This window comes from Candidatus Microbacterium phytovorans, assembly GCA_029202445.1.
Lineage (GTDB): Bacteria > Actinomycetota > Actinomycetes > Actinomycetales > Microbacteriaceae > Microbacterium > Microbacterium phytovorans.
Genome location: CP119321.1, coordinates 2,675,893 through 2,733,563, shown reverse-complemented (window position 1 = coordinate 2,733,563; position 57,671 = coordinate 2,675,893). Strand labels below are relative to the sequence as shown.

Annotated in this window: 43 protein-coding genes (2 of these 43 only partly in view); 20 read left to right on the top strand and 23 right to left on the bottom strand. The window is 71.7% G+C overall.

Features of this window, described 5'->3' with window-relative positions:
• On the top strand, nt 1-574 hold the 3' portion of the coding sequence (locus tag P0Y48_13010) for an aminotransferase class V-fold PLP-dependent enzyme (protein ID WEK13364.1). Its footprint begins 713 nt before the window's first position; the window shows 574 of its 1,287 coding nt (coding positions 714-1,287); its start codon lies off the left edge, out of view; the stop codon is at nt 572-574.
• 113 nt (nt 575-687) lie between these two features.
• On the opposite strand, the gene P0Y48_13005 is transcribed toward P0Y48_13010, so the two are convergent.
• Nucleotides 688-1,146, bottom strand: coding sequence for a GNAT family N-acetyltransferase (locus P0Y48_13005; protein WEK13363.1), 459 nt, complete (start codon nt 1,144-1,146; stop codon nt 688-690).
• 181 nt (nt 1,147-1,327) lie between these two features.
• Between P0Y48_13005 and P0Y48_13000 the strand changes: the two genes are divergently transcribed.
• A complete protein-coding gene (locus P0Y48_13000) occupies nt 1,328-2,788 on the top strand; it encodes an MFS transporter (GenBank protein WEK13362.1) in 1,461 nt (486 codons plus the stop codon).
• 51 nt (nt 2,789-2,839) lie between these two features.
• Entirely contained in the window at nt 2,840-4,579 is a 1,740-nt protein-coding gene (locus P0Y48_12995; GenBank protein WEK13361.1) for an aldehyde dehydrogenase family protein, read from the top strand.
• A gap of 324 nt (nt 4,580-4,903) precedes the next feature.
• On the opposite strand, the gene P0Y48_12990 is transcribed toward P0Y48_12995, so the two are convergent.
• The 3 genes from P0Y48_12990 to P0Y48_12980 form a co-directional block, all read right to left on the bottom strand.
• Complete coding sequence (locus P0Y48_12990; protein WEK13360.1) at nt 4,904-6,472, bottom strand: DEAD/DEAH box helicase; 1,569 nt, start codon at nt 6,470-6,472, stop codon at nt 4,904-4,906.
• 434 nt (nt 6,473-6,906) lie between these two features.
• Nucleotides 6,907-7,890 (bottom strand): prolyl aminopeptidase, encoded by a 984-nt coding sequence (pip, locus tag P0Y48_12985; protein WEK13359.1) that lies wholly within the window; start codon nt 7,888-7,890, stop codon nt 6,907-6,909.
• Entirely contained in the window at nt 7,887-8,756 is an 870-nt protein-coding gene (locus P0Y48_12980; protein WEK13358.1) for a neutral zinc metallopeptidase, read from the bottom strand. Before P0Y48_12980 ends, pip begins: the two co-directional genes overlap by 4 nt.
• 49 nt (nt 8,757-8,805) lie before the next feature.
• Between P0Y48_12980 and P0Y48_12975 the strand changes: the two genes are divergently transcribed.
• The 4 genes from P0Y48_12975 to P0Y48_12960 all read left to right on the top strand — a co-directional run bounded on the left by P0Y48_12975 (nt 8,806) and on the right by P0Y48_12960 (nt 13,469).
• Complete coding sequence (locus tag P0Y48_12975) at nt 8,806-9,846, top strand: malate dehydrogenase (GenBank protein ID WEK13357.1); 1,041 nt, start codon at nt 8,806-8,808, stop codon at nt 9,844-9,846.
• A 23-nt stretch (nt 9,847-9,869) separates the two neighbouring features.
• The gene (locus P0Y48_12970) at nt 9,870-11,642 is read left to right on the top strand and encodes a sodium:proton antiporter (protein ID WEK13356.1); all 1,773 of its coding nucleotides are present in this window, start codon (nt 9,870-9,872) and stop codon (nt 11,640-11,642) included.
• A 68-nt stretch (nt 11,643-11,710) separates the two neighbouring features.
• Entirely contained in the window at nt 11,711-12,127 is a 417-nt protein-coding gene (locus P0Y48_12965) for a recombinase family protein (GenBank protein WEK13355.1), read from the top strand.
• Nucleotide 12,128: 1 nt separating this feature from the next.
• A complete protein-coding gene (locus tag P0Y48_12960) occupies nt 12,129-13,469 on the top strand; it encodes a D-alanyl-D-alanine carboxypeptidase (protein WEK13354.1) in 1,341 nt (446 codons plus the stop codon).
• Between the two features lie 349 nt (nt 13,470-13,818).
• Here the strand turns inward: P0Y48_12960 and P0Y48_12955 are convergent, their stop codons facing one another.
• The 9 genes from P0Y48_12955 to P0Y48_12915 all read right to left on the bottom strand — a co-directional run bounded on the left by P0Y48_12955 (nt 13,819) and on the right by P0Y48_12915 (nt 31,719).
• Complete coding sequence (locus P0Y48_12955; protein ID WEK13353.1) at nt 13,819-15,501, bottom strand: serine/threonine-protein kinase; 1,683 nt, start codon at nt 15,499-15,501, stop codon at nt 13,819-13,821.
• Complete coding sequence (locus P0Y48_12950) at nt 15,498-16,922, bottom strand: FHA domain-containing protein (GenBank protein ID WEK13352.1); 1,425 nt, start codon at nt 16,920-16,922, stop codon at nt 15,498-15,500. Before P0Y48_12950 ends, P0Y48_12955 begins: the two co-directional genes overlap by 4 nt.
• The gene (locus tag P0Y48_12945) at nt 16,915-17,757 is read right to left on the bottom strand and encodes a protein phosphatase 2C domain-containing protein (protein WEK13351.1); all 843 of its coding nucleotides are present in this window, start codon (nt 17,755-17,757) and stop codon (nt 16,915-16,917) included. The genes P0Y48_12950 and P0Y48_12945 overlap by 8 nt, the downstream gene beginning before the upstream one ends.
• A gap of 2 nt (nt 17,758-17,759) precedes the next feature.
• Nucleotides 17,760-18,194, bottom strand: coding sequence for an FHA domain-containing protein (locus P0Y48_12940; protein WEK13350.1), 435 nt, complete (start codon nt 18,192-18,194; stop codon nt 17,760-17,762).
• Entirely contained in the window at nt 18,191-20,455 is a 2,265-nt protein-coding gene (locus P0Y48_12935; protein ID WEK13349.1) for a transglutaminase-like domain-containing protein, read from the bottom strand. Before P0Y48_12935 ends, P0Y48_12940 begins: the two co-directional genes overlap by 4 nt.
• Nucleotides 20,452-21,852 carry a DUF58 domain-containing protein gene (locus tag P0Y48_12930; GenBank protein WEK13348.1) on the bottom strand — a complete coding sequence of 467 codons (1,401 nt, stop codon included), beginning with the start codon at nt 21,850-21,852 and terminating at the stop codon, nt 20,452-20,454. The genes P0Y48_12935 and P0Y48_12930 overlap by 4 nt, the downstream gene beginning before the upstream one ends.
• On the bottom strand, nt 21,852-22,823 hold the full coding sequence (locus tag P0Y48_12925) for a MoxR family ATPase (protein WEK13347.1): 972 nt from the start codon (nt 22,821-22,823) through the stop codon (nt 21,852-21,854). Before P0Y48_12925 ends, P0Y48_12930 begins: the two co-directional genes overlap by 1 nt.
• 42 nt (nt 22,824-22,865) lie before the next feature.
• Nucleotides 22,866-28,955: an Ig-like domain-containing protein gene (locus P0Y48_12920; GenBank protein ID WEK13346.1), complete on the bottom strand. Its 6,090-nt coding sequence runs from the start codon at nt 28,953-28,955 to the stop codon at nt 22,866-22,868.
• A gap of 400 nt (nt 28,956-29,355) precedes the next feature.
• Nucleotides 29,356-31,719: an excinuclease ABC subunit UvrA gene (locus tag P0Y48_12915; GenBank protein ID WEK13345.1), complete on the bottom strand. Its 2,364-nt coding sequence runs from the start codon at nt 31,717-31,719 to the stop codon at nt 29,356-29,358.
• A 199-nt stretch (nt 31,720-31,918) separates the two neighbouring features.
• On the opposite strand from P0Y48_12915, the gene P0Y48_12910 reads away from it, so the two are divergent.
• Genes P0Y48_12910 through P0Y48_12895 form a run of 4 tightly spaced genes read left to right on the top strand, consistent with a single transcriptional unit; the run spans nt 31,919 to nt 35,377 of the window.
• Nucleotides 31,919-32,446, top strand: coding sequence for a hypothetical protein (locus P0Y48_12910; GenBank protein ID WEK13344.1), 528 nt, complete (start codon nt 31,919-31,921; stop codon nt 32,444-32,446).
• Complete coding sequence (locus P0Y48_12905; GenBank protein WEK13343.1) at nt 32,443-33,561, top strand: hypothetical protein; 1,119 nt, start codon at nt 32,443-32,445, stop codon at nt 33,559-33,561. The genes P0Y48_12910 and P0Y48_12905 overlap by 4 nt, the downstream gene beginning before the upstream one ends.
• The gene (locus P0Y48_12900; GenBank protein ID WEK13342.1) at nt 33,558-34,697 is read left to right on the top strand and encodes a hypothetical protein; all 1,140 of its coding nucleotides are present in this window, start codon (nt 33,558-33,560) and stop codon (nt 34,695-34,697) included. Before P0Y48_12905 ends, P0Y48_12900 begins: the two co-directional genes overlap by 4 nt.
• Complete coding sequence (locus tag P0Y48_12895) at nt 34,694-35,377, top strand: ABC transporter ATP-binding protein (protein ID WEK13341.1); 684 nt, start codon at nt 34,694-34,696, stop codon at nt 35,375-35,377. The genes P0Y48_12900 and P0Y48_12895 overlap by 4 nt, the downstream gene beginning before the upstream one ends.
• Before the next feature lie 14 nt (nt 35,378-35,391).
• Here the strand turns inward: P0Y48_12895 and P0Y48_12890 are convergent, their stop codons facing one another.
• On the bottom strand, nt 35,392-35,961 hold the full coding sequence (locus P0Y48_12890; protein ID WEK13340.1) for a DNA-3-methyladenine glycosylase I: 570 nt from the start codon (nt 35,959-35,961) through the stop codon (nt 35,392-35,394).
• A gap of 165 nt (nt 35,962-36,126) precedes the next feature.
• On the opposite strand from P0Y48_12890, the gene P0Y48_12885 reads away from it, so the two are divergent.
• Entirely contained in the window at nt 36,127-37,308 is a 1,182-nt protein-coding gene (locus P0Y48_12885; protein ID WEK13339.1) for a hypothetical protein, read from the top strand.
• Nucleotides 37,296-38,330, top strand: coding sequence for a hypothetical protein (locus P0Y48_12880; protein ID WEK13338.1), 1,035 nt, complete (start codon nt 37,296-37,298; stop codon nt 38,328-38,330). The genes P0Y48_12885 and P0Y48_12880 overlap by 13 nt, the downstream gene beginning before the upstream one ends.
• Nucleotides 38,331-38,539: 209 nt before the next feature.
• On the opposite strand, the gene P0Y48_12875 is transcribed toward P0Y48_12880, so the two are convergent.
• From P0Y48_12875 to P0Y48_12855, 5 genes are all read right to left on the bottom strand, one after another.
• Entirely contained in the window at nt 38,540-40,654 is a 2,115-nt protein-coding gene (locus P0Y48_12875) for an acyl-CoA dehydrogenase (protein WEK13337.1), read from the bottom strand.
• 209 nt (nt 40,655-40,863) lie between these two features.
• Complete coding sequence (recQ, locus tag P0Y48_12870) at nt 40,864-42,924, bottom strand: DNA helicase RecQ (protein ID WEK13336.1); 2,061 nt, start codon at nt 42,922-42,924, stop codon at nt 40,864-40,866.
• A 46-nt stretch (nt 42,925-42,970) separates the two neighbouring features.
• On the bottom strand, nt 42,971-43,507 hold the full coding sequence (locus P0Y48_12865) for a DUF1697 domain-containing protein (protein WEK13335.1): 537 nt from the start codon (nt 43,505-43,507) through the stop codon (nt 42,971-42,973).
• Nucleotides 43,508-43,527: 20 nt separating this feature from the next.
• Nucleotides 43,528-46,035 (bottom strand): DUF3516 domain-containing protein, encoded by a 2,508-nt coding sequence (locus tag P0Y48_12860; protein ID WEK13334.1) that lies wholly within the window; start codon nt 46,033-46,035, stop codon nt 43,528-43,530.
• 164 nt (nt 46,036-46,199) lie between these two features.
• Nucleotides 46,200-47,423 (bottom strand): glycoside hydrolase family 3 N-terminal domain-containing protein, encoded by a 1,224-nt coding sequence (locus P0Y48_12855; GenBank protein ID WEK13333.1) that lies wholly within the window; start codon nt 47,421-47,423, stop codon nt 46,200-46,202.
• A gap of 269 nt (nt 47,424-47,692) precedes the next feature.
• Between P0Y48_12855 and P0Y48_12850 the strand changes: the two genes are divergently transcribed.
• From P0Y48_12850 to P0Y48_12820, 7 genes are read left to right on the top strand one after another with little or no spacing between them, the layout of a single operon-like run.
• A complete protein-coding gene (locus P0Y48_12850) occupies nt 47,693-48,040 on the top strand; it encodes a GNAT family N-acetyltransferase (protein ID WEK13332.1) in 348 nt (115 codons plus the stop codon).
• Nucleotides 48,037-49,017: a pirin family protein gene (locus tag P0Y48_12845; protein WEK13331.1), complete on the top strand. Its 981-nt coding sequence runs from the start codon at nt 48,037-48,039 to the stop codon at nt 49,015-49,017. Before P0Y48_12850 ends, P0Y48_12845 begins: the two co-directional genes overlap by 4 nt.
• A 37-nt stretch (nt 49,018-49,054) precedes the next feature.
• Nucleotides 49,055-49,603: an ECF transporter S component gene (locus P0Y48_12840; protein WEK13330.1), complete on the top strand. Its 549-nt coding sequence runs from the start codon at nt 49,055-49,057 to the stop codon at nt 49,601-49,603.
• A 57-nt stretch (nt 49,604-49,660) separates the two neighbouring features.
• Complete coding sequence (locus P0Y48_12835) at nt 49,661-51,451, top strand: ABC transporter ATP-binding protein (protein ID WEK13329.1); 1,791 nt, start codon at nt 49,661-49,663, stop codon at nt 51,449-51,451.
• Nucleotides 51,448-52,257 (top strand): energy-coupling factor transporter transmembrane component T, encoded by an 810-nt coding sequence (locus P0Y48_12830; protein WEK13328.1) that lies wholly within the window; start codon nt 51,448-51,450, stop codon nt 52,255-52,257. The genes P0Y48_12835 and P0Y48_12830 overlap by 4 nt, the downstream gene beginning before the upstream one ends.
• Nucleotides 52,258-52,288: 31 nt before the next feature.
• Entirely contained in the window at nt 52,289-53,167 is an 879-nt protein-coding gene (locus P0Y48_12825) for a siderophore-interacting protein (GenBank protein WEK13327.1), read from the top strand.
• The gene (locus tag P0Y48_12820) at nt 53,164-53,712 is read left to right on the top strand and encodes an ECF transporter S component (GenBank protein WEK13326.1); all 549 of its coding nucleotides are present in this window, start codon (nt 53,164-53,166) and stop codon (nt 53,710-53,712) included. Before P0Y48_12825 ends, P0Y48_12820 begins: the two co-directional genes overlap by 4 nt.
• A gap of 124 nt (nt 53,713-53,836) precedes the next feature.
• Here the strand turns inward: P0Y48_12820 and P0Y48_12815 are convergent, their stop codons facing one another.
• The 4 genes in view from P0Y48_12815 to P0Y48_12800 are tightly spaced (each overlapping or abutting the next) and all read right to left on the bottom strand, a layout consistent with a single transcriptional unit that may run on beyond the window.
• A complete protein-coding gene (locus P0Y48_12815; GenBank protein ID WEK13325.1) occupies nt 53,837-54,463 on the bottom strand; it encodes an alkylhydroperoxidase domain protein in 627 nt (208 codons plus the stop codon).
• Entirely contained in the window at nt 54,460-55,053 is a 594-nt protein-coding gene (locus P0Y48_12810; protein WEK13324.1) for a CMD domain protein, read from the bottom strand. The genes P0Y48_12815 and P0Y48_12810 overlap by 4 nt, the downstream gene beginning before the upstream one ends.
• Nucleotides 55,050-56,072: a putative FMN-dependent luciferase-like monooxygenase gene (locus P0Y48_12805; GenBank protein ID WEK13323.1), complete on the bottom strand. Its 1,023-nt coding sequence runs from the start codon at nt 56,070-56,072 to the stop codon at nt 55,050-55,052. Before P0Y48_12805 ends, P0Y48_12810 begins: the two co-directional genes overlap by 4 nt.
• Nucleotides 56,069-57,671, bottom strand: partial view of an ABC transporter ATP-binding protein gene (locus P0Y48_12800; GenBank protein ID WEK13322.1) — the 3' portion only. Its footprint extends 107 nt past the window's final position; only the last 1,603 of its 1,710 coding nucleotides appear in the window; its start codon lies beyond the right edge, outside the window — the gene reads right to left on this strand; the stop codon is at nt 56,069-56,071. Before P0Y48_12800 ends, P0Y48_12805 begins: the two co-directional genes overlap by 4 nt.

The following is a 57,671-nucleotide window of genomic DNA, read 5'->3' as shown; positions in this document are numbered from 1 at the left end:
CGGATGCACCTACAAGTACCTCAACGGCGGGCCCGGCTCACCGGCGTTCGCGTACGTCGCCCGCCGTCATCAGGCGTCGCTCGTGCCCCCGATCAGTGGATGGATGGGCGCGGCCGACGTGTTCACCATGGGGCCGACCTTCCGACCGGCCGAGGGCATGCGACGGTTCCTCTCGGGCACGCCGCCCATCCTCGGCATGCTCGCGATGCGCGACACGCTCGAGATGATCCGCGACGCGGGCATCGACGCGGTGAGGGAGAAGTCGATCGCGCTGACCGACTTCACCGTCCGCCTCGGCGAAGCCGTCCTCGCCCCGCGCGGCGTGACCCTCGCCTCCCCGCGGGATGCCGCAGCCCGCGGAGGCCATGTGACGTTCTCGCATCCGGCGATGCGCGAGGTGACTGCGCGGCTGTGGCAGCAGGACGTGCTCCCGGATTACCGCGATCCCGGCGGTCTCCGCATCGGCCTGTCCCCGCTGTCGACGTCGTTCGCCGAGGTTGCGACCGGCATGGCCGCCGTGGCCGCCGCGCTGGATGACGCAACCGCGTCCGCCGGCGGCCCCTCCGCCTCCTGAGGCCGAGTCCGACGCGACGTTTTGCTCGCCGGGTCGGTCCTTCGCCGCTTCGCCCGTGCCGCGTACAGGCAAAACTCGGCCTCAGCGCCTCGCGGGCGATCGATCAAGTCGATTCAGCCTGTACGCGGCACACCGCGGCGTCGTGACGCGGTTCGCTCGTCGCCCAGCGCGCGCGACCACGCGACCTCGCGCGCCAGCTGCCCGGTGCGCCGGAACAGCCTCACCTGGTGCGTTCCGGCCAGAGCCACCGCCAGCGCGTCACGGTCGGCGGGCTCGAAGCCGAGGCTCTGCCAGAACGGGCCGGAACGGCGACTGAACAGCCATGCCCGCTGCGCGCCCTCGTCCACGGCCCGGTCCAACGCAAACCGAGCGAGGGCGCTCCCCCGGCCACGCGAACGCTGCGACGGGCCCACGGCGACACTGCGGATGAGCGCGTGCCCGCCATCGGCGCTCAGCTCGTACCCGGTGGTGCCGACGATGTCGGACGCCTCGTCGCGCTCGATCCACAGGCGCACGTGCGGGTCGTCCAGTCCGCTCAGCGTGAGGTCGGCCTGGCGGAGGAATGCCGTCACCGCGTCGACATCCTCCGGCTGACATCTTTCGAGGCCCACGCGGCCAGTCAACCACCCCTCCCGGCCCGACGCGTGCCGCGTACAGGGGAATCAGGCCCGAACGCCCCGCGGGCGATCGATTCGGGTCGATTCAGCCTGTACGCGGCACGCCGCGACGGCGCTGCCCCCTAGGCTGAGCCGCATGAGCGACGCGGCTCCCCCGACATCCCCCGTCCTGACGCGCGGCACGATCGCGCGGTACGCCATCGGATCGATCGGCACGGGCGGATTCGCGACGCTCCCGGGCCTCGTGCTGACCTATTACCTCACCGACAGCCTCGGGGTCACGGCGCTGCTGGCGGGCATCATCGTCACGGTCGCCAAAGTCTGGGACGTCCTCATCGACCCGGTCGTCGGCGCGTGGAGCGACCGCGACCTCGCGCGGCACGGGAGCCGCCGACGGCTCATGCTGCTCGGCGCCGTCGCGATCCCGGTGCTGTTCGCGCTCACCTTCGCGGTCCCCCCGGGGATGCCGGCCGCCGTCGGCGCGGTCTGGGTTCTGATCGCCTTCGTCGCGACCGCGACCGCCTTCAGCCTCTTCCAGGTGCCCTACATCGCCCTCCCCGCCGAGCTCACCGACGGGTACGACGCCCGCACCCGCCTCCTCACGTGGCGGGTCGTCGTGCTGACGGTCGCGATCCTCCTGTTCGGGGCCGGGGGTCCCGTGCTCCGTCGGGTCACGGGCGACCCGACGAGCGGATACCTCGTCATGGGCATCGTCGCGGGCGTCGTGATCGGAGCCGGGATGCTCGTCGCGACCACGGTGGTCTCCCGCTCGTCGCGCTCGCGCTCGGCGATGGCCGCCGCCGGAACGAGTGCCGCCGAAGCCGCGGAGCTCCTCGCCGTCAGCGTGGGGGAAGAGCCGCATCGGCCGGTCGGCGCCGATGCGTCGACCCCGGGCGGCGGGGTGCGCGACAACTTCCGGGCCGCCGCGGAGACGCTGCGGCGGAGTCGTCCGTTCCGCGCGCTGCTCGCCACGTTCTTCCTGCAGGCCCTCGCGACGGGCTTGATGCTCGCCGGGGCGCAGTACCTGGCGACCTGGGTGTTGAGGTCTGAGGATGCCGTCACGCTGCTGTTCGTCGCGCTCATCGCCCCGGCGCTGTTGGCGGCACCCGCGTGGGGGGTCGCCGCGCGGCGCCTCGGCAAGGAGCGGGCGTTCGCCGGCGCGAGCGTCGTCTTCGCGGTCGCGGCGCTGTCTACGGCGGGGGCGCTGTGGGCTCCTGGCGCGTGGCTCTATGCCTCCGTCGCGGTCGCCGGGATCGCCTACGCAGGGATGCAGTCGCTACCGATGGCGATGCTCCCCGACGTGATCGCTCACGATGCATCTCGCCACGGGCCGGGCCGGGCGGGCGCATTCGGTGGCGTCTGGACGGCGGGCGAGACGACGGGGTTCGCCCTGGGGGCGACGGCACTGGCGGTGGTGCTGGCATCCACCGGGTATCTGGAGCGCACGGCGGGCGTCGAGGTCACCCAGCCGGCGAGCGCTGTCGCGGGGATCGTGCTGAGCTTCAGCGTCGCTCCCGCGGCCCTCGTCATCGCGAGCCTTGTGACGCTCCGGGGGTACGGCCTGCGTCGCGGCGACATCGAGGCTCGGCATTCCTGAGACGCGGTGTCGCGGACGTATGCTGGGGATTCCGGCCCGAAGGAGAGCGCTGTGACCACGCCCCCGAAGAAGTCACCCGCCCGCCGACCCGCCGCGGATGCCGGTCCGTCACCGGACGTCCGCGCCGAGCTCGACGGGGCGATCGACGCCGTCACGTCGGGAGCCCGCACCTGGTCGCTGCTGACACTGGGCCAGCGCCGCACCGTCATCCAGCGTGTCCGCGCCGCGGTCGCCGCGGTCGCCGAGGAGTGGGCCGACGTGGCATCCACCTCGAAGGGCCTCGCCGCGTCGCACCCTCTCCGCGGCGAGGAATGGCTGTCGGGGCCGTACGCCGCACTCGTCGCCCTCGACGCCTACGCCGACACCCTCGGCGCCCTCGCCCGCGGCGACAGCCCGCTGTCGAGCACGACCCTCGGCCGAGCTCCCGGCGACCGCGTCGTCGTGCACACGTCGCCGCTCACGGCGATCGACCGCCTGCTGCTGTCGGGGTACTCCACGGAGGTGTGGCTCGAGCCGGGCGTCACGGCGAGCGAGGCGCGACGGACGGCAGGGCTCGCCCAGCTCGACCCGACGCACTCCGGCGGGGTCGGGCTCGTGCTCGGTGCCGGCAACGTCAGCTCGATCCCCTTCCTCGACGTCCTGTACGAACTGATGTCGTCGAACCGCGCGGTCGTGCTGAAGGTGAACCCCACGCAGGATGCTCTCGTGCCCGTCTTCGAGCGTGCGCTCGCGCCGCTCATCGAGCCCGGGTTCCTGCGGATCGTGCGCGGCGGCGGCGATGTCGGGGCGTATCTCACCCGGCATCCGTCGATCGACCACGTCCACGTCACCGGGTCCGACGCGACCTTCCGCGCCATCGTGCCCGGACTGAGCGTGCCCATCACGGCGGAGCTCGGCGGGGTATCGCCGATCATCGTGGTCCCCGGCGAGTGGTCGGATGCCGACCTGCGCTTCCAGGCGGAGCACGTCGTGACGATGCGGCTGCACAACTCCGGACACAACTGCATCGCGGGCCAGGTCGTGCTCGTGAGCGCCGACTGGCCGCAGCGCGACGCATTCCTTCAGGAGTTGCGCACGGCCTACGACCGCGCACCTCGCCGCCCCGTCTGGTACCCGCACAGCGGCGGCAAGCTCGATGCCGCGCGCGAGGCGTACCCGGATGCCGCGTGGTGCGGCGACGGTACACGCGCGCTCATCGAAACCAGCGGCGAGGACGCGACGGCACTGGAGTCCACCGAGTACTTCGCGCCCGTGCTGGGCGTCGTCTCGCTGCCGGGCATGGGGCAGCGCTTCGTCGACGCGGCCGTCGCGTACGCGAACGACCGGCTCGTGGGGACGCTCGGCGCGAACGTCGTCATCGCCCCCGAGACGCAGCGCGCCCTCGCCGGCGGATTCGAACGGGCGATGGCCGCGCTGCGCTACGGCACCGTCGCGATCAACGCGTGGACCGCGTTCGGGTTCCTCACCCCGACGGCCACGTGGGGCGCGTTTCCGGGTGGCACGCTCGACGACGCCCCGAGCGGCATCGGCATCGTCCACAACGCGTTCCTGCTCGACCGTGTGGAGCGGACGGTCGTCCGCGGACCGTTCCGCCCGTTCCCGCGCTCCGTCTCGTCGGCGTGGTCGCTGCGCGGCCGCGGGCGCGGCGCGGGACTGTCGGTGCTGCCGAAGCCGCCGTGGTTCGTGACGTCGCGCACCGGCGCGGCCGTCAGCGAAGGATTCACGCGGTTCCGCATCGACGGCAACCTCGCCAAGCTCACCCTCGTGCTCCTGCAGGCGTTCCGCGCCTGAGCCGGCGGGCGACGCCGTTTCGTCTCCTCGCTGCGCTCGTCGCTCAACGACCGGGGACTTCACCGCGGCGACGGTTCACCGGCGGCGACGCTCGGCGACGGTTCACCGGCGGCGACCTGCGGGTGTTGCGCGGGCGCACCCGCACATCGGCTCGGGCGAACGCCGCGCCCCGCCCCACCGCACCTCACCGGACGTTGAGCGAGCGCAGCGAGACGAAACGCCGCACCCCACCGGACCTTGAGCGAGCGAAGCGAGACGCAACGCCGCACCTCACCGGACGTTGAGCGAGCGCAGCGAGACGAATCGCCCCACGCCGCGAAGCGGTCAGCGACCGCTGCGGCGTCCTGCACCGTTCTGACGGACGACCGAGCCGACCGTCAGCTTGCTGCCCTGCTGGCTCGCGCGACGGCCCGTGGTGCGGGCGTTGCCGGATGCCGCGGGCTGCGCGGCCGGACGGGCCGCGCCGTGGCCGCGCTCGCTCTGGCGGGCCGGACGGTCGGTGTGCGCCGCGCGGTCGGAGGTCTGCGCCGGACGGCCGGAGCGATCCCGGCGGGTGCGACCCTGACCGGCACCGCGCTCCTGGCCGCCGCGGGACTGGCCCTCGCCGCGCCCCGGACCGGCCTGGCCCTCGCGCGCGGCACGCTTGCGCTGCGCGTTCGCGCCCTGGCTACGGCCGCCGCCGCGCTGCTGCTCCGCCTTCGGAGCGGGCGCGACGTATGCCGCGACCTCGCCCACGAGTGCGGACACCTCGGCCGACTCGGCCGTCACGCGCACGGGCGTCGCGGTGATCGCGGCCTTGCGGAGGAGGTCTTTGACGTCCTTCTCCTGGCCCGGGAGGACGAGCGTCACGACCGAGCCCTCGGCACCGGCACGCGCCGTACGACCGGAGCGGTGCAGGTACGCCTTATGCTCCATGGGCGGGTCGACGTGGATCACGAGCTCGACGTCGTCGACGTGGACACCGCGGGCGGCGACGTCGGTCGCGACGAGCACCCTCGCGGCACCCGACGAGAACGCCGCGAGGTTGCGGTCGCGCTGCGGCTGCGACAGGTTGCCGTGCAGGTCGACGGCGGGAATGCCCTGCGCCGTCAGCTGCTGAGCGAGCTTCTTCGCGTGGTGCTTCGTGCGCATGAAGAGGATGCGGCGGCCCGTGCCCGACGCGAGGGTGCGGACGAGCTCCTTCTTGGCATCCGCCCCCTCCACGTGGAAGACGTGGTGGGTCATCGCGGCCACCGGCGAGTGGGCCTCGTCGACGGAGTGGAGCACCTCGTTCTGGAGGAAGCGCTTGACGAGCTTGTCCACGCCGTTGTCGAGCGTGGCGCTGAACAGGAGACGCTGACCGTCGCGGGGCGTCTTGTCGAGGATGCGGGTGACCGACGGCAGGAAGCCGAGGTCGGCCATGTGGTCGGCCTCGTCGATGACGGTGATCTCGACGGCGTCGAGCGTCAGGTGGCGCTGCTGCAGGAGGTCTTCGAGACGGCCCGGGCAGGCCACGACGATGTCGACACCGGCCTGCAGCGCGGCGACCTGCCGACTCTGGTTGACGCCGCCGAAGATGGTGGTCGTCTTGAGGCCGTAGGCGCGGGCCAGCGGCTCGAGCGTCGCGTTGATCTGAGTGGCGAGCTCGCGGGTCGGCGCGAGCACGAGGCCGAGGATGCGGCCCTGGCGGCGAGCGCCGCCGGCGAGGGCACCGCCGAGGCGGGCGACCATCGGAATGGAGAAGGCGAGGGTCTTGCCCGAGCCGGTCTTGCCGCGGCCGAGCACGTCGCGGCCGGCGAGCGTGTCGGGAAGCGTGTCGACCTGGATGGGGAACGCCTCGGTCTTGCCGTCGGCGGCGAGAACGTCGAGCAGGGGGGCGGGCACGCCGAGCGTGCGGAAAGAAGTGTCAGTCATGAGGCTTTTCTGGGCGCGCATGTCGAGTGGACAGCGGAGGCCCGGTCGGTGGCCCGTCTGCGGATGCGGTGACGGGTTCGCCGTACGAAGAATGTCAGCCGACTTCGGTCGAGGACCGGCGGCGAGGGAAGCGTTCTACGACGCGAGAAGCGCCACGATCGGCGCTGCAAGTAGGTCCAGTCTAGCGGATACCGACCCGCCCTCCGGTCGTTGAGCGAAGAGCGCAGCGACGAGACGAAACGCCGCACCCCCTGCGGAACGCCGTTTCGTCTCGCTGCGCTTGCTCAACGACCGCGGATGCCGACCCGCCCACCGGTCGTTGAGCGAGGAGCGCAGCGACGAGACGAAACGCCGCACCCCCTGCGGAACGCCGTTTCGTCTCGCTGCGCTCGCTCAACGATCGGGGGTGCTCGCTCGCTCGGCGACCCGCGGGGTCAGTCGACGGGGGCGGCGGCGAAACGGTCGGTCGCGGCGCGGAGAGCGGCGGCGATGCCCGGTTCGGATGCCGAATGCGACGCGTCGGGCACGATCACCAGCTCCGCCTCCGGCCATGCGCGGTGCAGATCCCACGCCGTCATGACGGGCGTGCACACGTCGTAGCGGCCCTGCACGATGACCGCCGGGATGTGGCGGAGGCGCCCGGCATCCTCGATCAGCTGCCCCTCACGGAACCAGCCGCCATGCACGAAGTAGTGGTTCTCGATGCGGGCGAAGGCGACCGCCGCGTCGGGGGCCGCCATCGACGCCACGAGGTCGGGATCGGGGAGCAGAGTCAGCGTCGACGCCTCCCACGTGGTCCATGCGACCCCGGCGGGCCGGTGGACGGCCGGATCGGGGTCGGTGAGCCGGCGGTGGTACGCCTCGATCATGCGGGAGCGCTCCAGCACCGGGATCGGTGCGAGGAACGCCTCCCACAGGTCGGGGAACAGCGCCGAAGCACCGCCCTCGTAGAACCACTCGAGCTCGTGACGGCGCAACGTGAAGATGCCGCGCAGCACGAGTTCGCTGACGGCATCCGGGTACGACTCCGCGTACGCGAGCGCGAGCGCGCTCCCCCACGAGCCGCCGAAGACCTGCCACTTCTCGATGCCGAGATTGCGGCGCAGGAGCTCGATGTCGGCGACGAGGTGCCAGGTCGTGTTGAAGCGCAGGTCGGCGTCGGGGGCGCTGGCGTGCGGGGTGCTGCGACCGCAGCCGCGCTGGTCGAACAGGATGATGCGGTAGCGCTCCGGGTCGAAGAAGCGGCGGTGCCAGGTCGAGGTGCCCGCGCCCGGTCCGCCGTGGAGGAACACGACCGGTTTGCCGTCGGGGTTGCCGGACTGCTCCCAGTACACGCGCTGACCGTCGCCCACGAGCAGCTCCCCCGTCTCGAAGGGTTCGATCGGCGGGTAGAGGATGTCGTCGAGGGGCGTGCTCACAGGTCGTTCCCCGAGAACGTGTCGCACTGCTCGGGGCCCTCCTGGTAGCCGCGCGTGAACCAGCGCTGGCGCTGCTCGCTCGACCCGTGGGTCCAGCTCTCGGGGTTCACGCGCCCGGTCGACTGCTCCTGGATGTGGTCGTCGCCGACGGTCGCGGCGGCGTTCAGGGCGTCGCGGAGCTCCGCGTCGGTCGGCGGCTTCAGGTAGGGGACGCCGTTGGCATCCTTCTGCTTCGACATCGCGTCGACCCAGGCGCCGGCGAAGCAGTCGGCCTGCAGCTCGGTGCGCACGCCGTTGCTCGTCGGACCCGAACCGTTGGCGGGGTACTGGTCGAACACGCCGATGAGCTGCTGGATGTGGTGACCGTACTCGTGGGCGAGCACGTACAGCTGCGCGAGGCTCCCCGCCTGCGCGCCGTACTGGTCGCGCAGGATGCCGAAGAACGTCGGGTCGACGTAGATCGTCTGCTCCGGCGGGCAGTAGAAGGGTCCGGTCGCGTTCGACGCCGTGCCGCACGCGGTGGAGGTCTGCTGGTCGACGATGATGAGCTGCGGAGCGCGGTAGCCCTCGACCTGTCCCTCCCAGTACGAGTCGAGCGCCTGCTGGCCGAGCACGAGGCGGCAGTCGTCGTTCGCGTTGGCATCCGCGCCGGTCTCGCAGTTCTCGATGACCGTCTCGGTGCCGGGCTGGGCGGAATCGCCGGGACCGCCCAGCAGTCCCGTCAAGTCGTTGCCCGTGAACAGGCTCAGCAGCAGGAGGGCGAGCCCGCCCAGCCCCGCCACACCGGCCCCACCGGCCACCACGGCGCCCCGACCCCGTCGTCGAGCGGTCGTCTGACCGACCTGGGCGTTGCTGTTGAAGGTCATGCCGTTCACCGTACCCCGCACCCCGGCGCCGCGGGCATAGGCTCGGGGCATGGAGCCCTCGACGAATCCAGGGAACATCGCGGCCGCCGACGACGCAGTGACGACGGTGGCCGTCACCGGAGCCGGCGGGCAGATCGGCTACGCCCTGCTCTTCCGCATCGCGTCGGGCGCGATGCTCGGCCCCGACCGGCCCGTGCGGCTGAAGCTGCTGGAGATCCCGCAGGGGATCGCGGCGGCCGAGGGCACGGCGCTCGAACTGCAGGACGGCGCCTTCCCCCTGCTGCACGGCGTCGACATCACCGACGATCCCCGCACGGCGTTCGACGGCGCGAACGTGGCCCTCCTCGTCGGCGCCCGCCCACGGACGGCCGGTATGGAACGCGGCGACCTCCTCGCCGCGAACGCCGGCATCTTCGGCCCCCAGGGTGCGGCGCTGAACGCCGTCGCCGCCGACGACGTGCAGGTGCTCGTCGTCGGGAACCCCGCGAACACGAACGCCCTCATCGCCGCGGCCTCCGCGCCCGACATCCCGCCCGAGCGCTTCGCCGCCCTCACGCGCCTCGATCACGACCGGGCCGTCGGCCAGCTGGCGGCGACGCTGTCGGCATCCGTCGCGGACATCCACGGCGTCACGATCTGGGGCAACCACTCCGCGACCCAGTTCCCCGACGTCGCCCACGCGACCGTCGGAGGGCGGCCCGTCATCGACGCGCTCGCCGAGCGGTTCGGGGGGATCGAGGCGGCGACGGCCTGGCTCGACGGCGAGTTCATCCCCCGCGTCGCGAAGCGGGGGGCCGAGATCATCGCGGTGCGCGGCTCGTCGTCGGCGGCTTCGGCGGCCAATGCCGCGATCTCCCACGTGAGGGATGCCGTACACGGCACCGCCTGGACCTCGGCGGCGCTCGTCTCCCGCGGCGAGTACGGCGTTCCGGAAGGACTCGTGTCGTCGTTCCCCGTCACGAGCGACGGCTCGGGCTACCGCATCGTCGAAGGGCTCGACCTCGATGAGCGCGGACGGCGCCTCCTCGACGCGTCGGTCGCGGAACTCGCCGCCGAGCGGGATGCCGTGCGGGGGCTCGGCCTGCTCTGACCCCCGACGGTAGTCTCACGATCGTGGAGTTGCTGCTCGTCATCCTCGTCGGCGTGGTCGCCGTCGCCGTCGTGACCGCCCTCGCCCAGAAGCTGGGCGTCGCCGGCGCGCTGCTCCTCGTCACCCTCGGCCTCGGCGTGGGCCTCCTGCCGTTCGTCGATGTTCCCGAGATCGACCCCGAACTGATCCTCGTGGGCGTGCTCCCGCCGCTCCTCTACGCCTCGGCGGTGCGGCTTCCCGCGATCGAGTTCCGCCGCGACTTCACCCCCATCGCGGGGCTCGCGATCGTGCTCGTCGTCGTCACGGCCCTCGTGCTCGGCTGGTTCTTCTCGATGGTGCTCCCCGGCGTCGGCTTCGCCCTCGGCGTCGCGCTCGGGGCGATCCTCAGCCCCACGGATGCCGTGGCCACCGGCATCGCGAAGCGCCTCGGCATCTCGCCGCGGGTGACGACGATGCTCGAGGGTGAGAGTCTCCTCAACGACGCGACGGCGCTCGTGCTGCTGCGGACGGCCCTGCTCGCCGTGGCCGCCGGCTCGTTCTCGGTGGGGTCGGCGGTCGGGAGCTTCGCGTGGGGCGTCGTCGTCGCCGTCGTCGTCGGCGGCCTCATCGGTGTCCTCGCGATGCGCCTGCGGTCGTGGGTGGGAACGTCGGCGGCCAGCACCGCGATCGGATTCACCGTGCCGTTCCTGGCGTACCTGCCGACGGAGCACCTCGGCGGGTCGGGGCTCGTGGCATCCGTCGTCGCGGGGATCGTCGCCGGGCAGGGCGCGCAGAAGTGGTTCACCCCCGAGCAGCGGCTCTCCGACGAGGTGAACTGGCGCACCGTGGAACTCGTGCTCGAGGGCGGGATCTTCCTCATCATGGGCCTCGAGCTGAAGCAGATCGTCACCGACGTGATCAACCGGCACGAGGGCATCGCCCTGCCCACCGTGGTCGCCCTGGCGGCGCTGCTGATCGTGCTCCTCGTGCGCACCGCGTACGTGTCGTTCCTGCTGTGGGTCGGACGAGGTCGCGCGCGACGGATGAACCGCTCGCAGTTCGAGGCGATGGACGCCCGGCTCGACCAGATCGAGGCATCGGGATGGCCGGACACGCCCGCCTCCGCCGGGAGAGGGCGTGGCCGGACGCGCGGGCGCGCGGCTCGACGGCTCGCGAGCCCCGAGGCGCGGCAGCGGCGGCTCACGTCGATGCGCGAGCGGGTCTCGCGCGCCCTCGCCGACTTCGACTACTACCAGGCGTCGCCACTCGGGTGGAAGCACGGCACCATCATCGTGTGGGCGGGGATGCGGGGAGTCGTCACCCTCGCCGCCGCCCAGACGATCCCGCAGAGCGTCGAGACGCGGCCCGAGCTCGTCTACATCGCCTTCGTCGTCGCTCTCGTCAGCCTCATGCTGCAGGGCTTCACCCTGCCGTGGGTCGTCCGGCTCGTAAAGCTGGAGAAGACCGGCGACGGCAGCGTGGATGCCGGGGAGCAGGCGCGCATCGACGAAGAGCTGCGGGACGCCGCCGCCGACGCGCTCCAGAGTCACGAGCTGCGCCGGCGCGACGGCTCCCCCTTCCACTCCGACGTCCTCGACAAGGTCGGCATCCGGTACACGCAGACGCCGTCGGAAGAGACGAGCGCCGTGATGACCGACGTGCTCGAACTGCGGCTCGCGATGATCGACGTCATGCGCGAGCGCCTGACGGCCCTCAGCTCCGGCGGCGCGTTCAGCACCCGCACCCTCCGCCACGCGCTCGCACAGCTCGACGCCGACCAGCTCAGCATCGAGCTTCGGCTGCGCGAGGGGGACTGACCGGCATCGACGGCAGCCGCCGCGACCGCCGACCTGCGAGGATGGAGCATCCGCCGAAAGGAGCGACGATGACGACCGCCGACCGCGCCCCCGCCGACTACGCCGAGTCGGTGTCGCTGCCCGCGACCACCGAAGCAGTACCCGTCATCATCTCCGGCGCCGACTGGTGGGCCGCCCGTCCCGCGGGGTCGCGCCTGGTCGGTCTCGTCGTCGCCCGCGACGACCTCCCGAGCGTCATCGCACAGCGCGATGCCCTCGCCCAGTTCGGTGTGCCCATCGAAGGCTTCCGGCATCCTGCGCCCGAAACCGGTGAAAGCTGGTCGGAGCGCCTCACCCGCCTGTTCGGCCGCCTGGAGTCCGGCGACGTCGTCGTGGTCGCCGACAAGCACGCCCTCGGGCGCGACGTCGACGAAGAGACCCGCACCGTCACGGAGCTCCGTCGGCGCGGCGTCATCGTGAAGGTGCTGGGCCACGGCCGGCAGTGACATGCGCGACGCACTCGACGACTTCGCGGACCTGCTGAGCGAGCCCGCCGCCGAGGCCGACGGGGGCGGCGCGCGCCCCGAGCGTCGACGCCGACGCCGGCGTGGCTGGATCGCCGCGGGAGTGGCCGCGCTCGTGATCGTCGCGCTCGTGGGCGGCTACACCGTGTGGGCGCTGTCGACCCCGATCGCGCTGCCCGTGGCATCCACTCGGGTGCCGGCGGTCGACATGCCCGCCGCCGCCGAACTGGAGCTCCCGTGGTCCGGCGGCTGGGCGGTGAGCGTCGCGGGCGGTGAGGAGTTCCTCCCCGCCGAGGCGAGCGGGATCTGGGAGGCGGCCGACCTCGACGAGCCGCGACCGATGGCGAGCATCACCAAGCTGGTGACGGCGCTCGTCGTGCTCGACGCCCGCCCGCTCGAGGACGCCGACGATCCGGGCCCCACGCTGACGTTCCACGGCGTGCAGAAGCTGTACGACAAGTACTACGTGCAGAACGCGACCGTGGCCCGCATGCGCCCCGGCAGCACCATGTCGCAGCGCGACGTGCTGCAGATGATGCTCATCGTCTCGGCGAGCAACTACGCCGAAGCGGCCGCCGTGTGGGCGCACGGCTCGCTGTGGTCGTTCGCGGAGGCGACCGAGCGGTGGCTCGAACAGCACGGACTCGACGACACGCGCGTGGTCGAACCGTCGGGCATCGACCCGCGCAACACGAGCACACCGCGCGACCTCATCGCGCTCGCCGAGATCGCGATGGCGGAGCCCGCGATCGCCGAGATCGTCGGCCAGCGGTCCCTCGATGTCCCCGGGTTCAGCGGCTCCAACGCCAACACGCTCGTCGGGGGCGACTCCGTGGCGGGCGTCTCGTTCGTGGGTGTGAAGACCGGCACGCTCGACGAGTCCGGCGCCAACCTGCTGTTCACCGCGCGGGTCGGGATCGGGCGTGATCGCCCCCTGACGGTGACGGGCGTCCTGCTGGGCACCGGGTCGCAGACGCACAACGCGAGCACTGCCGAGGCGCTGGTGTCTTCGCTCTCGGCGGGTTTCCACGACGTCGAGGTCGCGCGCGAGGGCACCCCCGTCGGAGATTACACGACCGCGTGGGGAGCGTCGGCGGAGATGCTGATGGCATCCGACGCGACCGTCTTCACCTGGTCGGACACCCCGATCGAGGTCGACATGGTGACGCGGCCGCTGTCGACCGGTCGGGCTGGCGAGGTGGTCGGCAGCCTCACGTGGACGGCGGGGACCGAGACCGCTACGACCGATCTGGTGCTCTCCGACGACATCGCGCTCCCCGACGCCTGGTGGCGCCTGACACACCCGTTCGAGCTTCTCGGCTGACGCCCGCGCGCTGCGCCACCGCCGCACGGCCACCGTCGCTTCGCCGCCGCGCGCGTTCCGCGTACAGGCAAAACCGCACCTCAGCGGCCCGCCGGCGGTCGATGCGGCCGGTTTTGCCTGTATGCGGAACACAGACGGGGCCTGACCCCGCCTCCCGCCGGCGCGGCGCGGCCGCCGCACCTTCGCCTCGGATTCGCCGGCGCGCGCGTTCCGCGTACAGGCAAAACCGGACCTCAGCGGCCCGGCGACGGTCGATCCGGCCGAAATCCCCTGTATGCGGAACACGGACGGGGCCTGACCCCGCTTCCCGCCGGGCCGGCTGGTGGCCACAGCCACCGGAGGGACCGGGTCAGGGGGTGCAGTGGCGCTGCTCGTTACCGGTGGCGCCATCGGCGCGCCGCAGCGTCACGGCGATGCACGTCCGCCCCGACTCGTCGACCGGCACCGTCACCGTCTCCGTGTCGACGAGCCCCTGCGCGCCCTCACCGTCGAGCGTGTACGGGTACCAGACGTACGTGTCGCCGTCGGCCGGATCGGGGTTGCTCCACGTGAAGACGACCTTCGACCCCTTGGCCTCACCGGCGAGGTCGGCGACGGGCGGCACGAATCCGTTAACGGGATCCTGCGGGTCGACTTCGACCGGTGCGGTCGGCGACGGCGTCGGCTGCGGCGCGAGCAGGCTGGCGCCGGCCACGGCACCCACCACCACCACGGCCGTCACTCCCGCGGCGAGCCCGATCCACAGTCCCGTCCGCGAGCGAGGACGCGTCGGACCCCCGGATGCCACGGCATCCGGCCCGGCGGCAAAGCCGCCCGCGGGCGCTCCGCCCGGGGCGGGCGGACCGGTGACGATCGACGGGCCACCGGGAGGGGCGGAGATCGGCGTGCCGGAGAGGACCGACGGGCGCTGGATCGTCGGCGCCGCTTCAGGTTCTGCAAAACGGGGTTCGGCGTAGCGGGGTTCGACGTAGCGTGGCACGGCGACGCGGGCGACGGTCTCGTCGGCGCCCGACGAGGTGGTCGTGCTCGGGAGCGGCGCCCCGTCGACGAGGCGCTCCCGCGTGCGGCCGGCGGCCGGGGAGGTCTGCGGGTCGATGCTGACGATGCCGCGGACCCGCGTGAGTTCGCCGTCGTCGTCGTCTTCCTCGTCGGCATCCGGCGCGTCGTCGAGGATGTCGATCGGGGTCACGGCGTGCGCGAGCTCGATCTGCACGCGCTGCAGCGCCCGCGCGAATGCCACCGCCGTGTCGTAGCGGTCGACGGGACGCTTCGACATCGCCCGCTCCAGCACGAGCTGCAACGACTCGGGGGCATCTGCCCGGTCGAGACGGGACAGCGGGTCGCGCTCGATCCGCTGGATGAGTTCGGCGCCGCCGTTGCGGGCTCCGGGCACCTCGAAGGGCGAGCGTCCCGCGAGGAGCGTGAACACCGTGGCCCCGAGCGCCCAGACGTCCGACCGCACGCCGAACTCGGGCACGTCGGCGAACGACTCGGGCGGCGACCACGGGATCGACATGCCCGACGAGGGGTCGGCACTGCCGGCCGTCGTCGCGATGCCGAAGTCGGTGAGCGCCGGCCGGTTGTACTCCGTGACGAGGATGTTCGCGGGTTTGATGTCGCGGTGCAGGATGCCGGCCCGGTGCGCGGTCTCGACGGCCGCCGCGACCTGGATGCCGATGCGCAGCGCCTCGGCCACCGACAGCGCCGACGCCCGGGAGCGCACCTGCAGGTTCGGTTTGGGGCAGTACTCCATCGCGAGGTAGGGGCGGCGGTCTTCCGACACTCCCGCCTGGTAGATCGTGACGATCGCCGGATGCGTCGACAGGAGCGCCATGACGTTCGCCTCGGCGGTGAACTGCTCGGTGGACGCGCCCGCCATCTTCTCGGGAAGCAGCACCTTGACGGCGACCTTCCGGCGCGGAAGGTGCTGCTCGAACAGGTACACGTCGGCGAAGCCGCCGGAGCCGAGCACGTCGAGGAAGGTGAAGCCCGGCAGCTGCGGCGGCGGCGCGGGGGTGCGCTTCGAGCTCACGGGAGGTCCTCGAAGGTCACGGTGACGCCGTCGCCGAGGTCGAGCACGTCGCCGGTGACGACCATCGTGGGCTCGCTCGGGTGCAGGCGCACCGGGTCTTGGCCGACGCGGCGGAGCACGGTGCCGTTGGTGGTGGCGAGGTCGGTCACGAGCACGTGCTCTCCCTCGGCACGGATCTCCACGTGGCTGCGGGAGATGTCGCCCTCGGGGCTCTCGACCGCGATGAGCGTCGGCAGTTCCGCCCCGGAGGCGCGCGGTGACCGGGGGCGACGACCGATGACGACGGGGCGCTCGAGTTCCACGACCTGGCCTGACGACAGTCGCACGCGCCCGGTCGCGGGCCGGCGCAAGGGGACGTCGGCGACCGGCTCGAACGGGGATGCCGTTCCGCCCTGGCTCCCCGTTCCGCCCTGGCTCCCTGCGCTCTGCCCGCGCATCGCCCGGGCTTCCGCCACGGAGATCGTGGCGCCGTCGTGGTCTCCGGCGGGCGCGGCGCTCGTGTCGGGCACCGCCCCGCGGACGACCGTGGCCGCCCATGCGCCGCCCGCGTCCGGCGATGCGGCCGCGGCTGCGGCCGCCGCCGTGCGGGGAGTGGCGATCGTGCTGTCGTCGGCAGGCGCGGGGTCGGCCGCGGGGTCGGCCGGCGCGGGATCGGCCGACGCGGACGGTACGTTCGCGCGGGGCACCTCGTTGAGCGGCACCTCGTCGAGGGGCACCTGTGTGAGCGCGGGGATCCAGGTGTCGCCCGCCGCGGCCTCGATCGACCCGGTCGTATCGGGGCCGTGCGTCGTCGCGGGCTCCGAGGTCGGGGGCTCCGGGGCCGCGGTGTCGGCATCCGTCTCCACCGGTCCCGTCGCGCGGGCCCCGGTCGACCCCGTCGTGGCCTCAGCGGCCGAGGCAGCCCCGCGGTGCGCCGCGACCGCTGCCGCGGGAGCGGGCACGGCGGCCACCGCAACGCCGACACCGCCAGGCATGAGCACGATCCCCGAGACGGGCACGACACCCGAGGCGAGCGGGAGAGCGTCGGCCTCGTCGATCGACCCCGGCTCACCGTCGGGGACGACCGTGACCCGATGCGGGCGCGACACGAGCCGCTCCGCCCACGTCGCGACACCGCGCCCCGATACCTCGACCGCTCCCGCTTCGCCCTCTACGACGACATCCAACGGACCGCGCACGGCGATCCGCACGTCTTCGTCCTCCACGACGACGAGCGCGAACGGCGGGATGGCCGTCAGCGACGTGCCGAAGGCACCGGTCAGCGCCTCGACGAGGGCACCGATGCCACCGCCGTCGAGCCGGCGCCACACGGCCTCCGCGGTCTGCGGAGTGACCGCAGGCGAGAGGACGGCGAGCGCCCGCGGGGATACCGCCGCCCGCCAGCCGTCGCGCGCCGCCGGCACGTACCTGACCTCAGTCATGAGCGGTTCCTCCCGCGCTGTGCGCCCGTCCCCGCGTGGGACGCGTGTCGCTGTCGACCTCGTCGCGCCCGCCCGCCTGAGCGGTGTCGACGGGAACGTCGTCGTGGCCGCGGACGCCGACGGCATCCACGATCACGACCGTGATGTTGTCTCGTCCGCCGCGCACCATCGCCTCGTGGACGAGCCGGGTCGCCGCCTCTTGCGGGTCGGGCGTCTCGGCCAGCACCCGCCGGAGGCGTTCGCTGTCCAGTTCGCCCGACAGACCGTCGGAGCAGATGAGCATGCGATCGCCCGGTTCGGCCGGGACGAGCCAGAAGTCGGGTTCGCCGTCGCTGCCGGCACCGATGGCCCGCGTGATCTCGTTGCGGCGCCGGTCGCTCGCCGCGGCGACGGCGTCGAGTTCGCCCGCGTCGATGAGCTCCTGCACGACGGAGTGGTCGACGCTGATCTGCTCGAGCACGCCGCCCGAGAAGCGGTAGGTGCGGGAGTCGCCGACGTTCACCGTGAGCCAGTAGCCCGCGCCGCCCACGTCGGAGATCGCGACGCCGCTGAGGGTCGTGCCGGCGGCGCGTTGTCCCACGACGAGGGCGTGCACCCGGCGGCGGGCGCGGTCGAGCGCGTCGCGGACGTCCTGGATGCCGAGGCTCGGCGCCCCGGCCAGGCGCGAGAACTCGTCGACGACGATCGCACTCGCCGCCGCTCCCGCGTCGTGACCGCCCATGCCGTCGGCGACGAGGAAGAGCGGCGCGGAGGCGAGGTGGGAGTCCTCGTTGACCGGCCGTCGCAGCCCCGCATGGGTGGCGGCGCCGACGGCCACCGTGATGGGAGACTCCACGCTCACACCCCCTCGATGCTCACCCGACGATCGCCGACCTCCAGGATGTCACCTGCGCGCAGTATCCACCGCTCACCGGGTGCCACGCGATGCCGTTCGCCGTCCCGGACGATGTCCGTGCCGTTCATCGAACCCGTGTCGGCGAGCCACACGGCGCCCAAGACCCCGCCGACCGCCACGTGCGTCCGCGACAGCGACAGCGTCTCGTCGCGCACCGCGATTGCCGCCCATCCCGGAACGGCGCCGGGGTTGCGACCGAAGACGGTCTGCGCGCGGACCACGTGACGGATGCCGTCGTCCCACACGAGCGTGACGAGCGGCCGCGGCCCGAACGGCGGCACACCGCCGATCACGTCGACGGCGGCGCGCAGCTCGCGGAGCACCTCGGCCCGCGGACGGGTGTCGGGTCCGGTGTCGGAGTCGAGCACAGCAGTCATGCGGACCGTCCCCGGCGGAGGGACCGCAGACTCAGGCGCGCACCGAGGCGCTGCCACCACGACGTTTTCTGCCGCATGCCGCCCACGAGCGCGTCCACCTCGCGCCAGAACGCCTCGACGTCCTCGGGCGACGGATCGCCGGGCCCGTACACGTCGGCGTCGGCCCACGTCGCCAGCGTGGTCACGCGGGGCTCCTCGAAGCGCGAGCCCACGATCGTCGCGCTCTCGGCGCGCGTCGCCCCGGGCACGACCGGCGTGCGGAGGTCGACGGCGGTGTCGACGATTTCGTCCCATCCGCCCGAGATGCGGTCGGCGGTGCGCTCCGCGTTGCGGCGGCGCGCGCGACGGGCACCCTTGATCAGTCCGAGCACGATGAACGGCGCGAGGAGCAGGGCGACGGTGCCGAGCCCGATCCCACCCCACAGCAGCACGGTCCCGAGCCAGTCGACGCCCGGTTCGGTGTCGTCGTCCTGCTCACGATCGTCGGCGATCGTCGGCGGGAGGTCGGCGGGCTCCTGCGCGGGCGGCGGAGGCTGCAGCACCTGCGGCTTCGGGTTCGCCTGCGGCTTGGTGTTCTGGTCGTTGGGCTCGTTGTCCTCGTCGGGGGTCGGATCGAACGGCACCCAGCCGAAGCCGTCGAAGGCGACCTCCACCCACGCGTGCAGGTTGTCACCCGTGGCGGTGAACACACCGGCATCCGTCTCGTCCTCGCCCGGGTACCAGCCCATGACGACGCGCGCCGGCATGCCCAGCTGCCGCGCCAGGAGCGCCATCGCGACGGCGTACTGCTCGTCGTCGCCGATCATCTGGTCGTTCGAGAACAACATCGTGATCCGCGCGGCGCCGTGCCCCGACGGTGAGAAGACGTCGTCGGCGAGACCGTGGCTGAAGTAGCCGTCGGTGCTCAGCCAGTCCTGCAGGGCGCGGACGCGCTCGATGGGGGTCTCGGCCTCGCCGAGGTTCTCGGCGGCGAGCTTCGACAGCGACTCGGGCACGCCCTCCTGCTTGGGCATGGAGAGGGGAGCGAACGCGGCGTCGGCGAGCGCCGCATCGCTGGGCACCTCGGAGACGAGCGTCTGCAGCGTGTAGGCGTCGCCCGACCGGAGACCGGCCGTCACGACGGCGGTGCCCGTCGCGTCGTTGAAGTGCGCAGAACGTCGAAGCTCCCCGGCACGGTCGCCGTCGAAGGCGATGTCCCGCACGGCGCCCACGTCGGGAAGCCACACGCCCGCGTAGTCGCCGATGGCGATCCGCACGGTCGTGGGCGTGCCCGTCGCCGTCGGCGACATGTTGGACCGCACCGGCGTGAACGCGCTCGAGGAGCCCGCACCGTCGTCCGACACGTTGTAGACGATGCCGTTGTAGGCATCCATCGTCGCGAGACGCACGCGCGCGTCTTCGGGAAGCCCGGACGCGGTGAACAGGGTCGCGTCGGCATCGTCGCGGATGTAGCCGCGCCATGCCTGCAGCGGGCTCGGGTACTGGTGCACGTCGAACGGCGGCACCACGAAGTCGCGCAGGATGTAGCGCTGCGTCGGGGTGGAGCCGAACGCGGCGGTCGCGACGCCGATCCCGGCGGCCAGGGCCAGCACCGCACCCCCGGCGATGAGCCGGCGCGCGCGCAGGGGACGCGAGGGCGTCGCGGCCGCGTTCTCGAGGCGCTGGGCCGCCGAGTCGCCATCCCAGGTCTGCCGCAGCGCGAGCCACACGACCGCGACGGCGGCGAAGACGATGCCCTGCACGAGCGGCGCGGCCGGCTGCGCGGCGCCGAGGAGGATCTGGAGCCCGGTGAGCGCGAGGGCCGGGAGCAGCGCCCAGGCGGCCGGCCGCACCCGCAGCGCGAGCGAGCCGGCGATCACGGCCGCGACGAGGGTGAGCAGGAACGGCACGACGAGGTGCCCGTCGGATGCCGCGACCGGCGGGACCGTGGTCAGCAGCGCCTTGAAGGAGGTCACGGTGCCGACCGCCAGCTGCCGCCAGGTCTCGAGCGTCGGGATCACCCCGAGCATCGCCGTGTGCGGCAGGGCCAACGCGCCGCCCAGCAGGAAGTAGACGGCGACGGTGACCCCGGCTACGGGAAGGATTCCCCAGCGCAGCCACTGACCGAACCACGCCACCGCGAGCCCGACGATGATCGCACCGAACCCGGCGACGAGGTACTGGGGTCCGTCGAAGGTGGGGCCGAAGCCGATGACGGCGACCGCCAGCAGCAGCGCGATGGCCCCGAGGTCGATCGCGGTCCGCACGACGGGGCGGTTCACGACAGCACCTTCCGCACGGCGCGACCCAGCTGGTCGAGAGCGCCGACGGTCACGACGTCGGCCTCGCCCACGCGCCGCAGCGACGGAGCGTCGACCCGCACGTCGGCGACGACCGCCAGCACGCGCACGCCATAGGGGAGGCGCGAGCACGCGAGCCGCAGCTCTGCGGCATCCACCGTCGAGCCGCACACCAGGACCGCGACGGCCGCCTGCGGCGCACCGACGGCCATCGCGCCGGCGAGCGCGACGACACCGCCGTCGCGCGGTCGGGTGGGTTCGAGCGCAGCCAACGCGTCGAGGAAGCGGCGGCCGCTGTCGGCGCGGAGGGCGCCGTGCTGCGTGCGCGCGTCGAGCACACGAGAGTCGCGAAGCGCCCGCAGTCCGACCGATCCGGCGATCGAGATCGCGAGCTCGAACTCCGCCTCGGTGCGGTAGTCGTCGGGGTGTCCCGACAGGCCCACGACGAAGTGCGACCGGCGGGTCTGCTCGTACTGACGCACCATGACATCGCCCGTGCGCGCCGTCGACTTCCAGTGGACGTGGCGCAGGTCGTCGCCCGGCTGGTACTCGCGCAGGGCGTGGAACGACACGTCGTCGCGCTCCAGCTGCTGCACGGGAAGACCCTCGAGGTCGCGCATCTGCCCGAGCGAGAGTCCGTCGAGCGCCGTCGTGCGCGGGTGCACGAACAGCTCGACGGCCTGACGGCGGTCGTGGGTGCGCTCGAACAGGCCCAGCGGGTCGCCGCGGAGCACGCTCACAGGACCGACAGCGAGCACACCCCGCGCCGTCGTCGGGATCGCGAAGAGCTCCTCGTGCGACTCCCCCGCCGCCAGGCGCGGCACGTCGAAGACGCCGCGGCCGGCACCCACCGGCAGCACGACCTCGGACGGCAGGAGCGCCCGGCCGGTGCCGTTGGTAAGCGTCAGGGCACCCACCGCCCGCTCGCCCACGACCACGCGGGTGCGGGTGAGGTCGAGGTCGACGCCGTAGGCGGTGCGCCCGAACAGGAACGGGATGCTGAGGGCCAGGGCGGCCGTGACGACCGCCGCCGCGACCATCGCCTCCGACCAGCCGTAGGCGACGGCGGCGAACCAGAGCACGACCGCGAGCGCCAGGGCGACCCAGCCGAGCGGACGGACGACGGCGGCGACGCGTGCGATGTGACGCCAGGCGACGGCGAGCACCGCGGTGGCCGCCTCTCGCGCGTGCTCCCAACGGGACGGAGCGGATGCCGCGAGCCCTGGCCGAGGCGTCTCGGCGCTCTCGAACGTCGGCGACGCGGATGCCGTCGGCGCGGATGCCGTCGGCGCGGCGTCTGCGGCTGTGGCGGTTCCGGGCGCGCCGATCCGCCGAGGCGCGGCGCGCGTCGGCTCGACCGGTTCCCGGGTGGTGGTCATCAGGCGGTGGCCCTCGCGAGAGGAGCCTCCACGGCGCCGAGCGCGTTCTGGACGATGCGCTCGGCCGTCACGCCCGAGAACTCCGCCTCGGCGTCGAGCACCATTCGGTGCGCCCACACCGGCACGGCGAGCGCCTTGATGTCGTCGGGGACGACGTAGTGACGGCCCTGCGCGGCGGCGTACACCTTCGCGATGCGCATCATCGAGATCGCCCCGCGCACCGAGACGCCGAGGCGGGCACCCTCGTCGGCGCGCGTGGCCTCGACCAGCTGCGCCGAGAACCGCGCGACGGCGGGATCGATGTGCACGGTGGCGGCGAGGTCGGCCATGTCGGCCACCGCCTTCGTCGTGATGACGGGGCGGAGGTTCGCCGACGGGTTGCGGTCGACCGCTCCGGCGAGGATGCGCTCGGCGACCGCGAGCGACGGGTAGCCGATCGAGGTCTTCACCATGAAGCGGTCGAGCTGCGCCTCGGGGAGCTTGTACGTCCCGGCCTGCTCGATGGGGTTCTGTGTCGCGATGACGAGGAAGGGACGCCCCACTTCGTGGGCGACGCCGTCGACGGTCACCCGCGACTCCTCCATGACCTCGAGGAGCGCCGACTGCGTCTTGGGCGACGCGCGGTTGATCTCGTCGGCGAGCACGATCGAGGAGAACACCGGGCCGCGGTGGAACTCGAACTTGTGGTTCTGCTGGTCGTAGATCGTCACGCCGGTGACGTCGGAGGGCAGCAGGTCGGGGGTGAACTGGATGCGGTTCGACGTACCCTGCACGCTCGCGGCGAGCGCCTTCGCGAGGCTCGTCTTACCCGTGCCCGGGGCGTCCTCCAGCAGAACGTGGCCTTCGGCCAGCATCGCCGACAGGACGAGGCCGACGACCTCGCGCTTGCCCATGAGGGCCTGATCGACGTTGTCCACCAGGCGCGCGAACGTGTCGCGGAACCAGGCGGCCTGCTCGGGAGTCATGCTCATCAGTTCTCGTCCTTCTCGATGGTCTCTGCGGTGGCGGGCGCGTCAGCCGCGCGGCCACCATCTCTTCTCGGTGTCCACGGCGCCGCCCCAGCCCTTGATGTCGACCCACACGTCGTAGCCGTCGGCACCGAGGTAGCACTCGATCTGGCGCGAGCCGTTGCCGCTGAAGTTCACGGTGTGGATCGTGCCGCTCACCGCGCCGCCGCTGTACATGCACTGCATCCCGGCGTTGCCGATCGACATGTTCTCCCAGTTCACGACGAACTTGTAGCAGCCGTTGACGCAGCTCGCCGTGCGGTCGCCGCGCGTGACCCACACCTTCGGCTGCGGCGGCGGCGGCGCGTCCTGGGTGCGGGCGGAGTCGGATGCCGTCGTCGTCTGGCCCGCGGCCGTCGTGCGCACGTCGATGGTGCGCGTCGTGCTGTAGCCGACGTCGGCAGTGCGGCTGCCGCTGGCGCCCACGGTCTCCCAGCCGCCGCCGTTGATGCGGATCTGGGTCGTGATGTCGCGACCGTTGCGCGCCGGCGACGACCACGACACGGTGATGCTCGTGCCGCTCGCGGTCGCCCTGGCGGTGGGATTGCCGATCGGCCCGTACGGCGCCACCTGGTTCGAGGCGGCCGACGGATCGCCTTCGTTCGTGACGCCCTCCACCGACGACACCGCGCGGACGCGGACCGTGTACGTGCCGTTGTTGGGGACCTGGCCGTTGCCGATGGTGCCCGAGCCGCCGCTGCCGCCCGCGACCCAGTCACCGCGCCAGCCGCCGTTGTTGACGGAGTACTGGTAGGAGACCTGGCTGGCGTTGGCGCCGTTGAGCGACCCCGCCGTCCAGGTGACGCTGACCTGGTTGTCGCCGGCGGAAGCCGCGCCCATGGTCGGCGCCGACGGCGTGCCGGCCGCCTGACGAGGCGCGGACGCCGCGCTCCACTCGCCCCAGCCGGCCTTGTTCAGCGCGCGGACGCTGAAGGTGTACGAGCTGGTCGAGTTGTCCACGGTCACGGCCTGGCTCGTCTGTCCCGCCGCGACATCGATCGTGCGGACCACCGACGACCCCTGCAGGACGCGCAGCTGGTAGCTGTCGATGTCATCGCCGTTGCTGGCCGGCTGGTTCCACGACACGCGCATCTGACTCTGCGTGCCGACCGAGTCGATCCGCTCGGTGGTGGGCGCGTTGGGGGCGTCGGGCTGGCGAGCGGGGACCTCCGTCGCCGACCAGGCGCTGAACTCCGAGGGCTCGGGGGCGCGGTTGTGGGCGCGGACCCGCACCTGGTAGGCGACACCGTTCTCGAGGCCGTCCCAGGTGATGCTCGTCTGGGTGACGTTGGTCTTCTGCGCGACGCCGGACGGCGGCGCGGGCGAGATCTCCAGCGTGTAGCTCTCGACGGGCGACCCCTCCGTGCGCGGCACCGTCCACGAGACGGCGAGGCTGCGGTCGCCGAACGCGAGCGTCGGCGGGTTGGGCTGGTCGGGGCGCTGGTCGGGCCGCGCGGTCTCGGACGGCACCGACGGGTCGGACGTGCCCACACTGTTCGTCGCCGTGACGACGAAGTTGTACTCGACGTTGTTGGTGAGACCGTCGAGGGTGCAGGTCGTCGAGGGGCACTCCTTCGAGTACCCGCTGGCGAGCGAGCTGACCGTGTAACCGGTGATGGGCCGGCCGTTGTCGATCGGCGGCGTCCACGACAGCACGACGGTGCGGCTCTCGACGGCGGTGACCGTGGGCTTGCCGGGCGCGTCGGGGCGTCCCTGCACCGTGACGCGCACGCGTCCTTCGACCTGTCGGTCGGCGTCGCCGGTCTTGTCCTGCACCGTGTAGCGCACCACCATCGTGCCGACGAAGTCGGGGGCGCTGGTCACGTCGACGTTCGATCCCGAGATCCGCACGCGTGCGACGTCGCCGGCCTCCGGTTCGACGCGGACGATCTCCAGCGGCGTGTCCGGGAAGGGGTTGACGTCGTTCTTCAGCACGGGAACCGAGACCGTCGCGCCCTGGTCGGCCTGATCGATCACGTCGTCGTTGGCGCTGGGGAGCTCGCGGGTCGACGCCGTCACGGTCACGGCGATGGATGCCTGCACGGGTTCGGTCTGCTGGTCGGTGGCCTGCACCTGCAGCGAGAAGGTGGTGCCCTTCGCCACGTCGGCATCGGCCTGGACGAGCAGCGCACCGCCGTCGACGGACGCGCGGACGCCCGCGGGCGCGTCGGATGCCAGCGAGAAGACGATGTTCTCCAGGTCGCCCGGGTCGGGGTCGGTCACCAGGTCGCGCAGCCCCAGGCGGGTCGCGTCTTCGCCGGGCGCGACCGACATCGAGGCACCGACGAACGTCGGCGGCTGGTTCTCGGGCGGGAGCACCGTGATCGGAATCGTCAGGGTCGCCTTGCGACCGTCGGGGTCGTCGGGTCCGGAGCCGTCGGTGACCTCGAACGTCAACGCGTCGGAACCGAAGTAGCGGTCCTTCGACGTGTAGACGAGCGTCGTCTGGTCCTTCACGAGCGAGGCGCCGTCCGAGTGCGCGGCGGTCGCCTTGGCGGCTTCCGTGATGACGACCTTCTTGCCGCCGGCGGCGCGGACGTACTCGGCAAGCGGCAGTTCGACGGTCTCGCCGCTGTCGACGACGAGCGCCTCGGTCGACAGCAGGCTCGGCGGCAGCGAGTCGAGCGAGGGGACGCGGAGGAACGCGGATGCCGTCTGGTCGTCGACGTCGGTGACGGTGTAGGTGATGAGCTGCGGCTCGTCGGTCAGCGTCACGCGGACGATGCCGTCGGCGCGCACCTGCGCACCGGAGCCTCCCGTGCCCAGCGACACCTTCAGGGCCGACCGGGTGCCGTCGGGATCGTCGTCGTTCTCGAGCACGGCGATGTCGGCGGTGCCCTCCTCCGTCACGTCTTCGGCGACGACGCGATCGTCGCGGGCGATCGGCGGGATCAGCGGCACGTCCTCGTCGACCGTGATCTGCACGGAGGTCGTCGCTTCGAGACCGCGTTCGTCGGCGATCGTGTAATTGACGCTCGTCTGCATCTCCTCGGCGGGAGACGTGATGAGCAGGTAGCGGCCCGACACCTCCGCGTCGAGACCCGCGACCCCGTCGGGCAGTTCGACGGCATCCTCGGCGAATCCGAACTGGTCGCCGTCGGGGTCGGAGTCGTTGTCGAGGACGGGCACCGCCACCTGGCGGCCCGGACGCATGATGACCGAGTCGCGCACGGCGTAGGGCGCCTGGTTGTCGGCGGCCACCGGCGCGATGCCCAGCTGCACCGTCGCCGTCGCCTCCTTGCCGAGGCGGTCGCGCACCCGGTAGGTGAACGCGTCGACGCCGACCGACTCCTCGAACGCCTCGTAGACGAACGAGGCGACCTTCGTCTCGACGATGCGGCCCTTGGTGGGAGCGGAAGCGAGGCCGATGAGGTCGACGGAGTCGCCGTCCTCGTCGATCCCGTCCAGCGGCACGGGGATCTCCACCTTCGAGCCGCCCAGCACGCGCGCCGTCAGGTCGCGCGGACGGGGTGCCGCATTGGCCTCGTCGTTGAGGGGGAGGATCTGGATGCGCACGAAGCCGGCATCCCGCTGTCCTGTCGAATCGACGACGTCGTAGGTGAGGTTGACGGTCTTGGCCTCATCGCCCGCGCGGAAGCGCACCGTGTCTTCGGCGACGAAGGCCTCGCCGTCCTCGGGGTCGACCGTCTCCACGAGCTCCTCGGCGACGTGCATCGTGTCGCCGTTGGGGTGGAAGTCGTTCTCGAGCACGGGGATCGTGACGATGTCACCCGCGCGGACGACCGCCTGATCGGCCTCGGCGACCGGCGGACGCAGACGAGAGGGCGCAGGCACCGGGATGACGACGATCTCGCCCGTGGCCGACGCCGCCCCGTTGGAGATCGTGTACGACACCCGCACCTGACCGTCGAGGCCGCTCTGGTCGGTGATGCGGACGGTCTCGTGCCCGAGCACCGCCGCGGCGACGCCCGTGCCCGGCTCGACGCTCACCGATTGCACGACGAGGATGCCGCCGCCGGGGTCGGAGTCGTTGCCGAGGACGTTGACGAGCACGTCGCCGCCCTTCGGGAGCAACGCGATGTCGCGCACCGCGACGGGAGGGAGGTCGTTCTCCTCGTCGGGGAGCACGTCGACGCGAACGAGACCCGGAACGGAGTTCGGGCCGGCCGAGACGAGGTACTGCACGTAGTGGGTGCCGACCTTGCTCGACGTGAAGGTGAACGTCTTCTCGCGGAAGTCCGCGACGATCTTCGCGTCTTCGAGCTCGTCGACGCGCGTGAGGCGGAGGAGCTCGCTCCCCGAGCTCGTGTCGTTCGCGAGCGGGGTGACCGTCACCGGCTGACCCGCGCGCGTGACGACGTGGTCGGCGTTCGTGATCGGCTGCGTGCTGCCGAGCGGACGGATGTCGTAGACGGCGACACCGCCGCCCGGGTCGGTGCCGTCGGACACCGTGATCGGCACTTCCTTCCGCCCCTGCACGCCACCGATCGCACGGTAGGTGATCTGGCCGTCGGACGTGAAGTTGGCTTCGTCGCCCCCGTCTGGCACGACGTCGAGGAGGAAGATGTCGTCGCCGTCGGGGTCGATCCAGTCGGCGAGCACGTTGTACGACGCCGTCCCGCCCGTCTCGACCGGCACGGACGTCTTCCGGCGCTGCACGGGCGGCGAGTTCTGGTCGAGGGGGCGCACGGTGACGGTGACGCGGGCGGTGTCCTCCCCGCCGCGGCCGTCGTCGACCTTGTAGGTGAAGGTCGTGGAGCCGGACGCGTCGTCGTCGACGGTGATCTGGAGCGCCGCGCCGTTGTGGATCGGCTCGATCGTGCCGAACGAGGGGTCGCGCTCGACCGACGCGACGAGCACGTCGCCATCGGCATCCGTGTCGTTCTCGAGCACGGGAAGCACGGTCGTGCGGCCCGGCCGGACACCGTACTGGTCGTCGTTGGCGATCGGGGCGGTGTTCTTGTCGGTGCGCTCGGGAAGGGTGGTCTGCACCGACTCCTCGGTGGTCTCCTCTTCTTCCTCGCCTTCACCCTCCGGCGGCGTGATGTCCTGCCAGTTGTCGACGCGCTGCATGCTGTCGCTGGCCATCCATGCCGCGCCGCCGAAGACGTCGTTCAGCACGACGACGTCGCGGTTCACGCGGAACTGCAGCACACTCGTCTCTTCGACGCCCTTGATCGCCTCCGCCCGGTCGTTGCCGTCTCCCGGGCAGTCGCGGACGAACTGGCCCGTCCCCGACCAGGCACCGTACGCACAACCGGCGACGAACACGGGCTGCGCGGCCGTGCCGGCAGCCCCGCCCTCGACCTCGACCGTGGTCGGCTCACCGCCGCCCAGCGGCACCCGCACGAGCGACGTGGGGGTGGCGAGGGTGACGGCATCCGTCGCATCCGAGGGCTGCTGCAGCACGGCGTCGGCCGGCACCTCGACGCGCGTGCCGTCGCTGCCGTACAGCGTTCCGGTGTCGGCGTCGAGCGCGAACGCGACGTGACCGACGGCCGTCAGCTGGAGGCGGTGGTCCTTCTCGACGCCCTCGAGGTCACGCGCGCCCGACTCGGTGATGGAGCCGTCGGAGGCGCGTCCGTAGGCGACGAGGCGGGCATCCTCGGTGGATGCCGCGTACACCGTGCCGTCGGTCGCGACCGCCGTCACCGCTCCCTCGCCGAGCTCGGCGATCGGGTCGACCGTCTCGGGGGCGAACGACGAGACCGCCGAGAAGTCGGTGGTCCACAGCTGTCCCGACGGGGCGAGCACCGCGACCGATCCCGCCCCGAGCGCGAGCGTCGCTCCCGGCGGCAGGTCGGTGCTGCCGCTGAGGGTGACCCGGGCGGGATCGACGGCGGTGACGGTCTTGTCGTCGACGACGAGCACGTGCGATCCGGCCTGGAGAACGTCGTAGGCGGCCGTCGCCGTGCGCAGACCGCCGTCGAGCACCTGCGACTCGTGGTTGAAGTGGCCGACGAGCATGCTCGACTGCTTCGTGACCCAGACACCGCCGTCGTGGAGATCGACCTCGGTCGTGGGGTTGCCCTCGTAGACGAAGGCGAGCGTACCCAGGGTCACGGCGACAGCACCCACGACACCGACGGATGCCAGTGTGCGCGGGCGTGCGCGAAGCCACGCGAAGGACTTCATTGGGCTCGGCTCCCCCCGGGCTAACTCTTCTGCGTGGCGTCGGGCACTGACTGCTGAATCAGTCGCTCACTCTGTCGGAAACCCTGCCAGCCTACGTCAGCCCGCGCCGATGACCGAGCGCGAGGGCAGGGGAGAACTCCCCAGTTCGTCAGCAGGCTGGTGGCGGGGGGTGTTCGGGTGCGGCGGTGGGGTGCGGCGGTGCGGAGGAGATCGGCGCATCGGAGGGCCGCTGAGGCACCCGGCATCCTCCCTTGTGCAGATCGCCTCCGCTGTGCAGATCTCCCCCGCCATGCAGATCTCCCCCCTTGTGCAGATCGCCTCCGTTGTGCAGATCGCCCCCGTGCAGGTCTCCCCCTTGTGCAGATCGCCTCCGTGCGGGCGGGCGGGCCGAGGGATGCCGTCAGCGTCCGACGTAGGCGGCGAGATGCTGAGCGGTGAGCGTCGATCCGTCAGCCACGAGATCCGCGGGAGTGCCCTGGAAGACGACCGTCCCGCCGTCGTGTCCCGCGCCGGGGCCGATGTCGAGGATCCAGTCGGCGTGAGCCATGACCGCCTGATGGTGCTCGATGACGATGACCGAGTTGCCGGCATCCACGAGCCGATCGAGGAGTCCCAGCAGGTTGTCGACGTCGGCGAGATGCAGACCCGTCGTGGGCTCGTCGAGCACGTAGATCGCGCCCTTCTTCGCCATCGAGATCGCGAGCTTGAGGCGCTGCCGTTCGCCACCCGAGAGAGTGTTGAGCGCCTGCCCGAGGGTGATGTACCCGAGGCCGACGCCGACCATGCGCGCGAGCGTCGCGTTGGCGGGCCCCTTCGGGAGGAACTCCGCCGCCTCCGACGCCGACATCGCGAGCACCTCGGCGATGTTCTTGCCGTCGAGCGTGTACTCGAGCACGTCGTCGCTGAATCCCGAACCCCCGCACAGCTCGCACCGCGTCTCGACGCTCTGCGTGAACCCGAGATTCGTGATGATGACACCGAGCCCCTTGCACGCGGGGCACGCCCCTTCGGAGTTCGCGCTGAACAACCCGGGCTTGACGCCGTTGGCCTTCGCGAAGGCGGTGCGCACGGCATCCAGGATGCCGGTGTACGTCGCGGGACTGCTGCGGCGCGACCCCTTGATGGGCGCCTGATCGACGACAACCACGTCGTCGAACGACGGCACGTTGCCGTGGATGAGAGAGGACTTGCCGGAGCCTGCGACGCCCGTCACGACCGTCAGGATGCCGAGGGGGATGTCGACGTCGACGTTCTTCAGGTTGTGCTGCGTCGCCCCGCGGATCTCGAGGTGGGACGTCGCCGTGCGGGTGGTCGGCTTGAGCGCGGCACGATGGTCGAGATGACGGCCCGTGAGGGTGTCGGAGGCGCGGAGGCCTGCGACGTCTCCTTCGAACATGATGCGCCCGCCGTGGCGGCCCGCGCCGGGTCCGAGGTCGACGACGTGGTCGGCGATCGCGATCACTTCCGGTTTGTGCTCGACGACGAGCACCGTGTTGCCCTTGTCGCGAAGGTGCCCGAGGAGGGCGTTCATCCGCTGGATGTCGTGGGGGTGGAGGCCCGCGGTGGGTTCGTCGAAGACGTACGTGACGTCGGTGAGGCTCGACCCGAGGTGGCGGATCATCTTGGTGCGCTGCGCCTCGCCGCCCGAGAGCGTGCCGCTGGACCGGTCGAGCGAGAGGTACCCGAGACCGATGTCGATGAACGACGCGATCGTCTGGCGCAGCCCCGCCATGAGCGGTGCCACCTCCGGTTCGTCGATCGTCGAGAGCCACTCCGCGAGGTCGGTGATCTGCATCGCCGCGACCTCGGCGATGTTGCGTCCGCGGATCTTCGAGGAGCGCGCACCCTCGTTGAGCCGCGTGCCGCCGCAGTCGGGGCAGGGCAGGAACTTCACGGCGCGATCGACGAAGGCGCGGACGTGCGGCTGGAGCGACTCCCGATCCTTCTGGAGCATGGATTTCGTGATCTTGGGGATGAGCCCCTCGTAGGTCATGTTGGTGTTCGCGACGCGGACCTTCGTCTGGTCTCGGTAGAGGAAGTCGTGGAGCTCCTGCTCCGAGTAGTCGGCGATCGGCTTGTCGCCGTCGAGGAAGCCCGACTCGGCGTAGATGCGCACCATCCAGCCGTCGGCGCTGTAGCCCGGCACCCGGATCGCGCCGCCGTTGAGGGAGAGAGCGCGATCGACGACCTCGTCGACGTCGACATCGCTCGTCTCGCCGAGACCCTCGCAGCGCGGACACATGCCGCCCGTGATCTCGAACGATCGCCGCTCCTTCTTCCCCTTGTCCTTGCCGACCGCAATCGTGACGGCCCCCGCGCCCGACACCGAGGGCACATTGAACGAGAACGCCTGCGGCGAGCCGACGTGCGGTTGACCGAGGCGGCTGAACAGGAGGCGGAGCATGGCGTGCACGTCGGTGGCGGTGCCGACCGTGGACCGCGCATTCGCGCCCATGCGCTCCTGATCGACGATGATCGCGGGGCTCACGTTCTCCAGCGCGTCAACTTCGGGGCGGCTGAGCTGCCCCATGAACTGCTGGACGAACGTGGGGTACGTCTCGTTGATGAGGCGCTGGGATTCGTTGGCGATCGTGCCGAACACGAGCGACGACTTGCCCGACCCGCTCACCCCCGTGAAGACGGTGAGCCGCCGCTTGGGGATCTCGACGTCGATCCCCTGGAGGTTGTTCTCCCGAGCTCCGACGACGCGGATGCGGTCGTGACCGTCGGCGGGGTGGGATGCCGGTTGCGTGTTGTCGACCATGAGAGCCCCTCTTCGATGTGATGCGACGCTACAGGCTGCCGCCGACGCCCGCCGCGCATCCTCCGCGAGTGAATGCCTCCCCACGGAGCCGCGCAGGCGAGTTATCCACAGCACCCCGATTTCCCCGCAGCGACACCGGTGTCATGTCTACGCTGGCATGAAACACCACGCCTGTATGCACACCCTTAAAGGAGACATCGTGATCGCTCGTCGTCGAAACCGCGGCCGCATGGCCACCTACTCCGCCCTCGCGGGACTCGCTCTGGCGATCGGCGTCGCTGTGCCCGCCCAGGCGGCGACATCTGTCCAGATCGCCGGCGACTCTGCCTTCCAGATCACTGCGGTGGCGAGAACCAGTGACACGAGTCTGAACAAGAGGGAGCGGCTGCACGCGCGCGCCATCCTCAAGTACGAGGCGAGTCTTCTCGGCATCCCTCTGCCCGCCACCGCGCGGTACATGAACTCGATTCCGCTGACGTTCGATACACCGCGTCTGGACGAATGGAACGCGTCACTGGCATCGAAGCTGTACTCCTCCCGCTACGACAAGTGGCTGGGCACCCGCCAGTGGATCGTGTCGGGGAGCGAGAACTTCCGCGGTTCCAAGCGTGTCAGCGTCAAGGGAAGTGCCATCGCCGAGGCCCGTGGCGCGCGCTACTTCCACGGCGGCTCCGGAGTCGACCACTGGATGGACGCGAACGCCGCCCTCCGCATCACCGTCAGGTGACTCGCATTACTCCGGATGCCGTGCGCGTCGTCCGCGCCGAGCTGCTGAGGCTGGCGGTCGTCTTCGCGGCGGCGGCCGGTCTCAGCCTCACCCTCGGGATGATGTTCCCCGTTCAGTTCGCCCTCGATACCGGCGGCTACCGCGATACGGCCGCACGCTCGCACGCACCCATCGAGGCCGTGGCAGATGCGGAGCATCACCTGGCGACGCAGCTTCCCGGCGAGCGCTCGATGATGATCTCCGAGTTCGCGACCGACGCCGCGGCACACGGCGACCGCTTCGGGCCCGTCTCCCTCTGGGTACTCCTGGGCTCGCACCCCGATCCGGAGTTGACACTCATGCCCGACGCGACCCGGGTCGCGGGGGCGGCGCGAGAGCCCGGCGACCTCGGCGACTGGGCGGACATCTCCGCCGACCTGGCTGCCGCACTGGCGGTGGGCCCGGGGGACGACATCTCGATCGGCCTCACCCCGACGACCGATGTCACGCTCCGCGTGCGGGGAATCTACGCCGTGCGCGAGGCCGGTTATGCCGGGGCCGCCATCCTTCCCGTGGATGCCATCGAGCGGCACGCGCCACACGTCGAGACCGCGCCGACGTCGCTCGTCACCACCGCATCACCCGACAGGGTGCGCGAGATGCTCACCGGGTCACCGTGGCGGGAGGCGCTTCTGGCCATCGGATACCCCGAGCCGTTCGCCGTGTCCGACGTCGGCGATCTGCTGACGACCCGGGAGGGCGAGTCGTTCATCGACCTCTCGCTCGTGCTCACGTTGAGCGGCATCGCGGTCGCCGCGCTGCTGGCCATCGTCGTCGGCGAGACCATCGCGCTCGTCCGCACTTTCCGCGACCGGGCGGAGATCCTCGTCGAACTGGGCGCGCCGCCGGCCGGCATCTACCGAACCCTGCTCCTGGGACTGGCCGCGACCACCGCCCTGGGAGTCGGTGCCGGTGCGGCCGTGGGAACACTCGCCTACGCTCCGGGATTCGCCGGGCCGGCGCTCCCTCCCTCGGTGTCCGCCGTATGGTGGCTCGCCGCGGTGGCCTGTGTAGCAGCCGGTACCGGGACGGCTGTCGTGGCGACGCGGATACAACGAAAGAAGGTCCTCGCATGACTCAGCGCTTCACCACCGCGCGCGTGCAGGTGCGCCACCTCACCGCCGCACCGCTCCTCATCGACATGATCACGATGGTCGCCGTCGGGATGCTGACGATGTTCGTGTTGCTGCTCGCCAGCTTTCAGATCTTCGATGCCCTGCACTTCGAAAGCGGGCTGCGCTATGAGACGCGCGACGACGTCGCCGATCGCCCCGCCCGCGGCGACGGAGTGTCGGTGACGGTGACCGAGGGCGTGCAACTCATGTCAGCCGCACGATTCGACGACCCGGAGCGTGAACCCGGGGACTTCACGGATGCCGTCGAACCGACCGTGTGGAGCCACGGGGACACCTCACCCCCGCGGTGGAGCGCCCTTCTCGCCGGGGTGATGGTCACGGGATCGCCCCAGGCGGGACGGGTCCTGATCGACGAAGCGACCGCCGTCGCACTCGATGTCACCCCCGGCGAGTCGGTCGTGCTCACGACGTGGGACGGCGAGCGGTGCCGCCTCTCCGTGAGCGGAGTGACGCGGACGTTCCGCGAGATCGGCGGTTCGGTGCACGGCGGCCTTCTGATCGCGCCGGTCGACGCCTGCGCCGACGGCGTGGTCACATGGTCGGAGGAACCGGCGCGCTTCCTGCATTTCGACGCGGCATCGCCGTCACCAGCCGCACAGACGTGGTTCGAGCGGATGCGAGACGTCCTCGTCAGCGCGAGGAGCGTGCAGGTGTCCGGACTGCTGCCGGCGATCCTCGTGATCGGCCTGGGGCTGTGGGCGCTCGTCAGTCTCCGCGCCGTCCGTCGCGTGCGCACCGTGCTCGCCGTCCCCGGCGACCTCCTGATGGACCTCAGCTCACGGGCTGCGCGGGTGCGCGCCACGCCGCTCGCGATCGGGAGCGCGCTCGTCACGGTCGCTGCGTTCATCGCCGCGTGGGCCGCCGGAGCCGCCCTGTGGCGGGTCGCTGGGTTCTTCACCCAGCGGGCTCACGGGGTCGCCGTGGCCTGCCTCTTCGCCGCCGCGACGGTGCTCGTGCTGCTCCTCGTCGAAGGGCGGGCACGTCGGGCCGACGCACGCCGCCCCGTGGCATCCAAGATCGGCCGCACCCCCTCCGCCGCCCCGATTCCGCCCTCGCCTCAGAAGGAAGACACATGACCTCGGCCTCCGACCCGACCGCCCCCGACGACCCGATCCTGCGCTTCGACGACGTCCACTACTCCTACCCGAAGCGCCGGAAGGAGATCGTGCACGTGCTGCGCGGACTGAGCGTCGACGTCGCGGCGGGCGAGCGCGTCGCACTGATCGGCCGCTCAGGGTCGGGGAAGTCGACCGTCCTGAATCTCGCATCCGGTCGACTGGTGACGCCCGTCGGCACCGTCACCGCCGTCGGTCAGGACCTCGCTACCCTCACGGCAGACGAACGGGCCCGTCTTCGACTGCAGCATGTCGCACACGTTCATCAGGACTTCCGGCTGATGCCGCGATACTCCGCCCTCGAGAACGTCGAACTCCCCCTGCGCCTCCAAGGGATTGCGCCCGCGGTCGCACGCGAGCGCGCCCGCGAGGCGCTCGAACGCGTGGGGCTGGGCCACCGGGTAGGACACCGACCGAAGCAACTCTCCGGCGGGGAGCAGCAACGCGTCGCCATCGCCCGCGCCGTCGTCCGTAAACCGACCCTTCTCCTCGCCGACGAACCGACCGGCGCGCTCGACGTCGAACTCCGCGACGAGATCCTCCAGCTGCTGTTCACGCTCTGCGCCGCATCGGCGATCGTGCTCGTCACGCACGATCCCGCTGTCGCGGATGCCGCCGATCGCACCGTCCGGCTCAGCTGAGCAGGGTGAGCGCGTCAGACGGCCCGGTGACAACCCACGACGTGATCGTCGACCATTCCCGCCGACTGCATCAGGGCATACATCGTCGTCGAGCCGACGAAACGGAAACCCGCCTTCCGCAGCGCTTTCGACAGGGCATCGGATGCCGGTGTCGTCGCCGGCACCTCCGCGAAGCTCTTCGGCCGCACGTGAGAGTCGGGGGCGAATGACCACATCAACGCGTCGAGCTCACCCGGTGCCATCGCGAGCGCGAGGCGCGCATTGGAGATGGTCGCCTCGATCTTGGCGCGGTTGCGGATGATGCCGGCATCCTGCATCAGACGCTCCACGTCGTCCGCCGTGAAGTCGGCGATCGCGGCGGGATCGAACCCGGCGAACACCTCACGGAACCGCGGCCGCTTGCGGAGGATCGTGATCCAGCTGAGGCCCGCCTGGAACCCCTCGAGGCTCATCTTCTCGAACAGTGCGCGATCGCCGTGGAGAGGCCGACCCCACTCCTCGTCGTGGTAGCGCCGATACTCGGCGTCACCCACCCACGCGCAGCGGTCGATGCCATCGGGGCCGGTTCGGATGTCGAGCGTCACCCGGTCAGAGTAGCGACCCGTCCCGACAGCGCGACCGCCCCGCCCGACCCCACCGTGCCCGACCCACCCCAGCCCACGAGGCCTATCGTGCAGATTCGGGCGGGTTTATAGTGACGCCATGCACCCGCTGTCCCGATTTCCGCGGGACTGACCTCGGCGTCGTCGATGAAGACGAACACGCCGTCCAGCCCCGACGTCGACCGTCGCCTTGGAATGATGGTCGCCGCTGGCACGCCGTTCATCATCCTCGGACTCGTCGGCCCCAGCGCCGCGGCGCAGGTCGGCCATTTCGACACGTGGTGGGAGGTTCTCGCGCGCATCCCCGTCGTCGCCACGGTCGCCCTGGCTCTCTTCGGGTGGTTTCTGCCGGTCACGGCCGCCCGACCGTTCTGGATCGGCATCCCGGCCGCGACGGTCCTCGCGCAGCTCCTGTCGTTCGCCGCCTACGCCGGCCCGACTCCGCCCGTATCCCCCTGGATCTGGACCCTCGAACCGGCCACCGCGGCCTACCTTGCCGTCGCCCTGCGACCGATTGCGGCCATGGGTGCGACGGTCTTCTCCGCGGTCTGCGTCGCCTTGTCGGCGTGGGTGTTTCTCGGCTACGTGCCCACCGACGTCGCCGCCGACACCCCCCTGCAACTGGCGAACGTCCTCTTCTGCGCACTGTTCATCGCGATGCGCGGGCGCTTGCGCCAGCTTCACGACAGCGAGCTCTCCGCCCGCATGGCCGAGGAGCGAAACGCGCGAGCCGCCGCGCTGTCGCGCGAGCGCGCCACGTTCACCGAACTGGTGCACGACGAGGTGCTGTCCGTGCTGAGCGCGGCGCTGCTGTTCCGCGGGCAGACGCCGGCGGAACTACGGAGCGAAGCGCGTTACGCCCTGACAGCGATCGGCGCCGCGCCCGACGGCGCGGCGGATACCGGCCCCCACGCTGTCGGCGGCGGCGGACTTGTCACGTCCCGCGACGCCGCCCACCTCATCACCGAGCGCCTGCACCGCACGATGCCTGATCTGCCGCTCCACGTGAGCATCGCCAGCCCCGATACATCGCCCGCGTTCCCCCACGCCGTGATCGCGGCGCTCTCGGATGCCGGCGCCGAAGCGGTGCGCAATGCGAAGCGGCACTCCGGCAGCGAGCACATCCGCGCAGCCCTGTGGATCGCGGCGTCGACCGTGACCCTGACGATCGCGGACGACGGGCGCGGATTCGACCCGAGTGTCGCCGCGCAGGGCAGGTTCGGCCTCGCCCAGAGCATCACGGGGCGGATGCTCCGCGTGGGCGGGACCGCAGCCATCCGGTCGGCGCCGGGCGAGGGAACGGCGGTGGTGCTGACATGGACACCGTAGCCACCGCGCGCGGCACCGGCACCGCGGGGCTGTCCACCCCCGCGGGCCGCGCGGTCATGATCTTCGTGTGGCTCTGCGGCGTGGCCAACGGCATCCTGCTGGGCTACCTGCCTACCGGCGAGCCGCTCCTCGCCCTCGGCTACGCGCTGGCCCTGCCGGGGGCGCTCGCACTGACGACGCAGCGGGACCGGCCGTTGCGTCCGCTCGGCGCCGGCTTCGTCCTCGCCTGCGGGTTGACCATGACGGGCGTCGCCCTCGCGAGCGTCGACGAGGCGCAGCGGCTGTGGCTCGTCGACTTCGCCGCCTACCTGATGGCGTTGCTCTTCCCCCGCTCCAACTCCGGGTTCGCCGCGATGGGCTGGGTGCTGCAGTTCGGGGGCGTGCTCCTGTGGATCGCGCTGACCGGGCAGACGCTCGCGGGTGCCGTCCTCCTCCTCGGGATGCCACTGGCCGCCTACCTGGCTGCGGCGATGTGGCGGGTGCTGCTGGCGCGATTCGTCTCGCTCGAACTCCAGCACCGGTCCGAGGAGGCCGAGAGCCGTCGCCAGGCCCTCGCCTCGGAGGACGCCATCCGCGAGTATCAGGCGCAATTGGAGATCGTGAAGGAGGAGACGACCGGCATCCTCACCCGCATCGCCGCGGGCGCACCCATCGACGACACGCTGCGCAGCGACGTGGTAGCCGTCGAGGGGCGGATACGCGACCGCCTCCGGTCTCCCGAACTGCAGCATCCCGAGCTGGTCCGCGTCGTCGAGGCGGCCCGTCGACGGGGTGTGCGAGGAGCGGTGCTGGCCGAGGCATCGACGCAGATGCAGCGTTCGCTCACCGACGCCGCGGCGCATCAGCTTGCCGAGACGGTCGACCGTCTCGACGCGGGGAGCTTCGTCATCGCCGTCGGGGCGGGCGATCCCGCGGCGGGGGCGTCGCAGGGTGTCTCGATCGTGACGCACACGCCGTCAGGGTCGACACGACTCGACGTGCCCGAAGGCATCGTCGTTCGCGACATCCCCACCGAGACCTGAACCGATCGGTCGCGGGCGGGAGAGCGGGGAGAGAGGTGGGGGGCCGCCCACCCGAGACGGCCCCCCGTGAAGGCGGCCGCCGACGCCTCGAAGCCGAAACGGGCGTGGCAGTGCACTGCCTTCAGGAGGGAAGAGTTCGGGTCACCGTCGCCACGGACATGAACCCGGCCATCGTTACCGTTTCGTGATGAATTCGGCCGGAGCGCGCGTCAGGACGACGTCTTCTTCTTGAGCGACTTCTCCGATACCGGAGCCGCCCCGGATGCCGCGAGGTCGGCATAGTACGTCCGCGCCTCGTCCTGCCGCTCCTGCTCGGCGCCCGAGGCGATCGGAGCACGCACGTGCTCGGGTGCGAAGCCGAAGGCATCGACGAGGTCCTGCGCGTGCGGCCGGAGCCGCAGGCAGAGCCGATCGATGTAGCGCGTCACTGCCGCCGCACGCTGCGTGGAGAGGCGACCGTTGATCAGGTGCCATGCGAGGTGCTTCTCGACGAGGCTCAGGCCGAAGAGGTCGCGCAGCCACGTGAGCACCTGACGGGTGCCCTCATCCTCGATCCGGGTGACGCCGTCGCTGAACGCCTCCCACTGCAGAAGCTCGCCGTGCGCACGGGCGGCCTCGATGAGCTCCGCCTGATTCGCGTTGAACATGGCGGCAGCCTCGGACGGAGTGGCCTTGGATGCCGGACGCAGACGCGCCGCGATGTCCGAGATCATCTGCTCCACTCGGCCGGCGAGCAACTCGTGCTGCTGATCGGCGCGGAGCCCGAGTTCCACCGACCGCGCGGTGGAACCGAAATCGGCGACCGCCTGACCCAGTTGCCGGAGCCCGGCGCCGTGGAACACCTTCCCGGCCGCCTGCCGCGCCGCGAACCCCGCCAGCTTCGCGGCATCCGCGCCTCGGAACTGCCGGGCGTAGTCGGAGAGGAGACGCTTGCCGACCAGTTGGAGGAGAACGTTGTTGTCGCCCTCGAACGTGACGTACACGTCGAGATCGTGGTGCAGCCCGACGAGACGGTTCTCGGCGAGGAAGCCCGCGCCGCCGCTGGCCTCGCGGCATTCCTGGATCGTGTCGAGCGCGTTCCACGTAGAGAGCGGCTTGAGGGCCGCGGCGAGCGTCTCGAGGTCCTCGCGCTCCTCCGGAGTGTCGGACGTGCCGCCGAAGACGCCGTCGAACTTGCGCAGCAGTTCGTCGTTGGCGAAGAACTGCGCGTAGACCTGCGCGAGGCGCGGGATCAGGCGACGCTGGTGCTTGCCGTAGTCCAGGAGCACCACCTCGTCCGACCCGGAGCCGGAGTCGAACTGGCGCCGCTGATTGGCGTAGGTCAGGGCGATGTGGAGGGCCAGTGCCGTTCCGGTGGTGGCGGCCCCATCGAGGGACACCCGCCCCTGCACGAGCGCGCCGAGCATGGTGAAGAAGCGGCGGCCGGGGGTGGCGATGTCGCTGGAGTAGGTGCCATCGGGGGCCACGTCGCCGTAGCGGTTGAGGAGGTTCTCGCGCGGAACCCGGACATGGTCGAAGTGCAGTCGACCGTTGTCGATGCCGTTCAGGCCGCCCTTGACGCCGTCGTCCTCACCGCCGACCCCGGGCAGGAAGGCACCCGACTCGTCGCGCAGCGGCACGAAGAAGCAGTGCACGCCGTAGTTGACCCCGCCGGTGATGAGCTGCGCGAACACCGTCGCCGCCTTGCCGTGGAGCGCCGCGTTGCCCAGATAGTCCTTCCACGCACCGCGGAACGGCGTGTGGATGACGAACTCCTCGGCATCCGGGTCGTACGTCGCCGTCGTGCCGATGGCGGCGACGTCGGAGCCGTGCCCCGTCTCGGTCATCGCGAACGCGCCCGGGAGGTCGAGCGTGATGACGTCGCGGAGCCAGCGATCGTGGTGCGTCTTCGTGCCGAGCTGGTAGATGGCAGAACCGAACAGACCCCACTGCACGCCGGACTTGATCTGCAGGCTCGGGTCGGCCAAGACGAGCTCCATGAAGCCGGCGAGGTTGGCGCCGTTGTCGTTCAGCCCGCCGTACTCCTCGGGGAAGGCGCGGCGAGAGCCGTCGTTCTCGACCAGCAGATGCAGCTGCGACAGCACGCGCTCCCGGTGATCGGCCATCGGCTGGCCCTCGATCTTCCAGAACACGGGGTTCTTGATCATCTCGCGGGCGCTGCGGCGCGTGTCCGCCCAGGTTCCGAGGAGCGCGTCGGTGACGGCGGCGACGTCGATGCGTGGTTCGTGCGCCTCCTCCGCGGAGTGGGCGGCCGTGGGTGCACCCCCGGCGGGCGTGCGCCGGCTGGTGGCGGGCTTGGTGGGACGGACGGCGGCGTCGGTCATCGCGTACCTCTCGGGCGTCGACGGACAGAAAAGGTCACTATCGACGGTAGGAGTGCCACAACGGCCCGCCAAGACGGTTGGACGCCTCCCACAAGCGAGCCCCGGTGGTCGCCATCCTCGCCTGTGTGAAACCCACACCCGTCACACGTGACACTCAGTTTCATGGCCAACGGGGGAGAGTCGCGGCGGCGAGGCGAGATGGTCGCGCGTCAGGAGGTGGCCGCGATGACGGCGAGCACGGCGTCGCCGTAGGCTTCGCGCTTCTTCGCGCCGATGCCGGTGATGCCGGAGAGGTCGTCGCTCGTGCGCGGTCGCTTGTCGGCGAGGGCGCGCAGGGTCGCATCGCCGAACACGATGTACGCGGGCACGCCCTGCTCCCGCGCCTGCTCGGCACGCCACGTGCGGAGCGCCTCGAACAGGTCGCGATCGCCCGCCGCGACGCCCTCGGGAGCACTCGACTTCCGTGCGCGCGACGGCGCCGCGCGCCCGAGCACGTCGCGTCGCAACGGCACCGACTGCTCGCCGCGGAGCACCCCTCCGGCATCCGGACCGGGCGCGAGCGTGCCGTACTCTCCCTGGGCGGCGAGGATGCCACGGGCCAGCAGTTGACGGACGACCGAACGCCAGTCCTGGTCGGAGAGGTCGGACCCGATGCCGTAGGTCGCCAGCCGGTCGTGGCCCTGCTGCACGATGCGCTCGGTGGACGCGCCGCGCAGGATGTCGATCAGGTGACCCGCACCGAACGCCTGGCCGCGCTCCCGCTGCAGCCGGACGATCGTCGACAGCAGCTTCTGCGCCGGCACGAGGCCCTCCCACGTGTCGGGCGCGTCGAGGCAGGTGTCGCAGTTGCCGCAGGGGCCGGACTCCTGTCCGAAGTAGCCGAGCAGGTTCTGCCGCCGGCACGTCACCGTCTCGCAGAGGGCCAGCATCGCGTCGAGGTGCTGACCGAGCCGCATCTTGAACGCGCGGTCTCCGGGCGACTGATCGATGAGGCGACGCTGCTGCACGACATCGCCCAGGCCGTACGCCATCCACGCGATCGCCGGTTCGCCGTCGCGACCGGCGCGCCCGGTCTCCTGGTAGTACCCCTCGACCGACTTCGGCAGGTCGATGTGCGCGACGAACCGCACGTCGGGTTTGTCGATGCCCATCCCGAACGCGATCGTCGCCACCATGACGACGCCGTCGTCGCGGAGGAAGCGCGACTGGTTCGCGGCCCGCACCTCGGCGGGAAGACCCGCGTGGTACGGAAGGGCATCGACGCCCTGCCCGCGCAGGTACTCGGCGGTCTGCTCCACCGACTTGCGGCTGAGCGCGTAGACGATGCCGGCACCGGCACTGCCGTCGCCGTCGCCGTCGAACCGGCGGATGAACTGCACCAGCTGACGACGCGGATCGACCTTCGGCTCGATGCGGTACTGGATGTTCGGGCGGTCGAAGCTCGCCACGAAGTGCTGCGCGGTCGACAGCGACAGCCGCTCGGTGAGTTCAGCGTGCGTCGCCTTGGTCGCCGTGGCCGTGAGCGCCATGCGCGGCACACCGGGGAAGCGCTCCCCGAGGTCGCCGAGCGCGAGATAGTCGGGGCGGAAGTCGTGACCCCACTGACTCACACAGTGCGCCTCGTCGATGGCGATAACGCTCAGTCGGCCGCGCTGCAGGAGCGCGGTGGTGGCGGGCACGCTGAGCCGCTCGGGGGCGACATAGAGCAGGTCGAGTTCGCCGTCGAGGAAAGCCCGCTCGACACCCGCGCGCTCCCCCGCGGACTGCGTGGAGTTGAGGTAGGCGGCTCGCACGCCGTTCGCGATGAGGGCGTCGACCTGGTCGTGCATGAGCGCGATGAGGGGGCTCACGACGAGCCCCGTGCCCGGACGCACGAGCGCGGGCACCTGATACGTGACGGACTTGCCGCCGCCCGTCGGCATGAGGACGACGGCATCCCCTCCGCCGATCACCTGCGCGACGATCGCGGCCTGATCGCCGCGGAAGTCGTCGTAGCCGAAGACCTCCTTGAGCACGGCGCGCGCGTCGGCGCCGGTGTGATCGCGGCGCTCCAGTGAGAGCACGGATGCCGGTTCCGGCGCGACCGCCGGTCGTGACGGCGCGGTGGCGGCAGCGGGGCGGCCCCCCGACCGCGTCGCGCGCGCGAGAGCGCCCGCGTAGCCGTCGAACTCCGGCGGCGGCGGAGCGTCGGGATCGGGCGGCGGGGCGTAGTCGTCGGGATCCCACACGAGGTCGGCGTAGGGGTCGATGTTCCCGCCGGCGTCACTCACCCGATCCACGATAGCCGCGGCATCCGACAGCCGGCGCCCGCTCTCCTCAGCACCACTTCTCGGCGAGCGTGCGCACGACCGTGGCCGCGCGGTTCGTCGCGACCCCGAGATGCACGGCGGCGCGGAGCGGATCGACCGTACCGTCCTGGTAGCCGGGCCGCAGGAGCGCATGCGCGGCCCGCCCGCGGACCACCATCTCCCCCTTGTCGGAGGCGGTCGCCGCGACGGCCTCGAGCGCGTCGCCGTCGAGCTCCTCCTTCAGGAGGTACACGTAGTGCCGCGCGAGCCCGGGGTGGGCCGCATCGAGCTCCGCGACGTCTTGCGCGATCGCCGTGAACTCCGCCGCGGAGAAGACGACCGTCGGCACCTCGAACGCCCGGTCGGCGGCGAAGGCCCGCTCCAGCAGCGCCTCGATCTTGGCCCGTGAGCGCATGCGCGACTCCAGCCGTACGTTGCCGGTGTTGATGTGCGTCTCGACGCCCTCGAACCCCGCCTCGCCGACCACCCGCTGGATGTCGCCCTTGGGGAACACCCGCTTCGATCCGAGATTGATCGCGCGCAAGAAGGCGAGGTAGGTGGTCATCGCCCCATTGTGGCGGGCGGTCACCCCAGGCGCAGCACCTCCACGACGCGCACGACCGCCGTCCCCTCCTCCACGGATGCCGCGAGGTCGACCTCCGCCCGGATACGCCAGTCGTGGTGCCCCTCGGGGTCGTCGATCGTCTGCTCGACCCGCCAGACGTCGGACTCCTCGTCGATCGTGAGCAGCGCCGGCGACCGCGCCGGACCGCCGGTGAGGATCTCGTCGTGCTCGTCGTAGTAGCGGTCGAGCACCGCGGGCCACCCGGCATCCGGATCGAGCGCGGTGAGCGCATCGTCGTCCTGCAGAGCGGCCAGCTGCACCCGCCGGAACAGCTCGTTGCGCACGAGCACCGTGAACGCCCGCCGGTTCGTGAGCACCGACGGGGGCGCCGGCGGCACGACCGGTTCGTCGCCCCCGGCATCCGTCGGGTGGACGAGACTGTTCCACTCGTCGACCAGGCTCGAATCGACCTGGCGCACGAGTTCGCCGAGCCACTCGATGATGTCGAGCAGCTCGTCGGTGCGCGCCTCAGCGGGCACCGTCTGGCGGATCGCGCGGAACGCGTCACTCAGGTACCGCAGGACCAGGCCCTCGCTGCGGCCGAGCTGATAGAACGAGACATATTCCCCGAACGACATGGCCCGTTCGAACATGTCCCGCACGACCGATTTCGGGCTCAGCGCGAAGTCCTGCACCCACGGCTGGCTCGCCGCGAAGGTGTCGAACGCCTGCGAGAGGAGATCGGCCAGGGGCTTCGGCCACGTGACCTCCTCGAGCAGCGCCATGCGCTCCTCGTACTCGACGCCGTCGCGCTTCATCGCGGCCACCGCCTCGCCGCGCGCACGGTACTCCTGCTGACCGAGGATCGCCCGCGGGTCGTCCAGGGTCGCCTCGATGACGCTCACGACGTCGAGCGCGTAGTGTCCCGTCCCGATCCCGTCGGCCTCCGCCGCCGGATCGAGCAGCTCGATCGCGGCGAGCGCGAACGGCGACAACGGCTGGTTCAGCGCGAAGTTCGGCTGCAGATCGACGGTGAGCCGGATGCCGTCGTCGTCGGCGACCACGATGCCGGCGACGACGAGCGTGCGGAAGATCGCGATCGCCCGGCGCGCCAGCTCATACCGGCGCGCACGCGACTGGTGGTTGTCGAACACGAGGGCGCGGACGTTCGCGAACACGTCGCCGCCGCGGCCGATGACGTTGATGAGCATCGCCGCCGTGAGCTGGAGCTGCGGCTCGAGCGGTTCCGGCTGCGCGTCGACGAGGCGCTCGAACGACCCCTCACCCCATGTGACGACACCCGTCGGCGCCTTCTTCCGCACGATCTTCTTCCGCTTGGCGGCATCGTCGCCCGCCTTGGCGAGCGCCACCGCGTTCTCGATCTCCCACTCGGGCGCCATCGCGATCACGTTGCCGTACGGGTCGTACCCCGCGCGCCCTGCCCGCCCGGAGACCTGGTGGAACTCGCGCGCCGTCAGCTGCCGCATCTTCGTGCCGTCGAACTTCGACAGCGCCGTGAGCACGACGGTGCGGATCGGCACGTTGATACCGACTCCGAGCGTGTCGGTGCCGCAGATGACCCGCAGCAGACCCTTCTGGGCGAGCGTCTCCACGAGGCGGCGATACCGGGGGAGCATGCCGGCGTGATGGATGCCGATGCCCGCCCGGACCAGTCGCGACAGCGTCTTGCCGAACCCCGTCGTGAAGCGGAATCCGCCGATCTCGGCGGCGATGGCATCCCGCTGCGAACGCGTCGTGATCTGCGCGCTCGTGAGCGCCTGCGCGCGCTCCAGAGCCGCCGCCTGCGAGAAGTGGACGATGTAGACGGGCGCCTCGCCGTTCTCCAGCAGCCCCTCCAGCACGTCGTGCACGGGGCGTCGCTCGTAGGAGAAGTGGAGCGGCACGGGCCGTTCCACCCCGGTCACGACGGCGGTCTCCCGGCCGGTGCGGCGGGCGAGGTCGTCGGCGATCGGCGTGACGTCGCCGAGCGTCGCCGACATGAGCAGGAACTGCGCGCGGGGAAGCATCAGGAGCGGCACCTGCCACGCCCACCCCCGGTCGGGGTCGCCGTAGAAGTGGAACTCGTCCATGACGACCTGATCGACGGGGGCGTCGGCCCCCATCCGCAGCGCGATGTTCGCGAGGATCTCCGCCGTGCAGCAGACGATCGGCGCCTCGGGATTGACAGCGGAGTCGCCCGTGACCATGCCGACGTTCTCCGCGCCGAAGATCTCCACGAGCGCGAAGAACTTCTCGCTCACGAGGGCCTTGATCGGCGCCGTGTAATAGGTGCGTCCGCCCGCGGCGAGGCAGGTCGCGTGCGCCGCGACCGCGACGAGCGACTTCCCCGTGCCGGTGGGAGTGGCGAGGATCACGTTCGCGCCGGAGACGAGCTCGATGATCGCCTCGTCCTGCGCGGGATAGAGGGTGAGACCGCGGCTCTCCGACCAGGCGACGAACGCGTCGTACACGGCATCCGTCGGCGCTCCGGCCGGGATGCGGTCCATCAGCCGCGTCGCGTCGTCCATCCGTCGAGTCTGCCGGAGATCTGCGGCGGAATCGTCCGCGTGCCCCGAGCCCGCCGTCGGCAACTCCTTCGAATCGGAGGCTGAACGCGCACAAAAGGCCCCGGCATCCTCCGCGCGCACCGGATCGAAGGAGTTAGCGACACCGGGGCCCCGACCCCGACGCGTCAGTCTCCGGTCTTGGCCGCCACGATGCGGCTGGCGGCCTCGTCGACGCGCGCCGCGAACGCCGGATCCTCCTGAGCGCGCGTGAGCACCGCGTCGTACATCTCGGGCAGCACCGTCGGGTCGGCCGAGACCAGCACGAGGTCCACCCCCGCCGAGATCGCCCGAACGGCCCGCGTACCGGGCGCGATCCCCGCGACCGCGCGGGCGGCCGACACGTCGTCGGTCATCACGACGCCGTCGAAGCCGACATCCCCCCGCAGCACCTTCTCGATGACGACCTTCGAGAACATCGCCGGTCGCTTCGGGTCGATGCGCTCGTAGATCGCACTGCTGACCATGACCACCGACGGTCCGGCGGCGGTCAGGTCGCGGTAGACCCGCACGTCGGGCGACGCGGCCCGCACGACGTCGTCTTCCACGTGCCGCGTCGTGTCGGTGTTGTCGGTCACGCGGCCGAGGCCCGGGAAGTGCTTGAACGTCGGCAGGATGCCGGACGCGCGCATCCCCCGCGCGAACGCGCCCGCCTTCTCCTCCACCGTCCGACCGTCGTACCCGTACTGCCGGCCGAACGCCCCGATGGGGGCGTTGTCGAAGCGCGTCTTCGGGCTCGTCACGATGTCGGCGACCGGCGCGAGATTCATCGTCACTCCGGCTCGACGCAACTGCGCACCCCAGCGCCGCGCTTCCTTCTCGAGGGCGCGGTCGCCGGCATCGGCCTGCCGGATCGCGAACGGGATGTCGGAGAACCCCTTCCCCCGCAGCACCTGCACCTGGCCGCCCTCCTGGTCGGTCGCGACCCACAGCGGCAGCCCGCCCGTCGTCTCCAGGCCGACGAGGGCGGTGAACCGGTCGACGACGGATGCCACGGCATCCGCTCCCTTCGACGACCGGCCCGCGAGGAACAGGTTGCCGACGTGACGGTCGCGGACGGCTCGCAGCGTCGTCTTGGCGGCCCGGTCGACCGGGGTGCCCACCATGAACAGCTGACCGACCCGCTGCTCGAGCGTGAGCGACGCGAGCGGATCGGGTTCGGGCGTGGGCGACGGAGCGGGCGTGGGCGTCAGCAGCGGGTACGGCGACGCGGGACCGGTGGCGGGGCCGGCCCGCGACGGGGTCGCCGACTCGGTGGCGGGGCTCGGCGACGGGGTCGCCGACGGGGGCGCCGCGCACGCGCTCAGCATCGCGGCGAGCACGAGGGCGACTCCGACGAACGCCCGTCTCATCGAATCAACTCCCGACGTCCATTGTCCCAGACCGCGATGCGGCAACCGGGGGCGGCGCCGATCCACCGTTGCCGCCCGCTTACAGGCAAAATCGACGGCGGCGGGGCGGAACCACCGCCTCCGGCCCGGTTCTGCCTGTAAGCGGACGCGTCGGCACGCGGCGACCGGCGCGGATGCCGAGACGAACGGCGCCGGAGGCTCGCGGAACAGGGCGGCCGCGGCTTACGTTGGGTTCAGCGACGACGAGCACCGAGAGGACCGAGGCATCCATGAGCGATGACGGCCAGATCACCGTAGAGCGCAACGACGCGAAGGGGCGCTACGAGATCCGCCAGGGCGACACGGTCGCCGGGTTCACACTGTTCCGCGCCGACGAGCAGGGGCGCCTGGTGTTCCCGCACACCGAGATCGATCCCGCGTTCGGGGGTCGCGGCCTGGGCTCCGCACTGGTCGGGCAGGCGCTCGCCGATGTCGCCGCCCGCGGCGAGACCGTCGTCCCGGTGTGCCCGTTCGTGGTGAAGTACGTGCAGACGCATGACGTGGAGGGTCTCGAGGTGCACTGGCGTCCGACAGCGGATGCCGCGGGCAGCGACGACGTGGACGCCGCGGACGCATGACCCGCCTCGACGCCCCCGGCGACCCGGCCCGTGAGGCGCCGCTCGGCGGCGACGCTCCGCGGTCGCTGCTGCTGGAGGCGCGCGAGGTGCCGCTCGGCGGCGTGCGGGGGATGTCGGTGCATCGGAGTCTCCCGCAGCGGGAACTCCCGATGGTGGGGGCGTGGTGCTTCCTCGACCGGTTCGGTCCGCAGCGCACGCGCATGCGCGTCGAGCCCCATCCCCACATCGGCCTGCAGACGGTGACGTGGCCGTTCGTCGGCGACGTGCGGCACCGCGACACGATCGGCAGCGACGTCGTCGTGCGCCGGGGCGTGCTCAACATCATGACGAGCGGTGCGGGGATCGCCCACTCGGAGTACTCGGTCGGCGACGATCCGGTGCCGCTCGACGCGCTGCAGCTGTGGGTGGCGCTCCCGGAGTCGCGGCGGCACGGCGAACGCGACTTCGAACGCATCGAGGAGCTGCCCGTCGTCGACCTCGGCGGCGGGGCCACGGCCCACGTCGTCGTCGGCTCCTTCGCCGGTGCCACCTCGCCCGCACGCATGTACACGCCGATCGTCGGCGCCGAGGTGCTGCTCCCGGCGGGCACGCGCACCCGCCTGCCGTTGAACCCCGCCTGGGAGTACGCGATCGTCGGGATCTCCGGCGATCCGGTCGTGCACGTCGACGAGCCGACGGCGCTGCCCGACCTGGGGCTGCTGTACCTCGGCATCCGTCGCGAGTCGATCGAGGTGACGGCGACCGAGGATGCCACGGTGTTCGTGCTCGGCGGGGAGCCGTTCGAGGACGACATCGTCATGTGGTGGAACTTCGTCGGCCGCTCGCACGAGGAGATCGTCGAGGCGCGGGAAGCCTGGGAGGCGGGCACCGACCGCTTCGGCCACGTCGTCGGTCACGGCGACGAGCGCATCCCGGCGCCGCCACTGCCGGGGGTGCGGCTCACGCCCCGCCGGCGACCGGCTTCTCCCGGCCGCTGAGCGCCGGTCTCCTCGCGCGCGCGACTACGCTGGAAGGGTGGCCCGAACCCCGCTCCTGTCGACGCGCGTGCTGCTCGTCTGCGCCGCGATCGGCGTCGCCACCGGCATCGTCGGGGGCATCGCCGGTTCGCTGAGCCTCGTGGTGATCGCGACGGCGCCGTTCCTGTACGGACTGCTGCTCGGAGCGCACGTGCTGCCGGGCATCGTCGCGCAGGAGGTGCTCCGCCTCCCGCTCGTGGCCCTCATCACGCACGTGCTCGCCGCTCTCGTCGCGAGCGCGTTCGCGCCCATGTGGATCGGACGGTTCCTCGGCACGGCGCTGCTGTTCGGCGCGATCCAGGAGGGCGTCGCGGCGCTCACCCGGTACCGGTCCTGGGGCCCGTGGCGGTTCTTCGTCTCGGCGGTCATCATCGGCGTGATCGTCGCGGTGGTCGTCTTCTTCGCGGCCGATCTGTCCAAGCTCGACCCGTGGGCGCAGATCGCCTACCTCGCCCTGTCGGTGCTGTCTCCGGTGGCGTGGACGGCGGGCGGGCTGGCCGTCGGGCGAGGTCTGCGTCGCGCCGGCGTCGCTCGCGCCCGCGCCTGAAAAGGCGTCCACGACCCGGCCGACAGCCGGGAAGTTAGGGTGGGCTAAGTTGGTGGGGTGGGGAACCGAGACGAGACGGTGACCGGGCGGGCATCGACCGGCTCCCGCGGCGACGGCTCCGGCACCGCGTTCGTCGAGGTGCGGGACGTCACCATCACCCACGACGGCGAGAGCATGGCGACCCCCGACGGCACCTCCTTCGAGGTGCGGCGCGGAGAAGTCGTGCTCCTGCTCGGACCCAGCGGCTCGGGCAAGTCGACCCTCGCCCTGGCGCTCAACGGCCTCATCCCCCACTCGATCCCCGCCGCGGTCACCGGCCGGGTGCGCATCGACGGACTGGATGCCGGGACGACCCCCGTCTCCACTCTGAGCACCCGCGTGGGCATGGTCTTCCAGGACCCCGACGCCCAACTGGTCACCGGCACCCTGCTCGACGAGGTCGCCTTCGGGCCGGAGAACCTGCGCCTGCCGGTCGAGGAGGTTCTCGCTCGGGCCCACGACGCCCTGCGCCGCGTCGGGCTGTGGGATCGACGGGCGGACAACCCCGACCGCCTGTCAGGCGGTGGCCGCCAACGACTCGCGATCGCGTGCGCACTGGCGATGGGGTCGCCGTTGCTCGTGCTCGACGAGCCCACCGCCAATCTCGACCCGGCGGGCATCGAGGAGGTTTACGCGACGCTGGCCGAGGTGTCGGCCGCGGGCGACCGCGCGATCGTCCTCATCGAGCACAACCTCGACGCCGCCGTGGCGATCACCGATCGGGTGGTCGCCCTCGACGCCTCCGGCCGGACGATCGCCGACGGCACGACCGACGAGGTGCTGCGCCGTCGGGCCGACAAGCTCCACGCCTTGGGCGTCTGGCTTCCCGTGTCGACGCTGGCCGCACTGGCGTTGCGGGATGCCGGGTGGCCGCTCGATCGGCTGCCGCTCACGCCCGACGAACTGCGCGCCGCCGTCGATGGCATTCCCGCGCCGCCCACGCCACCCGGCACGGAGTCGACGGAGCGGGCGGGGTCTCCGGCCGCCGAACGGGCGGCATCCCCGACGGTCATCGAGGTGCGCGGGCTCGACGTGTCCCGGGGGCGCACGCCGATCCTCCACGACATCGACCTCACTGTGCGCGCGGGCGAGTTCGTCGCGATCGTCGGCGCGAACGGCGCCGGGAAGACCACGCTGCTGCAGGCGATCTCCGGCGTGATCCCCGTGCCCCGCGGACACGTGTCGATCGGCGGTGCCGACCCGGCCCGCACCGATCTGCGCACCCTCTCGCGGCGGATCGGCTTCGTCTTCCAGAACCCCGAACACCAGTTCATCGCGCACACCGTCGCGGAGGAGCTCGCCCACGGGCTCCGGCTGCAGCGGCTTCCCGAGGCGGACGTCCAGGGCCGGGTGCGCGACATCCTCGAACGCTTCGGGCTAACCGACCGCGCCGACGTCCACCCGTTCCTGCTCTCGGGCGGCCAGAAGCGACGGCTCTCCGTCGGCACGGCCCTCGTCGCCGGCGCACCGATCCTCGCCCTCGACGAACCCACGTTCGGCCAGGACCGCGCCCGCGCCGACGAGCTCCTCGGTCTCCTGAGCGCGCTCCGCGACGCGGGCACGACGATCCTCGTCGTCACCCACGACATGCAGCTGGTCACCGACTACGCCGACCGCACCATCGTCGTCGGCGAGGGGCGGATCCTCGCGGATGCCTCCACCTCCGAGGTCTTCGCCGACGACACCCTCCTTCGACGCGCGGGCCTGCGCCTGCCGCCGCTGCGTCGCGCCCTGCAGGGGTCACGGCATCCTGCCCTGGCGAGCGTCACGCGTCTGGCCGACCTCGCCCCGCGGGAGAACCTCCCGTGACCGCCCTCATCGCCGACCCGTACGCCGAGGTCGCCCCCCGCGGACGATTCCTGCTCGGCCTGAATCCGCTCGCCAAGCTCGCCGCTCCCCTCCCGGCGATGGTGATGCTCATCTTCGTGCGCGACTTCGTCACGCCCTTGGCGCTCATCGCGCTGTCCTACGCGGTGATCGCCGTGGGTGCACGGCTCACCGCGCGCCTGGCGCTGCTGCTGGCCCTCGCCCTTCCCGCCGGGGTGGTCGTGGTCGCCTTCGGGATGTCGGTGTGGACGGATGCCGCCCGCGTCGACCAGTCCGTCACGGTACTCTCGCTCGGCTCCTGGACCCTGTACGGCGGCGCGGTAGCCATCGGCCTGGCCACCGCGCTGCGGCTCGGCGCGATCATCGCGCTCGCCCTGATCGCAGGGCTCACGACGACAGGCCCCGACCTCGTGCGCGCGACCGTGCAGCAGCTGCGCGTGCCGTACCGCATCGGCTACACGGCCCTCGCCGCGTTCCGTTTCGTCCCGCGCTTCGGCCACGAACTCGACGTGATCCGTCAGGCCCACCGCGTGCGCGGCTCTCACGGCGGGCGCGGGCCCTTCGCCGCGCTGGCCCGCTGGTGGGGATACATCGTGCCGTTGCTGGCCGGCGCCATCCGTCACGCCGAGCGGGTCGCCCTGGCCATGGATTCCCGAGCCTTTGGGGCCTACTCCGACCGCACCGAACGGCACCTGGTGCCCTGGCGCGCGCGCGACACCGTGTTCACCGCGGCGTTCTGGGCGGCCTCGCTCGGCATCCTGTTCGTGCTCTTCCCCTGGCAGCTCTGACACCCCGCTCTCTCCCCGAAAGGACGGCGCCGTGGCGCGATCCAGCAGTCTCGTGAAGCCCGTCTCGCAAGACCTCCTGCACCTGACCGTGCTGCGTACCGAACGGCTGAGCCCGCACTGGATGCGCATCACCCTCGGTGGCGGCGACATCGACCGGTTCACGCCGCTCGGGTTCGACCAGTGGTTCCGCATCTTCCTGCCGCACACCGGCGGCTCCGGCGACGAGGGCCTGGAGCGGATCCCGGCCAAGGCGAACAAGATCTTCGGCTACCTCAAGTACCTGCGGATCCCCGACGGCATGCGCCCCGTGATGCGCAACTACACGGTGCGCGCCTACCGCCCGGCAACCGCCGGTCGAGGCGCCGAACTCGATGTCGACTTCGTGCTCCACGGGTCGGGTCCGAGCGCCGGACCCGCATCGCGCTGGGCGGATGCCGCGCAGCCCGGCGAGTCGGTCGTCATCATCGACGAGGGCCTCGGGTTCAACCCCGAGCGGGGTGTGGAGAAGGTGGCGCTGGTCGCCGACGAGACCGGCGCACCCGCGCTGGCCGGGGTGTGTGCGTCGTTGCCGGCGACGGCGACCGGCTTCGCGATCATCGAGACGCCGTCGGCCGACGACATCCTCGCCTTCGACGCGCCGGCCGGGGTCGACGTGCAGTGGATCGTCCGCGAGGACGGCGTCAAGCCCGGAACCCTCGCCCTCGCCGCACTCCAGGAGCGCGCCGTCGACCCCGGTGTACATGCCTTCATCGTCGGCGAGCAAGCCCTTCCTACCGCAGCCCGCCGACACCTCGTGGGTGAGCGCGGGGTCGACAAGAGTGCGGTCAGCTTCGTCGGCTACTGGCGCGTCGGAGCCGCCTCGCCGACCCCGAAGTCGCAGGTCGGGGCCGCCGAGGGGAGCCCCTCGTGAGCCGCGTCTCCACCGTCTATCTGCTCACCTGCGCAGCTATCGGTGTCGCCGGAGGGGTGCTCCTGTGGGGGTCGTCGGCGCTCGGCATCGTGGTGTCGGCGACCGTGCCGTGGCTGCAGGTCGCGTTCACCGGATTCTGGATGCTTCCCGGTGTCGTCGCCCTGCGGCTGTTGCAGCGCCCCTTCGCCGGATTGGTGACGGGGCTGATCGCCGGGCTCGTCATCCTGCCGTACATCGGCGCGAGCCTGTGGTGGGTCTTCTTCGCAGAGCTCCCCTTCCTGCTGCTCCTGTACAAGCGCTGGTGGACGGGGCTGCACTACCTCGGGGCGCTCCTGGCGGCGATCCCGTATCCGATCCTCGCCGCCGAGTACTTCGGCGTGTGGTCGATGCCCGTGTGGACGCAGATCGCGATGTTCTCGATCACGATCGTCAGCTGCCTGGCCGCGGCGGCACTCGGCGTCCTCATCGCCGACCGCCTGACGCGCGCGGGCGTCGCCCGGCTCGCGCGGCGGCGGCCTCCGGAGGCGGCCCCCGCCGCGACCTGAGCCCATCGGTCTGACCCGGGCCGGTGTGCGAGCAGCCGCCCGGATACAGGCAGAACCGGTCCCACCTGGGCTCCGCAGTGCGAAAGGGCCTGGTTCTGCCTGTATCCGGGCGCGGTCGCGTCGGCTAAGCCGGTGCGACGGCCCTCCCGATCGTCAGCATGAGCCGGTTGGCCCAGTTGAAGAAGGCCGCGCCGTGCACGACGTCCGAGATCTCCAGGTCGTCGAGACCGGCGGCGCGGAGGCGTGCGACGTGCGCGGGTCCGAACGCGATCGGCGTCTGGGTGAGCGCCGTGGACGCCGCGACGATCGCGTTCCACCGCTCCCCCAGGTCGGCGCCGACACCCTCCGCGAGCAGACGGTCGACGGCATCCTCCCGGCCCGAGAAGTGCGCGGCGAACCGCGCGTGCACCGACGCGCAGAAGACGCAGCCGTTGACCCGGGATGCCGCGGCCGCCGCGAGCTCCCGGTCGGCACGCGGCAGGCCCTCGGCGACGTTGTAGAAGATGTCCTTGTCGGTGAGGGTGCGCGCCCGCAGGATCTCGGGGTCGCGCGCGAGGAGACGGAAGTAGTCGGAGCTCGCGCGACCGCGGTCGACGAGTCCGGCGTGGTGCCGTTCGGTCAGCTGGTCGACGGGCAGCGGCTCGAGCCACGGCAGCCAGCCCACGCTGTCGCGCGTGAACGCATCGGGGTGCGGGGCGTCGTGGCGCAGGGCGCGGATGCCGTCGGCGGTCTCGACGATCGTGTCGCTCATGCCGCCACCTCCGTCGCCGAGAGCACCCGGAGCCCCGCAGCGACGCGCTGCTGGAAGGCGAGGAAGGCGATGAGCTGCGACAGGGTGACGATGCCGTCGACGCTCCACCCGGCATCCAGGAGGGCGTCGTGCGAGGCCCCGTCGGTCTCGCGCAGGCGGTAGGTGACCAGGTGCGCGTGGGCGAGGGCGGCGGCGAGCTTGTCGCCGACGGCGGCACGGACGTCGGCCGACGGCAGGTAGCGCGGTCCGACGATGTTCTCGCGCTGCAGGCCGGGCTCGGCGTACACGCCGTAGGGGCCGGCGGCGGTCTGCGCGTCGGCTTCGGCGAGCACGTGCACGGCGAGGTCGGGAGCGGCCTCGCGGGCACGGTCGGCGTAGAAGTCGGCGGTGGGGTCGGCGGCGGTGAGGCGCGTGACGAACGCCGCGAGCAGCCAGCGGTCGTCGAGAGCGAATTCGCTGTCGTCGACGGGGGCGAACAGGGCGTCGAAGCTGGCCTGCGACTGCTCGCGGGTGACGGGTCGGCGCCGCGCCGAGACGGCCGGCGAAGCGCCGGAGATCTCGTCGATGACGTCGGAGATGGCGGTGGTCATGCGTGTCCTCCTGTGGTGATGGGGTGGGATGCCGGGGAGCGCCACCCCAGTGCGGGGGCGACCTCCGTGGCGAACAGCTCGATGGAGCGCAGGATGTGCGCGTGCGGCGCGTCGACCGAGTGCACCTGGAAGGCGACCTCGTCGGCGCGGGTGAGGGTCGTGTCGGCGGCGAGCGACGCGGCGACCTCGTCGGGGGTGCCGACGTGGGTGTCGCTGGCGGCGATGAGGGTGTCGAGGTCGACGCCCTCGGAGAGCCGGCCGCCGCGGAAGGTGCGGATCGCCCGCCGCAGCCCGGCGTCGGCGAAGGCGCGCGCCTCGGCGCGGTCGTCCGCGACGAACACCGTGCGGGATGCCGTGACGAACGGCCGCGCGCCCGACGGGAGGGCGTCGAGGTACGCGTCGACGATCGGCTCCTGGAGCTCGGCGAGGGTCGCGTCGGGGCGGTCGTCGGGTCGCGGCTGGGTGCGCGAGAGGAGGAGGCCGTGGCCGTGGCGTCCCGCGCGCGCCCCGCCGGACGGGGAGAAGGTCGCCTGCCAGATGCGGTCGCCGAGGGTGCCCGCGTCGGGGTAGAGGGTGTTGCCGCCGCCGACGTCGCCGCCGCGCAGCGCCGTCAGCAGGGTGTCGAGCTTCGCCTCGTACACCGCGGTCTTGTCGGCCAGTTCCAGCCCGAACGGCGCGAACGAGGTCGGGGTGCCGCCGCTGCCGAGTCCGAGGTCGAACCGTCCGCCCGACAGCAGGTCGAGCACGACGGCATCCTCGGCGACCCGCACGGGGTCTTCGAGAGTGAGGGTCACGACGCCGGTGCCGAGACGGATGCCGCGCGTCGCGGCGGCCGCGTGGGCGAGGAAGACGAACGGCGACGGCAGTCCGCCCTCGGCGGCGCGGAAGTGGTGCTGCGCGACCCAGGCGCGGTCGAGACCGAGACGCTCCGCCTGCTGGATCTGCGCGAGGGCGAGGGCGTAGCGCTCACCGGGCGAGGCGTCGTCGAGGACGCGGGTGAACAGGGCGAGCTGGGTCATGGTGTTCCTCGGTGGGGGCGGGAAGGGCTGGTGACAGCGAAGGCGGGGGCGGGGATGGCATCCAGCAGGGCGACGGTGTAGTCGCTGCGGGGCCGCTCGAACACGTCTCGCGTGGAGCCCGTCTCCTCGACCCGGCCGCGGGAGAGCACGGTGACGGTGTCGGCGATCTGGCGGACGACGGCGAGGTCGTGGGAGATGAACAGGTAGGTGAGGGCGCGCTCGCGCTGCAGCTCGTCGAGCAGGCGGAGGATCTGGGCCTGCACCGTGACGTCGAGCGCCGAGACGGGCTCATCGAGCACGAGGACGTCGGGCTTGGGGGCGAGGGCGCGGGCGATCGCGACCCGCTGGCGCTGGCCGCCGGACAGCTCGCGGGGCCGCCGGTCGTGGAGCTCCGCGCCGAGGGCGACGCGGTCGAGCAGGTCGGCCGCTTCCCGTCGCGCCGCGGCCCGGGACAGCCCTTCGAAGCGGCGGAGCGGCTCGGCGACCGTGTCGAGGATGCGCATCGACGGGTTCAGCGACGCGTACGGGCTCTGGTACACCAGCTGCACCCGCCTGCGGAACGCGCGCAGGGCGGTGCCGGTGAGGCCGCGCCCGTCCGGTCCGACGAGGTCGGTGCCGGCCACCCGTACGGCGCCCGAGGTCGGAGCGGTGAGACCGAGGGCGATGCGCGCGACCGTCGACTTCCCCGACCCCGATTCCCCGACGATCGCGTGGGTCGTGGCGGGCGGCACGGTGAACGACACCCCGTCGAGCGCGTGCACGTCGGAGCGTCCCCGGTGCCCCGGGATCACCTTGCGGAGATCGGCGACCTCGATGGCCGGTCCCCCCGCTCCGTCCGCCGAGCGGCGCGGGGCGGGATCGCGGAACCGCGCCGGCTGCAGCGCGGGGGCGTTCGCGACGAGGCGGCGCGTGTAGGCGGCGACGGGAGGCGCGACGGCCTCGTCCGGCGCCGCGGTGTCGCCGAAGACGGCGGCGCCGAGGACGGTGCGGACGTCACCGGCATCCTGCACGATCCCGCCCTCCAACACGATGATGCGGTCGGCACGCTCGGCGGCGACCGCGAGATCGTGCGTGACGAACAGGAGGCCGGAGCCGTCTTCGCGGCGCAGGTCGTCGAGGAGGTCGAGCACCGTCCGCTGCACCGTGACGTCGAGGGCGCTCGTCGACTCGTCGGCGACGATGAGTCCCGGCCGCAGCGCGATCGCGCCGGCGATCAGCACCCGCTGCCGCTGACCCCCCGACAGCTCGTGCGGGAAGGAGCGCGCGATACGGCCCGTCTCGGCCAGGCCCACCCGCTCGAGGAGCCCCTCGACCTCGCGGGAGATGCGGGCGCGATCGCGTTCCCCGTGGATGCGGAACACCTCGCCGATCTGCCAGCCGACCGTCTTCAGCGGGTCGAGGGATGCCGTCGGGTCTTGCGGGACGAGACCCACCTCGCGTCCCAGAATGCGTTCGAGTCGTCGCGGCGACCAGCCGGTGATGTCCTGGCCGCCGAGCGCGACCGTGCCGCGCAGCCGGACGGCGCCGCGAGGAAGGAGGCCGATGGATGCCAGGGCCGCCGTCGTCTTCCCCGACCCGGTCTCGCCGACGAGGGCGACC

What these genes read in the sequence shown, in the direction of transcription:
- P0Y48_12975 (WEK13357.1), top strand. Translation starts at nt 8,806, where the DNA reads ATGGAGCCCTCGACGAATCCAGGGAACATCGCGGCCGCCGACGACGCA.
- P0Y48_12885 (WEK13339.1), top strand. Translation starts at nt 36,127, where the DNA reads ATGAAGACGAACACGCCGTCCAGCCCCGACGTCGACCGTCGCCTTGGA.
- P0Y48_12805 (WEK13323.1), bottom strand. Translation starts at nt 56,072, where the DNA reads ATGACCCAGCTCGCCCTGTTCACCCGCGTCCTCGACGACGCCTCGCCC.
- P0Y48_12940 (WEK13350.1), bottom strand. Translation starts at nt 18,194, where the DNA reads ATGACTGCTGTGCTCGACTCCGACACCGGACCCGACACCCGTCCGCGG.
- P0Y48_12990 (WEK13360.1), bottom strand. Translation starts at nt 6,472, where the DNA reads ATGACTGACACTTCTTTCCGCACGCTCGGCGTGCCCGCCCCCCTGCTC.
- P0Y48_12850 (WEK13332.1), top strand. Translation starts at nt 47,693, where the DNA reads ATGAGCGATGACGGCCAGATCACCGTAGAGCGCAACGACGCGAAGGGG.
- P0Y48_12965 (WEK13355.1), top strand. Translation starts at nt 11,711, where the DNA reads ATGACGACCGCCGACCGCGCCCCCGCCGACTACGCCGAGTCGGTGTCG.
- P0Y48_12915 (WEK13345.1), bottom strand. Translation starts at nt 31,719, where the DNA reads ATGGTCGACAACACGCAACCGGCATCCCACCCCGCCGACGGTCACGAC.
- P0Y48_12950 (WEK13352.1), bottom strand. Translation starts at nt 16,922, where the DNA reads ATGACTGAGGTCAGGTACGTGCCGGCGGCGCGCGACGGCTGGCGGGCG.
- P0Y48_13000 (WEK13362.1), top strand. Translation starts at nt 1,328, where the DNA reads ATGAGCGACGCGGCTCCCCCGACATCCCCCGTCCTGACGCGCGGCACG.
- P0Y48_12920 (WEK13346.1), bottom strand. Translation starts at nt 28,955, where the DNA reads ATGAAGTCCTTCGCGTGGCTTCGCGCACGCCCGCGCACACTGGCATCC.
- P0Y48_12895 (WEK13341.1), top strand. Translation starts at nt 34,694, where the DNA reads ATGACCTCGGCCTCCGACCCGACCGCCCCCGACGACCCGATCCTGCGC.
- P0Y48_12880 (WEK13338.1), top strand. Translation starts at nt 37,296, where the DNA reads ATGGACACCGTAGCCACCGCGCGCGGCACCGGCACCGCGGGGCTGTCC.
- P0Y48_12815 (WEK13325.1), bottom strand. Translation starts at nt 54,463, where the DNA reads ATGAGCGACACGATCGTCGAGACCGCCGACGGCATCCGCGCCCTGCGC.
- P0Y48_12860 (WEK13334.1), bottom strand. Translation starts at nt 46,035, where the DNA reads ATGGACGACGCGACGCGGCTGATGGACCGCATCCCGGCCGGAGCGCCG.
- P0Y48_12810 (WEK13324.1), bottom strand. Translation starts at nt 55,053, where the DNA reads ATGACCACCGCCATCTCCGACGTCATCGACGAGATCTCCGGCGCTTCG.
- P0Y48_12845 (WEK13331.1), top strand. Translation starts at nt 48,037, where the DNA reads ATGACCCGCCTCGACGCCCCCGGCGACCCGGCCCGTGAGGCGCCGCTC.
- P0Y48_12980 (WEK13358.1), bottom strand. Translation starts at nt 8,756, where the DNA reads ATGACCTTCAACAGCAACGCCCAGGTCGGTCAGACGACCGCTCGACGA.
- P0Y48_12875 (WEK13337.1), bottom strand. Translation starts at nt 40,654, where the DNA reads ATGACCGACGCCGCCGTCCGTCCCACCAAGCCCGCCACCAGCCGGCGC.
- P0Y48_12855 (WEK13333.1), bottom strand. Translation starts at nt 47,423, where the DNA reads ATGAGACGGGCGTTCGTCGGAGTCGCCCTCGTGCTCGCCGCGATGCTG.
- P0Y48_12900 (WEK13342.1), top strand. Translation starts at nt 33,558, where the DNA reads ATGACTCAGCGCTTCACCACCGCGCGCGTGCAGGTGCGCCACCTCACC.
- P0Y48_12930 (WEK13348.1), bottom strand. Translation starts at nt 21,852, where the DNA reads ATGACCACCACCCGGGAACCGGTCGAGCCGACGCGCGCCGCGCCTCGG.
- P0Y48_12960 (WEK13354.1), top strand. Translation starts at nt 12,129, where the DNA reads ATGCGCGACGCACTCGACGACTTCGCGGACCTGCTGAGCGAGCCCGCC.
- P0Y48_12865 (WEK13335.1), bottom strand. Translation starts at nt 43,507, where the DNA reads ATGACCACCTACCTCGCCTTCTTGCGCGCGATCAATCTCGGATCGAAG.
- P0Y48_12925 (WEK13347.1), bottom strand. Translation starts at nt 22,823, where the DNA reads ATGAGCATGACTCCCGAGCAGGCCGCCTGGTTCCGCGACACGTTCGCG.